Origin of the sequence: Parazoarcus communis SWub3 = DSM 12120 (assembly GCF_003226565.1) — a bacterium.
GTDB lineage: Bacteria > Pseudomonadota > Gammaproteobacteria > Burkholderiales > Rhodocyclaceae > Parazoarcus > Parazoarcus communis.
This window is the reverse complement of record NZ_QKOE01000023.1, coordinates 1-55959: the sequence shown is the minus strand read 5'-3', so window position 1 is coordinate 55959 and position 55959 is coordinate 1. Positions and strand designations below refer to the sequence as shown.

The 55959-nt window shown below is 62.7% G+C and carries 41 protein-coding genes and 1 pseudogene; 24 read left to right on the top strand and 18 right to left on the bottom strand.

Annotated elements, in window-relative coordinates; translation table 11 throughout:
* The 8 genes and pseudogenes from DNK49_RS20395 to DNK49_RS20360 form a co-directional block, all read left to right on the top strand.
* Nucleotides 1–188 (top strand): annotated as a pseudogene (locus DNK49_RS20395) (Rieske 2Fe-2S domain-containing protein); the annotation flags it as partial.
* 99 nt (nt 189–287) lie between these two features.
* Nucleotides 288–1310 carry an FAD-binding oxidoreductase gene (locus tag DNK49_RS20390; RefSeq protein ID WP_110529159.1) on the top strand — a complete coding sequence of 341 codons (1023 nt, stop codon included), beginning with the start codon at nt 288–290 and terminating at the stop codon, nt 1308–1310.
* A 24-nt stretch (nt 1311–1334) separates the two neighbouring features.
* Complete coding sequence (locus tag DNK49_RS20385) at nt 1335–2660, top strand: M20 family metallopeptidase (protein ID WP_110529156.1); 1326 nt, start codon at nt 1335–1337, stop codon at nt 2658–2660.
* 30 nt (nt 2661–2690) lie between these two features.
* Entirely contained in the window at nt 2691–3443 is a 753-nt protein-coding gene (locus tag DNK49_RS20380; protein WP_110529153.1) for an aspartate/glutamate racemase family protein, read from the top strand.
* The gene (locus DNK49_RS20375; RefSeq protein WP_110529150.1) at nt 3440–4321 is read left to right on the top strand and encodes an alpha/beta fold hydrolase; all 882 of its coding nucleotides are present in this window, start codon (nt 3440–3442) and stop codon (nt 4319–4321) included. Before DNK49_RS20380 ends, DNK49_RS20375 begins: the two co-directional genes overlap by 4 nt.
* Nucleotides 4318–5724 (top strand): amidase, encoded by a 1407-nt coding sequence (locus tag DNK49_RS20370; RefSeq protein ID WP_110529147.1) that lies wholly within the window; start codon nt 4318–4320, stop codon nt 5722–5724. Before DNK49_RS20375 ends, DNK49_RS20370 begins: the two co-directional genes overlap by 4 nt.
* A gap of 14 nt (nt 5725–5738) precedes the next feature.
* Complete coding sequence (iaaH, locus tag DNK49_RS20365; RefSeq protein ID WP_110529144.1) at nt 5739–7184, top strand: indoleacetamide hydrolase; 1446 nt, start codon at nt 5739–5741, stop codon at nt 7182–7184.
* Between the two features lie 101 nt (nt 7185–7285).
* Nucleotides 7286–8047 (top strand): SDR family NAD(P)-dependent oxidoreductase, encoded by a 762-nt coding sequence (locus tag DNK49_RS20360; RefSeq protein ID WP_110529141.1) that lies wholly within the window; start codon nt 7286–7288, stop codon nt 8045–8047.
* A 21-nt stretch (nt 8048–8068) separates the two neighbouring features.
* On the opposite strand, the gene DNK49_RS20355 is transcribed toward DNK49_RS20360, so the two are convergent.
* From DNK49_RS20355 to DNK49_RS20335, 5 genes are all read right to left on the bottom strand, one after another.
* Nucleotides 8069–10636, bottom strand: coding sequence for an EAL domain-containing protein (locus DNK49_RS20355; RefSeq protein ID WP_133255135.1), 2568 nt, complete (start codon nt 10634–10636; stop codon nt 8069–8071).
* 448 nt (nt 10637–11084) lie between these two features.
* Complete coding sequence (locus DNK49_RS20350; protein WP_110529135.1) at nt 11085–12353, bottom strand: DUF1329 domain-containing protein; 1269 nt, start codon at nt 12351–12353, stop codon at nt 11085–11087.
* Nucleotides 12354–12370: 17 nt separating this feature from the next.
* Complete coding sequence (locus DNK49_RS20345) at nt 12371–13972, bottom strand: DUF1302 family protein (protein ID WP_110529132.1); 1602 nt, start codon at nt 13970–13972, stop codon at nt 12371–12373.
* Nucleotides 13973–14023: 51 nt separating this feature from the next.
* The gene (locus DNK49_RS20340) at nt 14024–16390 is read right to left on the bottom strand and encodes an efflux RND transporter permease subunit (RefSeq protein WP_110529129.1); all 2367 of its coding nucleotides are present in this window, start codon (nt 16388–16390) and stop codon (nt 14024–14026) included.
* A 53-nt stretch (nt 16391–16443) separates the two neighbouring features.
* On the bottom strand, nt 16444–17445 hold the full coding sequence (locus DNK49_RS20335; protein ID WP_211170905.1) for a WD40/YVTN/BNR-like repeat-containing protein: 1002 nt from the start codon (nt 17443–17445) through the stop codon (nt 16444–16446).
* Between the two features lie 462 nt (nt 17446–17907).
* Here DNK49_RS20335 and DNK49_RS20330 point away from each other — a divergent pair, with 462 nt between their 5' ends.
* Nucleotides 17908–18930, top strand: a complete 1023-nt coding sequence (locus tag DNK49_RS20330) for an AraC family transcriptional regulator (RefSeq protein WP_110529127.1) — start codon at nt 17908–17910, stop codon at nt 18928–18930.
* 183 nt (nt 18931–19113) lie between these two features.
* Here DNK49_RS20330 and DNK49_RS20325 read toward each other — a convergent pair whose 3' ends face one another.
* The 7 genes from DNK49_RS20325 to DNK49_RS20295 all read right to left on the bottom strand — a co-directional run bounded on the left by DNK49_RS20325 (nt 19114) and on the right by DNK49_RS20295 (nt 27706).
* Nucleotides 19114–20517, bottom strand: coding sequence for a DUF945 family protein (locus tag DNK49_RS20325; RefSeq protein ID WP_165843398.1), 1404 nt, complete (start codon nt 20515–20517; stop codon nt 19114–19116).
* A gap of 233 nt (nt 20518–20750) precedes the next feature.
* Nucleotides 20751–21011, bottom strand: coding sequence for a MoaD/ThiS family protein (locus tag DNK49_RS20320; protein ID WP_110529122.1), 261 nt, complete (start codon nt 21009–21011; stop codon nt 20751–20753).
* 8 nt (nt 21012–21019) lie between these two features.
* A complete protein-coding gene (locus tag DNK49_RS20315; protein ID WP_110529117.1) occupies nt 21020–22204 on the bottom strand; it encodes a glycosyl hydrolase in 1185 nt (394 codons plus the stop codon).
* A 202-nt stretch (nt 22205–22406) separates the two neighbouring features.
* A complete protein-coding gene (locus tag DNK49_RS20310) occupies nt 22407–23192 on the bottom strand; it encodes a cyclase family protein (protein WP_110529115.1) in 786 nt (261 codons plus the stop codon).
* 277 nt (nt 23193–23469) lie between these two features.
* Nucleotides 23470–24339: a DmsC/YnfH family molybdoenzyme membrane anchor subunit gene (locus DNK49_RS20305; RefSeq protein ID WP_110529112.1), complete on the bottom strand. Its 870-nt coding sequence runs from the start codon at nt 24337–24339 to the stop codon at nt 23470–23472.
* Nucleotides 24336–24983 carry a 4Fe-4S dicluster domain-containing protein gene (locus tag DNK49_RS20300; RefSeq protein ID WP_110529110.1) on the bottom strand — a complete coding sequence of 216 codons (648 nt, stop codon included), beginning with the start codon at nt 24981–24983 and terminating at the stop codon, nt 24336–24338. The genes DNK49_RS20305 and DNK49_RS20300 overlap by 4 nt, the downstream gene beginning before the upstream one ends.
* Nucleotides 24980–27706 (bottom strand): molybdopterin-dependent oxidoreductase, encoded by a 2727-nt coding sequence (locus DNK49_RS20295; protein WP_110529107.1) that lies wholly within the window; start codon nt 27704–27706, stop codon nt 24980–24982. Before DNK49_RS20295 ends, DNK49_RS20300 begins: the two co-directional genes overlap by 4 nt.
* A gap of 256 nt (nt 27707–27962) precedes the next feature.
* Here DNK49_RS20295 and DNK49_RS20290 point away from each other — a divergent pair, with 256 nt between their 5' ends.
* The 7 genes from DNK49_RS20290 (at nt 27963) to DNK49_RS20260 (ending at nt 37325) form a co-directional block, all read left to right on the top strand.
* On the top strand, nt 27963–28979 hold the full coding sequence (locus DNK49_RS20290; protein WP_110529104.1) for an AraC family transcriptional regulator: 1017 nt from the start codon (nt 27963–27965) through the stop codon (nt 28977–28979).
* A gap of 235 nt (nt 28980–29214) precedes the next feature.
* A complete protein-coding gene (locus tag DNK49_RS20285) occupies nt 29215–29781 on the top strand; it encodes a gluconate 2-dehydrogenase subunit 3 family protein (RefSeq protein WP_110529101.1) in 567 nt (188 codons plus the stop codon).
* A gap of 3 nt (nt 29782–29784) precedes the next feature.
* Nucleotides 29785–31359 (top strand): GMC family oxidoreductase, encoded by a 1575-nt coding sequence (locus DNK49_RS20280; RefSeq protein WP_110529098.1) that lies wholly within the window; start codon nt 29785–29787, stop codon nt 31357–31359.
* A 196-nt stretch (nt 31360–31555) separates the two neighbouring features.
* Entirely contained in the window at nt 31556–32149 is a 594-nt protein-coding gene (locus DNK49_RS20275; RefSeq protein WP_110529095.1) for an ANTAR domain-containing response regulator, read from the top strand.
* Nucleotides 32150–32429: 280 nt separating this feature from the next.
* A complete protein-coding gene (locus DNK49_RS20270) occupies nt 32430–33386 on the top strand; it encodes a sensor histidine kinase (RefSeq protein ID WP_165843397.1) in 957 nt (318 codons plus the stop codon).
* A gap of 64 nt (nt 33387–33450) precedes the next feature.
* Nucleotides 33451–34332, top strand: coding sequence for a histidine kinase dimerization/phosphoacceptor domain -containing protein (locus DNK49_RS20265; RefSeq protein ID WP_165843396.1), 882 nt, complete (start codon nt 33451–33453; stop codon nt 34330–34332).
* 392 nt (nt 34333–34724) lie between these two features.
* Nucleotides 34725–37325, top strand: coding sequence for an EAL domain-containing protein (locus DNK49_RS20260; RefSeq protein WP_110529085.1), 2601 nt, complete (start codon nt 34725–34727; stop codon nt 37323–37325).
* A 40-nt stretch (nt 37326–37365) separates the two neighbouring features.
* On the opposite strand, the gene DNK49_RS20255 is transcribed toward DNK49_RS20260, so the two are convergent.
* The 3 genes from DNK49_RS20255 to DNK49_RS20245 all read right to left on the bottom strand — a co-directional run bounded on the left by DNK49_RS20255 (nt 37366) and on the right by DNK49_RS20245 (nt 41495).
* Entirely contained in the window at nt 37366–38946 is a 1581-nt protein-coding gene (locus DNK49_RS20255) for a phytoene desaturase family protein (protein ID WP_110529082.1), read from the bottom strand.
* A 108-nt stretch (nt 38947–39054) separates the two neighbouring features.
* Nucleotides 39055–40083 carry an AraC family transcriptional regulator gene (locus DNK49_RS20250; RefSeq protein WP_110529078.1) on the bottom strand — a complete coding sequence of 343 codons (1029 nt, stop codon included), beginning with the start codon at nt 40081–40083 and terminating at the stop codon, nt 39055–39057.
* 233 nt (nt 40084–40316) lie between these two features.
* Nucleotides 40317–41495, bottom strand: coding sequence for an ABC transporter substrate-binding protein (locus tag DNK49_RS20245; protein ID WP_110529075.1), 1179 nt, complete (start codon nt 41493–41495; stop codon nt 40317–40319).
* 244 nt (nt 41496–41739) lie between these two features.
* Between DNK49_RS20245 and DNK49_RS20240 the strand changes: the two genes are divergently transcribed.
* From DNK49_RS20240 to DNK49_RS20220, 5 genes are read left to right on the top strand one after another with little or no spacing between them, the layout of a single operon-like run.
* Entirely contained in the window at nt 41740–42696 is a 957-nt protein-coding gene (locus DNK49_RS20240) for a PDR/VanB family oxidoreductase (RefSeq protein ID WP_110529072.1), read from the top strand.
* Between the two features lie 20 nt (nt 42697–42716).
* On the top strand, nt 42717–44075 hold the full coding sequence (locus tag DNK49_RS20235) for an aromatic ring-hydroxylating dioxygenase subunit alpha (RefSeq protein ID WP_110529069.1): 1359 nt from the start codon (nt 42717–42719) through the stop codon (nt 44073–44075).
* On the top strand, nt 44062–44598 hold the full coding sequence (locus tag DNK49_RS20230; protein WP_110529066.1) for an aromatic-ring-hydroxylating dioxygenase subunit beta: 537 nt from the start codon (nt 44062–44064) through the stop codon (nt 44596–44598). The genes DNK49_RS20235 and DNK49_RS20230 overlap by 14 nt, the downstream gene beginning before the upstream one ends.
* Entirely contained in the window at nt 44598–45209 is a 612-nt protein-coding gene (locus tag DNK49_RS20225) for a cysteine hydrolase family protein (protein WP_110529064.1), read from the top strand. The genes DNK49_RS20230 and DNK49_RS20225 overlap by 1 nt, the downstream gene beginning before the upstream one ends.
* Nucleotides 45206–46018 carry an SDR family oxidoreductase gene (locus tag DNK49_RS20220; RefSeq protein WP_110529062.1) on the top strand — a complete coding sequence of 271 codons (813 nt, stop codon included), beginning with the start codon at nt 45206–45208 and terminating at the stop codon, nt 46016–46018. The genes DNK49_RS20225 and DNK49_RS20220 overlap by 4 nt, the downstream gene beginning before the upstream one ends.
* A gap of 18 nt (nt 46019–46036) precedes the next feature.
* Here DNK49_RS20220 and DNK49_RS20215 read toward each other — a convergent pair whose 3' ends face one another.
* Entirely contained in the window at nt 46037–47968 is a 1932-nt protein-coding gene (locus DNK49_RS20215) for a bifunctional metallophosphatase/5'-nucleotidase (protein WP_110529059.1), read from the bottom strand.
* Nucleotides 47969–48393: 425 nt separating this feature from the next.
* Here DNK49_RS20215 and DNK49_RS20210 point away from each other — a divergent pair, with 425 nt between their 5' ends.
* The 3 genes from DNK49_RS20210 to DNK49_RS20200 all read left to right on the top strand — a co-directional run bounded on the left by DNK49_RS20210 (nt 48394) and on the right by DNK49_RS20200 (nt 51067).
* Nucleotides 48394–48591 carry a hypothetical protein gene (locus tag DNK49_RS20210; RefSeq protein ID WP_110529057.1) on the top strand — a complete coding sequence of 66 codons (198 nt, stop codon included), beginning with the start codon at nt 48394–48396 and terminating at the stop codon, nt 48589–48591.
* A 258-nt stretch (nt 48592–48849) separates the two neighbouring features.
* A complete protein-coding gene (locus DNK49_RS20205) occupies nt 48850–49902 on the top strand; it encodes an NAD(P)H-dependent flavin oxidoreductase (protein WP_110529054.1) in 1053 nt (350 codons plus the stop codon).
* Between the two features lie 202 nt (nt 49903–50104).
* Nucleotides 50105–51067, top strand: a complete 963-nt coding sequence (locus tag DNK49_RS20200) for a restriction endonuclease (protein ID WP_110529051.1) — start codon at nt 50105–50107, stop codon at nt 51065–51067.
* A 467-nt stretch (nt 51068–51534) separates the two neighbouring features.
* Here DNK49_RS20200 and DNK49_RS20195 read toward each other — a convergent pair whose 3' ends face one another.
* Together DNK49_RS20195 and DNK49_RS20190 are read right to left on the bottom strand one after the other, a co-directional pair.
* A complete protein-coding gene (locus DNK49_RS20195) occupies nt 51535–55590 on the bottom strand; it encodes a helix-turn-helix transcriptional regulator (protein WP_110529048.1) in 4056 nt (1351 codons plus the stop codon).
* Between the two features lie 34 nt (nt 55591–55624).
* On the bottom strand, nt 55625–55959 hold a 335-nt coding region (locus tag DNK49_RS20190), incomplete at its 5' end, for an ISAs1 family transposase (protein WP_110529045.1).

Sequence of the window (55959 nt, the reverse complement as noted above, 5' to 3'; positions counted from 1 at the left end):
ACGACGAGCAACTGGTGGCGACGGACATCTCGCCGATCACGTGGCGCAAGCTGGCTTCGCGCTGGAATCGTGGGATCGCCAGGCCGGGCAAGGGGGTGGATGGGTCGGTGAAGACGCACAGCATCCGCTTGAAGAAGACGGCCGAAGGCAAGCCGCCGGGCTACTTCGTCGAACAGATCGAAGACTGAGCCAGCGTGCTGGCCGGGCGGGTCGGGGGCGTGTAGCCCCCCAGGAACCCGTCCGGCTTCGAGTCGAGTTGTTCGCAATACCCCCTACAGAGAACAGAAATGAGTCAGAACCATAAGGTGACCTTCCGCTTTGCCGACGGTGCCAGTCGTGCGATCGATGTCGGTGACGATCAGAACGTGCTTGATGTGGCGCTGGCGGCCGACGTGCCCTTGATGCACCAATGCCGCTCCGGTAGCTGTTCCAGCTGTGTTGCCCATCTGGTCGATGGTCGGGCTGCGACGCGGGCGGGCGCAAGTTCCACCTTGCTCGCCAGCGAGTACGCGGCAGGTCAGCGTTTGCTGTGTGTGACCCAGGCCCAGGGCGATTGCACGTTCGAGCTGCCTTACGGCAGTGAAGAGGGCGGCGTGGTACCGACCGAGGCTCATGCCTTTGTCAACGCGGTGGAGCCGATTGCTTCGAATGTGGTCAAGCTCTCGCTCGAGCTCGCCGATGGTCAGTGGTTGAGCTTCAAGCCCGGGCAGTTCGTGCAGGTCGAGGTGCCGGGCGTGGGGCAGTTGCGCAGCTACTCCCCGGTGTCCACCGAAGCGGATCTGCCGCAGCTCGATCTGCTGATCCGGCTGTTGCCCGAGGGCGTCATGTCCAGCTGGCTGAGCAAGCAGGCGAAAGTCGATGATGTGGTGAAGCTCAAGGGACCCTACGGCGCCTTCTTCCTGCGTGAGAAGCGCCGGGCGCCGCACATCTTTGTTGCCGGCGGTACCGGTCTGGCGCCTGTGCTGTCGATGATCGACCGCATCCGCCAGCTGGGTGGTCGCAAGCCGCCGATGCTGCTGAGCTTTGGCTGTGCCACTTCGGATGCGCTGTTCTACCTCGATGAACTCGAGTTGCGCCGTCAGTGGTTGCCTGGGCTGGATGTGCGCATCTGCGTCGACCGCGAGCCCGGCAGCTGCTACCACAACGGCAGCCCGGTGTCGGCGCTACGCGCCGAGGATGTGAGCGATCCCGACACCGTGGCCTACCTGTGTGGACCGCAGGGCATGATCGACGCCGCCACCGCCCGCCTGATCGAGCTGGGGGTGGCGCCAGGCAATGTGTTCAGCGAGCAGTTCGTCCCCAGCAACTGATAAAGAAAACGGAGCGCCCCGACCATGACCGAAACCATCCAGCGGCCTTTCTCCGCCGAACAGCAGCAGTGGTACGAGCAGGCTTGTGCCCGCCTGAATCCCGAACGGCTCAAGCAGTTGCTGTTCGCCATCACCGACATTCACAGCCCGACTGGCGCCGCGAGGGCAGCCAGCGAGTTCATGGCGGGACACTTGAGTGAAGCGGGGCTGAAAGCGCGTTACCAGCCCATGACCGACACCAGCGGCAATGTGCTGGCGGAGTACCGTGGCAGCGGTGGCGGTGCGGCACTGATGCTGTATGCGCCGATCGACACCCACCTGGAATGCGACGACGCCGAGCGTGCCTGGACCCGGGGCTGGACCGAGGCCGACATGCAGCCGCGGGCCAAGATGGACGGTGACTGGGTGTTCGGCCTGGGCGCCTCCAACCCCAAGGCGATGGTGGCGACGCTGACCGAGATTGCCACTGCGCTGATCGAATCGGGTGTGCCCATTCGCGGTGATCTGCTGGTCGGCATGGCCGATGGTGGCATGCCGGTAGACGTGTCTGCGCGCCAGCATGCCGGCATGTCGAATGGTGTGCTGCACATGCTCAACCGTGGTGCAGCCGCAGACTTTGCCGTGGTGATGAAGCCGTGGAACTGGGTGTATCACGAGGAACCGGGCATGGGCTGGTTCAAGCTGCGGGTGCACGGCACCCTGGGCTATGCCGGCGTGCCGCGCGGGACCCCCGGTTTTCGTAGTGCGGTGGTGCCGGCCGCAAAGGTGATCGAAGACCTGGAGGCATGGCTGATTGCCTACGCCGAGCGCAATACGTCGGGCGTGGTCGCGCCGCATGGCTGGATTTCCGGCGTGCGCTCGGGTGACCCTGAGCGTGCGGCGTTTCCGTCGGCAGTGACCGAGATCTTCTTCGATGTGCGCATCAACCCGCGTACCTCGCCGGCCGCGGTCAAGGCCCAGTTTGCCGAATTCGTCCGCGACCTGCAGCAGCGCCGGCCGGAACTGGTGCTCGACTGGGAGATGTACGGCTCGGTACCGGGTGGGACCACCGATGAGCGAAATTGGGTGATCCAGTCGGCCAAGCGCGGCTGGGAGCATGTCGAACAACGCCCGCATGGCACGCCCGACCTGCTCGGCGGCCAGACCGATGGCACGGCGCTGCGCCGCTATGGTGTGCCCACGGCGCGCATCGGTTGGCCGTGGCCCGCCCAGGGCTCTCCCGAGGTGCTGGCGGAAGGGCTGGGTGGCATGGGCGCGACCTACATCCCCGACCTGATGCCGTGTGCCCGCAAGATCATGTACATCGTCATCGACACGCTGACTCGTGGCCGTGACGAACTCGGTCTTTAAGCGTCTTTCACCGTTTGCAGGAGTCCGGGCATGAGCAAGAAAGTGAAGATGATTTTTCCCGTTCCGATGAGCGAGGCAACGCGGCCGATGGTGGAGGCGCAACTGCCGCCCGGCGTACGCCGGCCCGACATCGAGGTGGAGTTTGTCGGGGCGGGCCGGGTGATGACCCTGGCGGACAGCTATTACGACATGGCGATCATGGAAATGGCGGTGATCGAGGCGGGCATGCGCGCCGAGGCCGAGGGCTTCGACGCGGTCTGCATCAACACCGTCAGCGACTCCGGCCTCGCGGCCTTGCGTGCGCGGCTGTCGATTCCGGTGCTGGCGCCGGGGCAGAGCGCCTTTCACGTCGCCTGCATGCTGGGCCACAAGTTCAGCGTGCTGACGATGTGGAAGCGCTGGTTTCCACTGTATCGCAAGACCATCAACGAGTATGGGCTGGGTTTGCGGCTGGCGTCGATCCGCGCCATTGAAGTGCGCCCGGACACCGAGGCCTTGCTGACCGGCAAGGAGGAGGTGGTATTCGGCAAGCTCGAGGCGGAAGCCTTGCGTGCGATCGAGGAGGACGGCGCCGATGTGATCGTGCTGGGGTCCACCACCATGCATCAGTCCCACGCCTATCTGGCCAGTCGCTTGCCCGTGCCGGTGCTCAACCCCGGGGTGGTGGCCTACAAGCTGTGTGAGATGTTCCTGGATCTTGGGCTGGTGCAGAGCCGCACGGCCTATCCGGCACCCGAATCGATCAAGGACGAGGCGTTTGCAGCGCCCGGAGCACGTTCATGACAACTGACGTTCATCGTGACCTTCAGCCGCCGGAAAGCCGCTTTGTCACCGTCGATGGTGTGCGCATGCACTACCACAAGGTTTCCGGCCCTGTGGATGCGACGCCAGTGATCTTTACCCATGGCGGCGGTCCCGGCTGCACCAGCTGGAACAATTTCCGCCTGAGCGCGGCCGCCTTTGCCGCGCACCACCCCTGTTATTTCGTCGATCTGCCCCAGTACGGCGGGTCGGACATGGCGTGCGTCGAGGGACCCTTCTTCTCGTGGCATGCGGCAAAGCTGCTGGGGTTCATGGACGCGCTCGGGATCGGGCAAGCCCATCTGGTCAATCAGTCGCTTGGCGGTTGTGTTGCGATACCGCTTGCCGCCCGTCATCCCGAACGGGTGGCACGACTGGTGATGATTGGATCACAGCCGGTGTCACGCGGTGTGCTCAGTCCGCTGATGCTGACCAGCAAACACGGCCGCGGCATCATTTCCGACTACTACCTGGAGGAGGGCGGTCCCAGCCTGCCGCGCATGCGTCGCCTGATCGAGCGGCTCGAGTTCCTGCGCGATGACCGGGTAGACGACGACAACGTACGCCTGCGCTTTGCCGCAAGTGACAACCCCGGCTTCATCGCCTTGCTCAAAACCGCCGGGGCCTTTGGTGAGCGCGAGGATCTGGAGCCGATGCTCGCCCGGGTGCAGTCTCCTACCTTGATCTGCTGGGGATTGCACGACTGGTTCGGTGGTATCGACGTCCCCATGTACCTGCTCAACCGCATGCGGGATGCCCGCCTGCACGTGTTCGGCAAGGGGGCACATCACCTTCAAAGCGAATGCCCCGGTGAATTCAATGCGGTGGCACGCGCATTCCTTCAGGAGGGGACGCAATGACCGCGATCACGATGGAAGACTGGCATTACCTGGAGATCTCCGAGCTTGCGCCGCTGCTCAAGCGGCGGGCCTTGTCGCCAGTGGAGCTGGTACGCAGCCAGCTCGACCGCATCGAGAGTCTGGAAGGGCGACTGCATGCCTATGCCCGGGTGATGGCCTATGAGGCGCTGGAGGCAGCGAGCACGGCCGAGCTCGAGATCGAGCGTGGCAACTATCGCGGACCCTTGCATGGTGTGCCCGTCGCGGTAAAGGACCTGTTCTGGACCCGCGGTGTCGCGACTGCGGCGGGGACCACGATTTACCGTGACTTCGTCCCACAGCAGGATGCCACGGTGGTTCGCCGCCTGCGCGAAGCGGGGGCAATCATCCTGGGCAAACTGCAGCTGACCGAGGGCGCGTTTGCCACCCATCATCCCACCCTGAGCCCGCCGGTGAACCCCTGGGGGGCGAATCACTGGACGGGGGCTTCCTCCAGCGGCTCGGCGGTGGCGACCAGCGCGGGTCTGTGCTTTGCTTCGCTGGGCACCGACACCGGTGGGTCGATCCGCTTTCCCTGTGCGGCCAATGGGCTGACCGGGCTGAAGCCGTCATGGGGCCGGGTCAGTCGTCACGGCATGTTCGAGCTGGCGGCGACGCTCGATCATGTCGGTCCAATCGCACGTTCTGCGCGCGACGCCGCATTGCTGTTCCAGGCGATCGCAGGTCCGGATCCGCTCGATCCGACGTCACAGCTGACCACCGTGGTGCATGACACTGCGTCATTCGACAGCCTTCGCGGCCTGCGCATCGGGCTGGATTCCGCCTGGAATGCGCGCGCCACCGATGGCGAAACCCTTGCTGCGATGGAGAGCGTCGTACGTGCTCTCCAGGCCTTGGGGGCAGAAATCGTCGAGGTGAAAACGCCCGAGTCCTGGCATGTTGCCGGCGAATGGGAGGTGCTGTGTGGCGTGCAGACCGCGGTGGCGCATGCCGACACCTATCCGGCCCGGGCGAGCGAGTACGGACCGGCGCTGAGCCGCTTGATCGATGTCGGACGTAGCGTGGATGGCATGCGCTACCAGCGCGCCATTCTTGAAGGCATGGCCTTCACCGGGCGCATGACGGCCTTGCTCGACACCCTGGACATGCTGTTGGTCCCGGTACAGCCTTTTGCCGCTCCGACCCATGAGCAGTTGGGGGCCCTGGCTCAGGATCCCGAACTCAACCAGCGCCTGATCCAGTTCACCGCGCCTTTCGATGTCAGTGGTCATCCGGCCCTGACCCTGCCGGGCGGGTTGACTGCCGGCGGCATGCCGATCGGTTTCCAGCTGGTCAGCCGCAAGGGTGCAGAGGGCCTCTTGTTGCAGGCTGGTCAAGTCTTCCAGGGCGCGACGCAGTGGCATCGTCGTCATCCCCAACTCTGAGTGCAGGAGCCAATATGAACGATCATTTTCCCGGCAGCTTTGCCGACCTGACCATTTCCGGTGCAATGGCCAGCATCGCCGCAGGCGAGACGAGCTGTGAATCGCTGGTCCGGACTTATCTTGAGCGGGCGATCGCACAACCCGAGTTGAATATCTTCATCACCCTCGATGCCGACGGCGCCTTGCTTGCGGCCCGTGAGGCGGACAAGGCCCGCGTGGCGGGCAAAGCGCCGGGTCCGTTGGCGGGAATACCGCTGGTCATCAAGGACAACATCCATGCAGCAGGCCTGCCGGCCACGGCCGGGACGCCGGCGCTGGCGAAATTCGTGCCTGCCGGGGATGCCCCCACGGTGCAACGATTGCGCGATGCCGGGGCCATCGTGGTCGGCAAGACCAATATGCACGAGCTGGCCTTCGGCGCGACGGGATACAACCATGCCTATCATCACCCGGATGTGGTGGGGGTGCGCAATCCGTATGACCCGTCCCGCATCGCCGGGGGCTCGTCTTCCGGAAGCGCCGCGGCGCTCGGTGCCCGTATGGCGATGGCGGCGCTGGGCACCGATACCGGTGGCTCGATGCGGATTCCTTGCGCCCTCAACGGCTGTGCTTCCTTGCGTCCGTCGTGGGGGCGGTATTCCGGAAAAGGGGTGATCCCGATTTCCAACAGCCGGGATGCAGTCGGGCCAATGGCGTTGTGCATGGCCGATGTTGCCTTGCTCGATGCGGTGATCACTGGCGAGGCAGCGCTGCCGCCCGTCGAACTGGGGCGTCTGAGGCTTGGGGTGGCGAAGGGGTTCTGGGCCAACCTGGATGCGGATACCGACGCATTGACCCGTTCGGCCATTACCCGTCTGGAAGCGGTTGGGGTGCAATTCATCGAGGTTCCCGAGGCGCGATTGCAGGAACTCAACGAGCCGATCGGCTTTCCGGTGGTGTTCCACGAAGCCTACGATGACATGGTGGCCTATCTGCGTGAGCAGGGACCGGGCATCTCGATCGAGGCGCTTTACGAAGGGATTGCCAGTCCCGATGTGAAGGGCCTCTACAAGGATCTGGTCCTGGCGCGCAAGACCTTTGGCCCGAACGGGACGCTGGTCGATGTCGGCCCGGTGTATGAGGAAGCGGTCAAACATGGCAGGCCGGCGCTCAAGGCGCATTACCGGGAGTTGTTCGAGCGTCATGCGCTGGATGCCTTCGTGTTCCCGACCACGCCGATCGTCGCCCCGGTAGCACGTCCCGAAGTGAGCCTGCCGGAGAACTTCCACCTACTGATCCAGAACACCGAGCCCGCGGCCAGTGCCTGCCTGCCATCGATCCAGTTGCCGATCGGTCTGGGGGCGTCAACAGGTTTGCCGGTGGGGCTGGAGCTTGATGGTCCGGCAGGGCAGGATCGCCGCATGCTGGCCATCGGGATCGCCATTGAGGCAGTGCTGGGACGTATCCCGGCTGCAAGGTGAGGCGCTCGTCCGGCTGACACGAGTCGGATCCTTGTTGCGCATCTTGCGACTTGTGCAGGACCCGGAAGCGGGTCCGTCTTGTATTCCTGGAGGGAAGACCGATGCAGTCCTATCCGGATCTTGAGGGAAAGGTGATCGTCGTGACTGGCGGCGGGAGTGGTATGGGGCGTGATGTCTGTCTGGCGCTTGGGCAGGCCGGCGCGCGCGTCGTGCTTGGCAATCGAAATCAGTTGGACGGTCAGGCGGTGGCCGACCAGATCCGGGCGCAGGGGGGTGTTGCCTTGTTCCAGCAGACCGATGTCGCCCGCTCCACGGAATGTGCAGCGCTGGTTGCGCGAGCCGTTTCGCATTTCGGGCGTATCGACGGTGCGTTCAACAATGCCGGTCTGCAACGTGCATTCAATGACATGCACGAGACGCCCGATGAGGATGTCTCGGATGTCATCGACGTGAACCTCAAGGGCGTGCTCTACATGATGAAGCATGCTGCGCGGGCGATGCTCGAAGGCGGCGCTGCTGGCAGCATCGTGAACAACAGTTCGATCTTTGGCCTGAAGGCCATGCCGCGGCTGGCTTACTATGTGGCCGCGAAGCACGGTGTTGTCGGCGCGACGCGTGCTGCGGCACTTGACTATGCGGCCCACGGCATCCGTATCAACGCCATCTGCCCGGGACCGATCAAGACACCGAGTCTGGATCGCGTGACCGGCGGGGACGACCTCATGTATGCCGGCGGGGTGCCGATGGCGCGGATCGGTACGCCCCGGGAGGTCAGTAACGCCGTGTTGTGGCTGCTTTCGGCACAGTCGTCCTATGTGACCGGGACCACGCTTTCAATCGATGGCGGCATGTGCGCCGCCTGACCGCCTTGCGGCAGTGGGTGCTCAGGCCGCAGCAAACCACCGTGCGGCGAAATCGTCGGCGCCGACAGGCTTGCCGAACAGATAGCCCTGGGCTTCACTGCATCCCATCTCGAACAGGCTGTCGGCCTGCTCGGCGTGCTCCACGCCTTCGGCCAGCGCCTTCAGCCCCAGGCTGCGGGCCATGGCGACGACGGTCGCGACAATGCTGTGATCGTTGCGGTCACGCAGCATGTGACGCACGAAAGACATGTCGATCTTGAGCTTGTCTGCCGGAAAACGCTTCAGGTAGGCCAGCGATGAGTGGCCGGTGCCGAAGTCGTCGATCGAGATCGTGAATCCGGCCTTCACCAGTTCGTGGGTGACACGCATCGCGCTTTCCGGGTCGCGCATCATTCCGGATTCGGTGATCTCGAACTCGATCTGGGTTGGGGCAACCCCGGTCGAGCGTGCGATCGCCAGCGCACGCTGAGCAAAGTCGTGTTGCTCGATCTGCTGAGCAGCAACGTTGATGGCGACACGGCCGTTGAGGGTGTGGCCCAAGTGCCGCCACTTCCGCAATTGATGGCATACGGTGTTCAGCACCCATTCGCCGACCCGCGTCATCATGCCGCGACTTTCGGCGATGGGGATGAACTCCGCCGGGCTCATCCAGCCCCAGTCAGGATCGAACCAGCGTAGCAGGGCCTCCGCACCGGTCAGGCGGCCGCTCTCGATGTCACACTGCGGCTGGTAGTGCAGTTGAAGTCGCTGTTCGTTCAGGGCGTCGTTGAAGCGCATGGCGACTTCCAGGCGTCGCGCCAGTTCGTGACCCATTTCGGCACCGTAGAAGCAGAATCCGCTACTGGTGGTCTTGGCCCGGTACATGGCGATATCCGAGTGCTTGAGCAGTTGCCGGCTGTCCTGGCCGTCTTCCGGATACAGGGCAATGCCGATGCTGGCACCCAGGGTGAAATGCTGGTTCTTGGCGGCGATCGGTGGTGCAAGGGTACCGATCAGGCGTTCGGCGATCACGCTGGCGCCAGTGCGATCGGTCTTGTGGGCAATGACCACGAACTCGTCACCGCCCAGTCGCGCCAGGGTCTCGTCCTGGCGCAGTGCGGTCTCGAAGCGTCTTGCGACCTCGGTCAGTACCAGATCGCCGCAGTCGTGCCCCTGGGTATCGTTGATCTCCTTGAAACGGTCGAGATCGATGAACATCAGCGCAACCGGCAGATTGTGGCGGTCTGCATGCGCCAGCGCCTGGTTGAGGCGGTCCTGAAACAGCGCACGGTTGGGCAGGCCGGTCAGGGCGTCGAAGAAGGCGAGTTGTTCGATCTGGTGCTCGGCCGTCATCCGCTCGGTGATGTCCTGGACCGTACCGATTGCACAGATCATCTGGCCGTCATCGTCGAACTCGAGCTCGGCGCGGTTCTCCAGCCAGAGCGCCTGCCCATCCAGCTCGATCCGGTGCTCGACACGATACGGCTTACCGAGTTGGGCATCCCGCCAGGCCTTGTCAACCCGGAGCCGGTCTTCGGGATGAACCCGCGCCAGAAACAGCGGGTAGTCGACCGGCGTATCGAGTGCCAAGCCAAACAGACGGTAGGTTTCGGCCGACCACTCGAGAACGTGTCCGCCGCGACCGTCCGGATGCAGGCTCCAGCTGCCGATGCGGGCAACGGATTGCGCCTGGCGCAGCATGGCCTCGTTGCGCAGCAGGCGTGATTCGGCCTCCCGCCGCAGGCGTTCCTCGGCGCTGATTTCCTCAACGACCAGCAGGATATCCGTTTCGCCCGATCCTGACGCGATACGGCGCAGCGTGACGCGCACTTGCTTGCATAGTCTGTTGGTGACGGTTTCGAGCTGCAGGGGCAGGGCTCGATATTCTGCACCGTGGCGCGCGACCTCATGCGCGCGCTGCTCAAGTGCTGGTGTGGCAATGATGTCTGCAAGCCTGCGGCCGGCCACCTCGTTGCGCGAGAGCGCGAACATATTACGGAACGCACGGTTGGACGACAGTACAGACAAGTCGGATGACAGTACCAGGATGCCGGCATGGATGCTGTCAAAAACCACTTCGGCGTGGTTCTTCAATCCCAGGATGGTCTGGTCGCGTGCCGCGATATAGGTGTCAATTGCCAGGCTGACATCGAACAGCACGATCTTGACCAGCGATTGCGCCGCCGCCATGAAGTCCTGCCCTTTTTCGTTCAGGCGCGTCTGAACCTCGGGAAACAGATCGACCAGATAGTTGGCGTAGGCACCCAGATACCACGATGGTGCCAGCCCCACATGGTGATGCACGCTGCCCACAAGCAGGCGGTCCAGCACATAGTCCCGACCGTAGTCACCGGCAGTGAGACCATCGAAGTAGCGCGCCTGACTGTTCTGCAGTCGTTTGAGTGTGGCGGGGTCGGACAATAGCTTGCCGGTCTCGTCGAACTCGCTCAGATGGCGATAGAAATGCTCGACAAAGGTCGCGGTATGCGCCTTGAGCATTGCATTGAGCTCGCGCAAACGTGCTGCGTCGTCTGTGGTGAAGTTCAGGAAGGCCTTGCGGCGCTCGATTGCCTCGTCATCGAGCCCAAGTGCTGCAGCAACATCGTTCATGTCGAAATGCACGGGTCACATCCTGTCTGCGGCCGGGGAGGCAATCTTGTTGTTCGTGGTATCGAGCGCATCTGATGGTGCTTCTGTCGAATCCGCCAAACCCGTTGCTACCGTTGAGTGGGACTCCGGCGGGCACATACGCTGGAGTTGAGTGCGGAGAGGACAGTGAGAGTGCGATGCGACTCTATATCGTTTGCTATAACCCTCTTTTAAGTATTGTGATTCAGAACGGTGTGCGCGCCAAGCAGAAAATGCTGACTGACTGCATAAATGATGACTTCAGATGCCGCTCCAAGGCCTGCCAGGTGAGTCTGCCGGTGGCGGCGGGGTTGTCACCCGCCCTACGGCGGTGTCGGGCGGGTAGGGCGGGATGAAATCCCGCCGTTGGTATGAATGACAGGAGCCGCCCGGGGCTCCCATAAGGGAGCGCGCCCGGGCGGTGCTGGACTTAGCGTCCGGCAGCCTGCAGGGTCTGCAGGGTGAAGTCCTTCGAGCTCATGCCCGGGACGTTGGTCTTCCACGATGCCGAGTCAACCAGGAACACGGTGGCGTGATTGCGCTGGAAGTCGATGATGGTGCCGCCGGCGCTACGGACGTCGGTGAAGCCGTCTTCCGCCTTGGCCGGGTAGGAGTGGAATTCCATCATCTTCCAGAATTCACCCTTGCGGTTGTAGGCTTCGCCGTAATAGATCCGCGGATACTTGGTATCCACATACAGCACCTTCTTGCTGTAGGGGTGCTCGGACGGCGTGATGGCTTCGATCACGTAGACCTCGCGCGGCTCATAGACGTTGTTGTTCATGTTCCAGAACGGCGCCTTGTTGTCGAGTACCGGGTACTTCTCCTCGAAAGTCTTGCCACTGCGGTTCCACAGCTGCTGCTTGCTGTTGGCCACTGCCAGCACCGTGCGCTTGCCCAGCATCTTGTATTCCGGATACCAGCAGGGGCGGGCGTTGAAGATCTCGAGGTCATCCTGCAGCTGATCGGACGAGCCGACCGGGTCCATCCACGCACCGCCGGACAGGCGGCGAACACGGCGCACGGCCGGAATGTAGGCCCACACGTCCGGTACCTTGGCCGAGTCGTACATGATGGTGAAGGTGCCCAGGCCCTTCATGTCCGACGGTGCCTTGAAGTACAGCAACTGACGGCCGCGCTCGCTGCCGTCGCCTTCGGTGGCGTCGCCAGAGAGTCGCCCCTTCATCGAATAACGGATGAACTCGGCCACGGGTTCGGCATGGACGCCCTTGGTGCCGTCGATCAGCACCTGGGTGAAGAAGGGCGCGTGGGCCAGATCGCCACTCAACTGGCCGAGGTGCCAGTTCCAGATCACCTTCTCGGCGGCCTGGGGGTCCTTCATGTCGATGGTGGGGAAAGGCTGGCCCGCTTCCCAGCCGTCAACCTGACAGGTTTCGGCATTGATCTTGGTCTTGCCCGCATTGGCTTGCGAGGCCTTGACCCACTTCGGATCGAGCGGAATCTCCTTGGCCTTTGCCAGCGGTACCTTCATGCCGCTGTTGCGGATACGCCATTCCATGCGCTCGGTGAGCAGGCTGGCAATGGTGTGGCCTTCGAAGGTGTCGTTCTTGATCTTGTCGATGTTCTCGGCAGAGATCACCGTGCCAGCCGGCAATTCGGCGGCCTGGGCGAGGCTCAGGCTGCAGATGGTCAGGGCGGCAGCAAGCACACCCATCAGGGGCTTTTTCATCATGGTCATTGGGTTACTCCCGTGGGTCAGAACAGATAGGTCAGGCTGGTGTACAGCTGGTCGCGTTTGTGGAAGTAGCCGAACAGGGCGGACTTGTCGCACATGCCGGCATTGGGGGCAGCGCACTTGTTGCCGTTGCGGCTCTCTTCATTCCAGAACTTGTCGTACTCGACCTTCCAGCGCCAGTTCTTGGCCAGCTCGACGGTGACCGAGGGCACCAGGAAGCCACCACCGTTGCTCAGGTCGGTACCGACGACCAGTTCAGGGCGAACGCGGCCGTTGTCATAGCTCATGCTGAAAATACCGGTCAGCAGCACGTTGTGCTCCTTGGCGCGGCCACCCCAGCCGACCGAGTTCAGCAAACGATCATCGCCGTCGTAGTTCTGGATCCACTTGTCGAACAGCTGCACCGAGAAGAACATCGGCTTTTCGGTGCCGAGCAGCGACTGGGTGAATGCAAGGTTCTTGTCCATGCGGATCATCCACGCCAGCACGTCCTTGTACTTGATGCCGTCAAAGCCGGGGGCGACCACCTGTGAGGCCAGTGAGCCGGGGATGGCGGAGAAGTTGTAGGGTGCGTCCTTGACGTAGGCGACTTCGGTGCTGAATACCGCATCGGCCCACTCTGCATAGCCACTGGCGGTAAAGCCGAACACATCAACCGTCGGGTAGATGATGTTGCCAAACAGGCCTGTGGTGTCTGCGCGGCCTTCGGTTTCCACCGGGCTGGTGCCGGGAATGCCGTTGAACTTGCTGGTGCCGTTCATCACCGGGCTGGCCCAGTAGGTTTTCAGGTAGGACAGCGAGTAGTTGATGTCCCCGGCCATGCCGCTCCAGCGGATACCGCCGGTGACGTCACGCACGTCACCTTTCTTGTTCTCGTAGTCGTAGGGGTCGATGTTGCGGAAGTCCACGCCGGCATAGGGCTGGCTGGACCAGCGGCCACCGTAGATCTCGAGTTCGGTTCCGATGTCCTTCTTGCGGTCCCAGCCCGGGCGCACGAAGACTTCCAGGCCGCCGTCCAGTTCGGGGACGTCGATGTTGACCTTGGCCATGATGTTGGCCTTGCGCAGTTCTTCGTTGGCCGGCTCAAGGAAGGAACGCCAGGTCCAGTCGAAACCGTGCACCAGGTCGTTGGCGGCGAAGAAGTCGGTCTCGCCCCAGGCGATCTGCTGCTTGCCCAGGCGTACGCGGGTACGGTCGCCAATGCCGAAATCCACATACAACTCGCGGATCACGTCGCTGATCTCGTTACGGTTGTACAACTCCATGATATCGCCGTTGTGGTAGTTGTGCGCGCCCATCTTCTCCAGATGGCGCAGGAACGGCGTTTTTGCTTCGCCCACTGCACGCAGCTTGGCAACGACCGAGACGTTCTCGGCGGCCTTCCAGTCCAGGTTCAGACGGGCCGTGGTGCGCGCCATCGACAGTTTGCCGCGGTCGTCGTAGCCCGGGGTGTCATCCCAGTCCAGCGTGTTCCACGACAGCTCCTGACGCAGGTAGCCATCGATCTTCAAGCTGCTGTCTGCTGCGTACACCGGCAGGGCACAGCCTGCCGAGACCAGGGCGAGGGTGACTCGCTTCAGCAGTAGGGGCGCGCCTGCCCGGGGTTTTCTCTTGTTGTCCATACTGACTCCCTTGAGTTGGGTGGAAAGGTGCTGCGCGTGAAATGAACGTTGTCAGGCCAGGGCAGGACGGGCGTTTGCCAGCGGCGCCCCTTGCGCCTTGCCGAAGATGAATGCGGGACGGAAGACCTTGATCACTGCGGGCATCACGAACAGTGCCGACATCGCCGAGATGCACAGCCAGATGGCCATCAGCAGGCCCATTTCGGCCTGGAAGCGCAGTGAGGACAGCCACCAGATCAGGGTGCTGACAATCAGCACGCCGGCAGTGACCGCCACCCCCATGCCGGAGGAATGCAGTGCGTTGCGGATCGCCTCGTCCACCGTGCAGCCACGGGCATACTCGCCCTTGATGCGGTCTGCGATGTACACCGCATAATCCACGCCCAGGCCAATGCCCAGTGCGGCGACCGGAACGGTGTTGATGTTCATGCCGATACCCTTCCACGCCATGAAGCTGAAGGTGAGGGTGTTGGAAATGATCACCGGCAACATGAACAACATGCCGGCCACCGACGAGCGGTAGGTCACCATGCACACCACCACCAGCACCACCAGGGCTAGGGCGATCGATTCGATCTGGCTCGACAGGATGATTTCGTTTACCGCGGCGATCACACCAATGGCACCGCCGGCCAGTTGCCACTGACCGTTGGCGAGCGGGTTGTCGGCGATGAACTCCTTGATCCGTGCGACTGCGGTGCGGATGGTCTCGCCCTGGCGGTCGCGGAACATCAGGGTGACCGCACCGTTTGACGCGTCGCCGTCGACAAAGCGATCCATGTCGCCGGGCTCGGAGACGGACTCCAGGATTGCCATCAGGCTGCCATTGATCGCCTCGTCATCGCTCAACTCGAGGTAGCGCGGGTTGCCCTCGCGCAGGGTGCGGTTCATCACTGGCAGCACGTCGGCAATCGACACCGAAGCACCCACTTCCGGCTGCACTTCGATGAAGCGCTGCAGTGCGTTCATCGCCAGCAAGGCTTCGCTGGTTTTCACGTAGCCCTCGTGACCGTCCTTGCCGAGCACGATGAACATCCGGTCCACGCCCTGAAAACGCTGGTTGATGGCCGCAGCGTCCAGGTTGTAGCGCGATTCGGGCCACAGGATGGGCGAGCCCGGCAACGGGTCACCGATCTTCAGGTTCAAGGCGTAGAGACCGGAGCCAAGGATCACCAGCGCGCTGCAGCCCACCACCACGTAACGGAAGCTGGAAGTCCCCATCCACACGCCGAAGTCGAGCACCCGGCGCAGCAGCGGGGTGACGTCCAGACCATGCACGTAGCCGTGCGGGTGGCGGATGAAGGACAGCAGGATGGGGGTCAGCAGCAGCGCGCTGACCACCAGGGTGGAGACCCACACCACGGCCAGCAGCGCCAGCTTCTGCAGCATCGGGATCGGGCTCATGATCACCACCGCAATGCAGGCGGCGTCCGACACCACACCCAGCATGCCCGGCCGCAGCAGGTCACGGATCGAGGCCAGTGCGGCGTCGCGCGAGGTCTCGCGGCCGCTTTCGATGCTGACGATCTCGTCGTTGAAGCGGTTGATGATCTGTACTGCGTGCGACACGGCGCGCGAGGTGATCAGCATCGCCACCACGATCACCAAGGGCTCGAAGGTGATGCCCAGCAGCGCACACATGCCCAGCGCCCAGGTCGCGCTGACCGCACCGGCCACCAGCGGCAGCAACACGCTACGCCAGGTCCGCAGGATGACGAACAGCATCATCAGGGTGACGACGACTGCCAGGGCGATGATCTTCATCGTCTCCGGCAGGTAGTGGTTGACCCAGCCGAACAGGATGGGGTCGCCCACCATGCTGACCTGCACCTTGTCGTCTTCGAAGCGTTCGATCAGGGCCGAAACTTCGTTGAACACCTTGCTGTAGTCCACCTCACGATCGATGAAGTCCACCGTGATCAGTGCTGCTTTCAAGTCCTGTGATACATAGGCGCCGTAGACCAGGGGGTTGCGCAGCACGGCGGCGCGCAGTTCGGCGATCTCTTCGGCGGTACGTGGGGCATCCGGCCACATCAGCGGGCGGGTTTCGATGCCTTCGGTCGAGGCGCGCACTTCCTTCAGCTTCTTGCTGGCCAGCGAGATGATCTGGAAGGGGTTGACTGCAGAAACCTCGCGCAGACCCAGGGTGATGCCGCGCACCTTCTCCAGCACTTCGGGCTGGAAGATGTCGCCTTCACTGGCTTCGACCATGATCGTGACCATGTTCGAGCCGCCGAAAGTGTCCTTGAATCGCTCGTGGGTTTTTACATAGGGATGGCTCGAGGGCAGCATGTCCTCGAACACCGTGCGTACGTCCACTTTCAGAGCAAAGAATCCGAGCACCAGGGTGGTCAGGAAGATCAGCGCCAATACCCAGGCGCGCTGACGTATGCAGAACTGTCCGAATCGATCAATCATGGGTTGCGTCCGCTAGGGATGAGATGCAAGAAAAAGGGCAAGGACCGGGTGTCTTACTCGGCGGGCGGTGTAGTGGGGTTGCTGACGGGGCGCCACTGCTCACCAGTCCACAGGCCGACGTTGGCTCCGGCGAACCAGGTGCCCTCCGCAGTGGGTAGCGCGCGGGTGTGCCAGCTCATGTCGCGGCTGTCGAGCTGGCCGTGGCGGATGTCGGTGACAGAGGCATCGGCGTTGAGCCAGAGCCCCTGGTCGCCGGCCACGATCCAGTGTCCGCGGGCAGCGTCCCAGACCACGTCAAACAGGTGGACGGCGACACCGCTATCGATCGTCTGCCAGGTCTGACCACCGTCCTGCGTGCTCAGCACCACGCCTTCCAGGCCGACTGCCAGGCCATTGAGCGGGTCGCGAAAGGCGATGGCCATCAGGGAGCTTTCGACATCAGCCTGGTGTTCGGTCCAGGTCTGGCCGTTGTCCGTGGAATGCAGCATCTGGCCAAACTCACCCACGACCCAGATCTGTCCGTCGCCCAGCAGAGCCAGATCGTTCCACGCGGTGTCCTGCTCAGGGCGGCGGCGTTCCCACTTCTGGCCGTAGTCGGTCGATTGCAGCAGGGCGCCCATCTCGCCGACAGCCCAGGCTACACCGTCCGCGGCAACCCTCACCCGCACCAGCTTGTTTGCAACCTCGGAGCGGGGGGCGTCGGTGATCTGTACCCAGGTTTCGCCGCCGTCGGCGGTGGTAATGATTACGCCATCGTTGCCGATTGCGATACCACGTCCGGCATCCCAGGCTGCGATGTCCTGCAGTGACTTGCGGGTACCTGTGTCGAGCTGGCGGGTCTCTCCGCTTGGGCTCAGGGCAACGATCTTGCCTCCGCTCCCTGCGAGCCAGAGCCCTTTATCGCCATGGCTGGCAATCCCGTAGTACTGGTCTCGGCGCTCCAGCACGGGCGGGCGTACGGTCTCGCCGACAGGCTGCGGCTTGATGAAGAAGGCTGCCCATAGCAAGGCGGCAATGATCGACCATGGCAACAGCATGATGATCGTGTCGCTCATCACGCCAACCAGGCCACGTTTGGGCACTACGGAGGAGGAGGCCGGTATTGCACTTTTCGGCGTCACGTTTTCGGGGATTCTGTCCATTTGCAAGGGGCTCGTTGGGCTCGTCGTTTAGCCGCCTTTAGGTACGGCGGTTCATAGCCGCAAAGCTAGGCCTTCGCTCCCTGCGGGACTATCCCTTCAACGCACGCCTTATCCCATTCGTGCAAGTGATATCCGCGGTCTGCATTCAGACATGTAAATGCATCGAATTTATTTAACTAGGAACAGTTTGTGCTTAAACAAAATCTGCTTGAGGGTACGGGGAGCTTGTCCCCCCGCATGTAGCGAAGTCAGTGATCTAAAAGCACTTTTCTGCACCGTATCGGCGCATTGATGCACGGTTGTTGTGCATGGGTACGCGGGCATTGATCCCCCTTTGAGAGGGGCCGCTGGGTTCAAAACGAAGAGGTCGTTGCGATGAACGTCGATAAACTTGCACCCTTGCCGGCTGTCGGCGAGCTACTGTCCAGATATGCGCTTTTTCATACCGAGGACATGGACGAGGCGCGTCGCCGCGGGGCGGACGTGTTCTGCGATCACCGCCTTGATTTTGCGGGCTCGAGTCGCGCTTTTGATGCCCGCATGTGCTTCCGTCGCTTGCGTGGCATTGGCGTCGGGCGGATGACGTACGGTGGCGATGTTGCAATCGAGCCTGGACGGCTTGAGGGCTTCACGCTGGTGCAGATGCCCTTGAGTGGGCATGAGCGGATCCGTAGTGGCGACGAGCTGATCGATTCTCACCCAGGGGTGGCTTCGGTGATCAGTCCCCATCGCCCGGTCAGCATGCAGCATCGCGCGGGTACCGAAAAACTTTTCATCCGCATCGATAGCGCGGTGCTGGAGCGCCATTGCATCCAGCATCTCGGCCACGATCTGCGCGACCCCATTGATTTCCGTCTGGACATGAGCCTGGACAGTACGGCCGGGCAACGCTGGATGCGCGCGGTGCAATGGTTGATTGCCGAGGCGGGGCAAGACGATGAATCGGGCGGGGCAATGGCGCTGAGTTCTCCCCTGTTGGCGGCGCAGATCGAGCAGATGCTGATCTCGATGCTGCTGATGTGTCAGCCCAATACCTACAGCGAGCGTCTGCGTGGTGAGTCGCCGTCGATCGCGCCTGCCTTCGTCAAGCGAATTGAGCAGTACATCGAAGAACATGCCGATGAGGCGCTGACCATCGTGGACCTGGCCGAGCACGCCGGCGTCAGCAGTCGCTCACTGTTTGCAGGGTTCCGGCGCTTCCGCGATACCACGCCGATGGCGTATCTGAAGGAGGTTCGGCTGAAGCGGGTGCACGAATCGCTACAGCGGGCGTGCGATGGCAATACCACGGTGACCCGCGAAGCCCTGCGCTGGGGCTTCTCGCACCTTGGCCACTTCACGGCAGCCTACAAGCGGCGCTTTGGCGAGAGTCCGTCGGAAACCTTGGCGCGTGGGTGAGGGCTTCTGTTTTCCACGCAATTTGTTCGGGATAGTCCGTGTTCCACTACTCGAATAGCACAGGTGTGCTACACCGCACAAGCGGTGAGTTTGCACAGGTTTGAGCCGGAGAAACAACGCACCCTGAGGATGCGTGACCGCCATACAGGCCGAAGCGCCAGTTCATGTTTCGCCGGTCCAGCTTTAGCGTTCTGATTCGCCAACAGGCAGGCTGGTCGGTGTGGGGGCGAGCGCCTCTTCCTCCATCAATGGGAAGTCCTCTTCATCTTTCTCGACCTCTTCGTCGTCGGTCGCGATCAGCGACGTGTTCAGAAACACGTTCAGCATGGCATCGGCTTCGGCCAGTGTGTCGAGTACCTCCGCACCCCCTTCGGCCTGCCCGTTGGTTTGCAGCACCCCCTGGGCATAGTCGAACTGCGCTTTGAGGGCGCCCGGTACAGGCTGCATCAGCCCCATGCCCACGGCAATGGCGGCTTGTTCGGGCGGGAGGGTGCCGTCCTTGAGCGTCAGTTCGCCGTTTGCCCGCAATGTCGTGGCCAGCGACACCGGGCCATCCAGGACGTTGGCGGGGGCTGCGACGATCTGCAGGTGGCCCTCTACCGCACCCTGTCCAACTGTGCCTGTCAGCCGGGTAATGCCAATCGACAAACCGCTGTTGATCAAGGTGGTCAGTGCCTTGCGGAAGCTGATGTCGTCTTCGGGGCTGAGGTTCTGCAGACCGGCCGTATCGCTGAACACCCGGTGCAGGGTTTCCAGGCTGGCTTTGTCCAGACCGGTCAGCGAGATGTCGAGGTTCAGGTCGCGCACGCTGACACCGGCGATTTCGCCAGCACGCAGGCCGTGCTGTACCACGCCATCGAGTCGGTCGGCGCGCTCGACAACCTCGGTTGCATGGCGTACACCCTGCAGGTCGATGGCCGAGGAGGCGATGCGCTCAACCTCGATCACTGTCGTGCCGGTGCCGATCCTGGTATTGGTCAGATTCACCGCCATGGTGGCGCCAGTCAGCTCCAGATCATCCTCGGGGCTTGCCATTGCGAGCTTGCCGATGCGCCAGTCCAGCTTCAAGGTATTGTCGGCGACGACGACGCTGCCTGTCGACGGGCCGATGGCAACCCGAGTCTCACCATCGTCAGCGACGATGTCGGACGTGCCGAATTCGGAATGCATGGTGCCATCATGACCCTGCCGGCCAGTGCCTTTGATCTGAAGACTGTCACCGAATACCGGCGTCAGGGTGTCGGCCAGCTCTCCTGTTGGCTGCACTGACCACTCGACGCGCAATCTTGAGTTGGGCAGGATCAGATGCGACAGTGTGTAGCGCACTTCCATCAGCGGTCCGGGTGCAAGCTGGTCGCCCGGCCCCTGGACGAATGCCACACCGAAATGCCCGGATGAGGACAGCCAGCCGCGATCATGCTGCAAGGGCCCAATGATGAGTCCGGTTTCGGAGACCGGCCGGGCGGCGAAGTCGCGGATGGCTTGCTCGGCAAGGCTTGAGCCGTAGACACTGGCGCCCAGCCAGACAGCTGCAGCGACGGAGATGGCGAGGGTGGCACGTTTCAGGGTCTTGCCTGGATGACTCATGGAGGACACCAACTGGAGTAGCGTTACGGGAGCGTGGCGACGGATTCTGCCACAGGCCGTATGCATAATCCCGATTAGTTTTCAGGCTTGGATCGTTTGTTCACGCTTGACGAGTGCATGCGTTCTTCCGGCAGGGGTGGCGGCGGGTCGGCCCATGGCCACCGCCGCCACCCTATGGGTCACCGGTTTGCTGGTTCTCTCAGCTCGCCCACTTCCATTCCATCCGTGTGAGCTCAACCGCCACTCAAGGCCTGGACGATGGCAACGGTATCGCCGTCATGAAGTGGCGTAGTCAGGTCGAAAACACCCTTGCCATTCAAAAAGATGCGCATGTGAGGGCGCATCCGGCACTGTTCGTCGATCATCCGGAAACGGATGCCGGGAAACTGGCGATCGAGGTCGGCGACGAGCGCGGACAGGGTCGCCCCTTCGGCCTGGACATGTCCTTGTCCGGCCGTGTACGCACGCAAGGGCGTCGGGATCAGGATCTCCATCGTCGTGCCTAAGGTGTCAGCAACGCGGTTTCGACTGCGTATATTTCCGGAAGGTGGCGCGCGATGCAGGACCACTGGCCCCCTTCGTCCGCGCTGGCCCACAGTTCGCCACTGGTCGTGCCGAAATAGAGACCGACTGGATCCAGCTTGTCTGCACACATGGCCTGACGCTTGACTGTCCACCATGCCTGCTCGGCGGGCAGGCCGGCGTCGAGTCTTTGCCAGCGCTCCCCGCCGTCGCGTGTTCCCCAGACCGCAGGGCGCCCGTCGGGGCTGGTGCGGGGCCAGACGCCGCTGCCGTCCATCGGAAACACCCAGGCGGTGTCGGGGTCGCGTGGATGCAGCACCATCGGAAAGCCGATGTCGCCGACGCTGGCGGGCATGTTGCGGCCGATGCGGACCCAGGTGTCGGCCGGCCGGTCGATGCGGTAGATGCCGCAATGGTTCTGTTGATACAGCCGGTCGGGCTGGCTCGGGCACATGCGGACGCAGTGCGGGTCATGATAGGTCGGGTCGTCGAGGTCGAAGCCTTCCACGACCTCCAGCCCCTTGAGCAATGGGGTGAATGTCCGCCCGCCGTCGGTGGATTCGTGCACCCCACCGCCCGACATGGCGAAGTACAGGTGCGCGGGGTCGCGTGGATCAACGATGATGGAATGCAGCTTGGGACCATCGGGGGTGCCGTCCTGGGCGGTGCCCATCCACTTGCGGTACTCGGGATCGTCATTGATGCAGGAGCAGGGCGACCAGGTGTCTCCGCCGTCTTCAGAGCGGAACAGCCCTTGCGGGGAGGTACCGGCATACCAGACCCCCGGTTCGTTGGCATGGCAGGGGGTCAGCCAGAAGGTCTGCTGCACGGCACGGCCGCTGCCGTCTGTCGTGCTCGTGAAAGCGGGCGGGCGTCTGGCCTCCTGCCAGTGCTGGCCAAGATCGGTGGATCGGAACAGCGTCGGGCCCAGGTGGCCGGTACTTACGGCCGCCAGCAAGGTGCAGCCGTCACGCGGGTCGAGCACAACGTGACTGACGATGTGCCCGAGGAAATGCGGCCCATCCACGCGCCAGCGCTGACGTGCCGGGTCGCCATGAAACAGCCATGCGCCCTTGCGTGTGGCGACGAGGATCAACAGACGGGCGTCGGATGCCGCGAGTGCGTTGGTTGTGGAGTCGGACTGCGGTAAGGGGGTGAGGGTCATCGCGAGGTCTCCTGGTTTGCCTGGGGTCAAGCTGCCCTGAGGGGGCGGCGTATTGACCCGACGAGCGACCAGGTACCAAATCGACATCGTCACAAAAAAAATCCCGGTCGCTTTCACGACCGGGATTGAAGCCGGCGGGGAGGTCTGGACGAGTCCAGGGAGAGGAGAGGCAACCCCGCCTGGGGCAGAGAGAAGGGTGGGCTTACTGGCCGACCAGGGCCAGTACGCGCAGCGGGCTGCCGGAGCCGTTGCGGATCTTCAGCGGTGCGGCAATGATGATGGTGCCTTGTGGCGGCAGTTGATCCAGATTGGTCAGGCACTGCAGGCCATAGCGATTGTTGCCGTGCATCAGGTAATGACAGGGGAAGGGCGTTTCCCAGGCATAGGACTGACCGGCGTCGGTGTTGATCGATTCGACGCCAAAGCCCAGCACATTGCGCTCGTCGATCAGCCACTGCACCAGGCCTTGAGCCGGGCCGGGGGTGTGGGGACCGTCTTCACGGGCGTTCACGTAGTCCTCGGGCATCTTGCGCTTGGACCAGTCGGTACGCAGCAGCACCCATGAGCGTGCCGGAATCTTGCCGTGCTGCGCTTCCCACTTTTCCACGAAGTCGACAGTCAGCAGAAAGTCCGGGTTGGCAGCGGCTTCGGCACTGCAGTCGATGACGCAGGCGTGGGCGATGAAGTTTTCCACCGGAATCGAGTCTACCGCGTTGTTGGGGTGATCCTTGCCGCTGACCCAATGCACCGGTGCGTCGAAGTGGGTGCCGGTGTGCTCTGACATGGAAAAGTTGTTCCAGTACCAGGCGGGGCCGCGTTCGTCGTAGCGCGAGATCTCTTCCATGCGGAAGGGCCAGCACTGGCCAAGTTCGGGCGGCAGCGTCAGCGACGGAAATTCCGGCGACAGGGTCTGGGTCAGATCGATGACGCGGATCTTGCCGGCCAACAGGTCGAGGGCGAAGCGGGAAAGCGAAGAGGACTCGGTCATGGAAATCTCCCAAAGGATTGAACGATCATTGTCGGTGGCGGCGCGGCAAGGTGAAATCCGAAATCCGCAGCGACCTATCCGGATCGCGCAATTGCGGTGAATCAGGCGGCCCTGGTGATGCGGTTTGCGGCCATGTGGCAAAAAAGCGGGAGAGGCCCGGAGGCCTCTCCGCGCAAGGGCGACCTACACGTCGCACCGTCATGGAACCGTAAGCGGCTGTCGGACTTGAGGCGGATCGGCTGTGCTGAATAGACGATGGTTCAAGTCCGGCGACCTGCTATCTCTGAGCCTGTGCCAGCGGATGGCCGCGGCGCAGCTTGTTGCCAAGTGCGTAGCCCTGAACCTGGGCTGCACGGGTGATCAGCAATCCCTTGAAGTACCAGCCGGCACCCAGCGCAGCCACCGCAGCGGCGGTGCCGGCGGCGATCATCAGCCCGGGCTGAAGCAGTGCGGCTGCCAGCAGGCCGATGCTCAGCAGGCTGCCCACCGGCACCAGCACGCGACCGCAGGCCAGCAGGGCGCGGCGGGTGGATTGCGGCGCGTCGGACGCCAGCATGCGGCGGTTGTAGCGCAGCCAGGTCGCCAGGCGGAGGATGCACAGGGCCAGCAGCACGCTGATGGCCAGCACGTCAGGCTTGCCGGTCAGGGTGCCGGCAAGCACCAGCAACGCACCGCCCTCGGTCAGCCCGGTGGCGATGATCAGCCAGACGATGGTGGGCTCGCGCCAGGCGGGAATGCCGCGCGCCGCACGCAGGATGCGTCCCTGGCAATACAGGAACAGCAGGCCTGCTGCACCTGCTGCCCAGGCCAGCGGTGCGATGCCGGTCAGCAGGGCAGCGACGCTGAGTGCGCCGATCACGCCGGCGACGAAGGCTTCGCGCGTCATCCACGAGGTTTGCGGATGGAACAGCACATTGAAAGCCCGCCACGGGCGGCCGATCTCGGCCCACACGCTGAGCAGTCCGATGCCGATCAGCGCCAGGGCGGCCAGCATCAGCTGCCAGGGCGGTGCCGCCGGAAAATGCTGCGCCACGGCCAGCGCGAGCAGGGCGCTGCCACTGCCGCCGCCGATGAAGTTGACCGCTGCCCGCCAGTCCCAGCTGGTCTGGTGCTGGGTGCCGAAACGACCGGTTTTGGATTGGATCATTTTTCGTTCCAGAGATAGAAGAAGCCGGGGTCGGTACCCAATTCCTCGTGCATGCGGAACCAGGTGTTCTCGGTCAGCAGCTTGGACACATTGCTTTCCGGGTCCTCGAGGTCACCGAAGGTCAGCGCATTGGCGATACAGGCGTTGGCACAGGCGGGTGAGGCTTCCGGATCGATGCCGGGCTTCAGCCCCTTGGCCAGACCGGCATCCACGCGGTCGGAACAGAAGGTGCACTTCTGCGCCACCCCGATGCGGCCTTCGTCAAAGCGGATCGCTTCGGTTGCGGTCGGCGTCTCGCCATAGGCAAAGCGCGCCTCTTCAACCTTGTAGCGGGCCTGGTAGGGGCAGGCCACCGCACAGTAGGAGCAGCCGATGCAGATGTCGTAGTCGATGGTGACGATGCCGTCCTTGCGCTGGCCGGTGGCGGTGCTGGGGCAGACCTCCATGCACGGAGGATCGGAGCAATGCTGGCAGCCGACCGGCATGAACAGGCGGTCGACGTTGGGGTACTCGCCCATCTCGACGTCGAGCACCTTGCGCCACTGCACACCCGGCGGGGTGGCATTGGTGTGCTTGCAGGCGGCGGTACAGGTCTGACAGCCGACACAGCGGTTGAGGTCGGCGACCATTACATAACGGGTCATTTCTTGCTCCCGAGTTTCTTGATCTTGACGAGAACGGCATCGACGGCGGAGCCGGTGCCGTCGACCAGGTCCATGTTCATCGGCACCAGATTGTTCAGGCTGGGCATGTCCAGGTCCTTGGCGTAGGGTGTCTTCCAGTGGCCGAACTGGCCCACCATGACGATGGTGTCGGGGCGAACCCCCTGGCGCAGCAACGCGCGGCCACTGGTGACGCCCACCGGTGAGGTCACCTCGATGCGGTCGCCCTGTTCGATGCCCATCGACTCGGCCACCTTGCTGTTGATCATGATGCCGTCGTGGCCGGCGACGTTGGCGGCAACCTCGCGGATCATCTGCAGGCTGACGTTACCGCCCCACGCGTACTGCATGCTGCGTGCGGTCAGCAACCAGAAGGGGTAGTCCGCGGCGCGGATACCGTAGGCTTTCTCATAGGCATCGGACCACAGCTTGTTCAGGTCCTTCCAGTTCGGCAGCGCTTCGTACTCGTGCAGCTGCTTGTCCCACCAGGTGACGCCCTGTTCGTGCAGGCGGGCGGAGAGCTCCTGGCCAATGCGCAGGATGCGTTCCTGATAGGGCAGCTCGAAGCGCAGGTTCAGGTCTTCCATGCGCGGGTACAGATACCAGTTGATCTTGGGGAAGGGCTTGACCCGGAAGCCTTTCTCCTTGAAATACGCAAGCCCGTCGTCCGCCTGCCCATCGGTGACGTCGGCGCTGGCCGCGCGGCACACCGCATCCCAGGTTTCTTCAACCGAGTGGGCACGGGTGACATCGAGCGAGAAGTCGTACTTGTCGGTCTTCAGCGGCAGGCCGGCAGCGCCCATGTTGATCATGGTGTTGTAGGCCTCGAGCAGGCCGGTGCGCTTGGCCAGTTCGGTGGAGATCCAGGTGAAGTCGCGCGCATCGCCCTGTGGTTTCACCACCGGTTGGCGCAACACCCAGCCCTGGCTGTCCCAGAACTGCTCGAAGTAATGCGTTCCGCCCAGGCGGATCAGCTGCGTGCTCTCGAGGTCGATCGCTTCGGGCAGCACCAGATCGGCGAAATGATTGGTCTCGTCCTGGGTGTAGGAGAAGGCGACGGTGTAGGGGAAGGTCGCCATCGTCTCGCCCATCTTGTCCGTCTCGGAGAACGAGATGTTCGGGTTGCAGCGGTAGACGAACCACAGGTCGGGCGGCTTGGGCTTGCCCCAACTGTCGGCGGCACGGCCCTGCAGGCGCATCCAGGTGAGCACGGTGGAGCCCATTAGCTGACTGGTCAGCCCGCCACCAATGATCGGGATCAGCGTGGTGTGACCATGGCGCACCTGGGGCTGTGCGGCCCACTGTTCCTTGTCGGTGGGGTTGAAGGGGTAGTCCAGGAAGCCGTCGGGGTGCGGCACGACCGAAGCCATGCGGTCGAAGTCCATGCCGGTGATGTGCACCGTGCTGCCGAGCAGGCCACCGGGGACTTCCAGGCCGCCGACCAGGGTCATCAGCACGGTGCGTGCCCACACGCACTCGAACGCGCCCCAGCCGTTGTTCACCCCCTTGCCCAGCATCACCGCCACCGGGCGGAAAGGCAGGGTGCGGCCTTCGAATTCGATGGTCTCGCCGATGCGGGCGTGGTCCACGAACTCGTTGGCAATGCGGCGAATGGTGGCAACCGGAACGTCGCAGATCGCGGTGGCCCATTCCGGGGTGTGTGGCTTGACCAGGGTGCGGGTGTGCTCGAACGCGGTGGTAACGGTGATGCCCTGATGTTCCCAGGTCTTGCCGTCAGCGCCCTGTTCCAGGCCGTCGACGTTGAAGCTGCCAAGCAGGGCAGGATCGGCATCGGCAGTGTCGAAGGGCACTGCGCGTTGCTTGCGCGCATCCCAGATCAAGGGTTTCTTGCTGGCGGGATCACGCACGAAGAAACCATTGGGCCCGATCAGGTAGGGCGAGCCGGTGCGCACCTTCAGGAAGTGCACATCCAGGTCGGTCAGCGGACGCTCGTGCAGCAGCACGTGCAGCATGGCGTACAGGAAAGCGGGGTCGGTCTTGGGACGGATCGGAATCCACTCGCTGGCCGAAGCGCCGGTAATCGACAGATGGGGTTCGATCTGCACCCGCTTGATGCCGCGGGCGCGTGCATCGGCGTGACGGCGCACACTGGTGACGCCGCCGGAGGCATCGATGTTGTTGCCGAAGGAGACGATGTACTCGCAGCGTGGCGTATCCGGGCACACGGTAAACGCGCGGTGCCACAACTCGCCATAGACGTGTTCGGTGTGATAGCACTTCACTGTGCCGCCAGCGCCCAGGCTCTGGTCCACCGGCCCCCAGGCGGCCAGGAATGAGGCAAAGGTGCCCATGTAGAAGTAAGGCGTGGCTGCACCACCAGTGGTGAATGCCACTCGTGGGTAGCCTTGCTCATCGACCAGGCTTTCGGCGCGAATGGCGTTGAGTCGGCCGGCAATGGTGTCCAGTGCCTCTTCCCATTCGATTTCGACCCAGCCTGGATCCTGGTCGCGCCCCTTCTTCGGATTGGTCCGCTTCAGTGGCTTGAGCAGGCGGTTGGGGTTGTAGATCTTCTGCACCAGGCCGTAGGGCTTGACACAGACCTTGCCATCGGCCGGATGCAGGCCGCGAGCATCAAAGTTGGGGGTGACCGTGGTGGCGACGCCGTCCTTGACCTCGACGGTCAGCATGTCGGGGCCATTGACGCACTGATAACAGTAGGTTGAGACCTTCTGGGTACTGCTCATCTCGTTCTCTCCTGGCGAAACCGCGCGGGGCAGGACGCTTGCGGCCGATGCCGGAAGCGATGGACGAGAGCCTATGCACCGGCCTTCATTGCTGCTATCCGAGAGCTGCAGAGGCTGTCCCGGTAATGCAGTTTTAGGTGTGGGGTACGCTGGATGGAGACGAAGCTGAAATACCAATGGACACAGGATAGTTAAGTCTGTTTTAATTTATACATAAATAAAGTTCGTCAATAAGCGGGCAGAACTGGAGGAGATGATGGAGATTTCGCATGGCATGGGGGCCGCCGTTGCGCGTGCCTCACTGGGCAATTTTCCGCTGTTCAGCACCTTCGACCTGGATGAAGCGCGCGCGCGCGTGTCCCGGGTGTTCTGCGAACACAGCCTGAATGTCGTGGGGCGCTCGGGCCGGCTTGGTGCCGAAATGTATTACCGGCCGCTGCGCGGTGTCGGTATCGGGCGCATGCGCTACGGTGCCAGCGTGTCGGTGGATGCAGGGCAACTGGGTGACTTTGCCCTGATCCAGATGCCTTTGTCAGGTGCCGAGACCATTGAGCATGGTGGTCAGACGGTGTTGTCTGATCCATCCTGTGCATCGGTGCTCAGCCCGGGGCAATCGCTGCGCTTCCGCCACGAAGAGAGCACCGAAAAACTGTTCATCCGGATTGATCGCGAGACGCTCGAGCGCCACTGCCGGCAGCACCTTGGTGGAGACCTGCGCCGGCCTGTGGTGTTCGATGCCGCCATGCATTTGCAGTCGCCGCGTGCGCAGGCCTGGGTCCGCTTGCTCAACTGGTTGTGCCAGGAGATCAGCGAGGATGATGCAAGCGGTGCTGGCATGCTTCAGTCGCCGATTTACGCGGCGCAGATCGAGCAGACCGTGCTCACCACCTTGCTGTTGTGCCAGCCCCATAACTATTCGGCTCGTCTGGCTGACGATACTCCGATGGTCGCACCCAGTTATGTGCGCAAGGTCGAGCGGTTCATTGACGATCATGCCGATGAGCCGATCACTATCGGTGATCTGGCCGAGTGCGCCGCGGTCAGCACGCGCTCCTTGTTTGCGGGTTTCCGCAAGTTTCGCAATACCACGCCAATGCAATACCTGAAGGACGTCCGCTTGCGCCGGGTGCGCGAGGCCTTGATCAGCGCCTCGCCAGAATCCACCACGGTCACCGCGGTGGCGATGCGTTGGGGGTTTACCCATCTCGGACACTTCACTGCCGACTACAAACGCAGCTTTGGCGAAAGCCCCTCGGCGACGCTGGGGCGCTGAGTCTTGCAAGGGGGCGCAGTAAACACTGCGCTTCGCGGATAGCGGATGGTGTTTTTCGGATAGTGACGCGCGTTGGCTCGAGTTAGATTGCTTGTGCATGTCACAACAATAGCGGCAGCGATGTTCCATGCCGAAACCATCCAGAGAGTGCGCCCATGATTGATGCCTGTGCTCCGGTGCGTGTCCGCCGCGCCGTGTCCGCTCCTTCTCCCCATGTCGATCAGGAGAACGCGCAATGATGCGGATCCATGATCAGAGACCGGCGTCGCCGGCACGCCGTAGCTTGCTGAAGGCGGGCGGGGGGATGGCCTTGATGGGCGCTTGCACCCCCCTTGCACTGGCCGCTTCGGAGGCGCCGTTGACGGCCGGCGCCAGTGCACTCTGGGAAGTCTGGCTCGATACCCTGGTGCCGGGTGCTGCGCAGGCCGGGGCTGTGGCCTATCTCGACAGCCAGTTGCGTCTGCCGCGGGATCAGCGTGTGCTGTTTCTGCGTTACACAGACTGGTCGGGCAGCCACGCAGCGTTCTATCTTGATGGGCTGGCTGCCGTCGACCGGCTCTCCCGGGCGCTTCATGGGCAAGGCCTGCTTGAGCTGAGCACGCAGGGACGGTTGGCACTGGCTGGTCAGATTGCCGCTGGTGCGCCACCGGACTGGCAAGGGCCACCGGCTGGATTGTTCCATTTTGTGTGCAAGGCGGATGGTGCCGATCTGGTGTTCGGTACCGAACGTGGTATCGAGCGTCTGGGGCTGGCCTATCGCGCGCACATCGCGCCGACCTTGCCCTGGCCGGTGGTGGGGTAAGCGATGAAGACACTGGAAGCGGTCGACGTCGTCGTCATTGGTGCCGGTCAGGCCGGTAGTGTCATGGCCGCCCGGCTGGCTGCTGCGGGCAAGCGGGTGACCGTGTTCGAGGCGGGTCCTGCACGCACCTTGCAGGATATGACAAGTTCGCAGATCTGGGCGCGCCGCCTAAAGGGCACGCCGGATCTGCTTGAAAGCACTGGCGCGCACCCGCTGGGTATCACCTTCAATACCGGCCAGGGTAGTGGCGGTGCAGCAGCGCATCACTATGCGTGCTGGTTCCGCCTGCACCCTGAGGACTTCGACATGCAGTCGCGCCATGGCGTGGCGGCGGACTGGCCGATCGGCTACGACGATCTGCGTACTTCGTATGATGCGGTTCAGGCCGAGGTTGGCATTGCCGGTGATGCGGAAATGGAACGCTGGCGGCCTCCCGGTGCCGCCTACCCGCTACCGCCGATTCCACGTTTTCGTCAGGGCGAGATCCTGGCGCGGGGCTTCGAGGCACTGGGCATGCAGGTGGCTCCCTTGCCGCTGGCCATTGCGACCCAGCCCTTCAAGGGGCGAGCCTCATGCGTGTATGACGGTTGGTGCGATGCAGGCTGTCCCACGGGTGCGTTGGCCAACCCGCAGACCACCTACCTGAAGTGGGCGGTCGAAGCAGGGGCGGTGGTGCATCACCAGCATCGAGTACAGCGCATCGTCACCGATCAGCCCGGGCGTCGCGCCATAGGCGTGATCGTGCGCAATGGGCGGGGTGAGCGCCTGTTCCAGCCCGCCGCATTGGTCGTGGTGGCCGGCTTCGCGCTGGAGACCCCACGGTTGTTGCTGGCCTCGGCCACCGACCGTCATCCGCAGGGTCTGGCCAATGCCTCTGGCACCGTGGGGCGGTATCTGCACACCCACGCTGCGGGCGGGGTGTTCGGAATGTTCGATGAGGATACCGATTGTCAGCTCGGTGTCAGTGGCGGCCAACTGGTCTGCCAGGATCGCTACGCCAAGGCAGCCGCGCCGGGCAAGGACTTCATCGGCGGCTACCAATGGCTGGCAGCGCATTCGGTCAAGCCGAACGACCTGCTCGGCATTGCCTGCAGCCGGCCCGATCTGATTGGCGAGGCATTCAACCGCTTCATGGAAGACGCCGCCAACCGCTTTGCATCTATGACTGCAGTGGGCGAAAGCCTGCCTCTTGCAGAGAACCGGGTGGAGTTCGTGCCCGGCGCAGCCGTCGACGAAATGCCGAAGATGCGTGTCATCCACCGCTTCGACGACAACGCCGTGCGCCTGCATCGGCATGCAATGGAAGAAGGTCAGGCGATCATGAAAGCGGCGGGTGCCAAGGCGGCCTGGCATGGCCCGCTGGTCAGCATGCATCTGCTCGGTGGCACCCGCATGGGCAAGGATCCGGCAAGTTCGGTCACCGACGGATACGGCCGCTGCCACGACCTGGCCAACCTGTTCATCGCCGGGCCTGGGCTTTTCCCGTCCGGTGGCGCGGTCAATCCGACGTTTACGGCGTCGGCGCTGGCGCATCGTAGCGCGGCGCATATCGTTTCGGCCTGGGGGCAGCTGACATAACGCGGAGCATCAAGTCATCGACCCTGCAGGCCTGCGCCGGATCGTCGCGTCGCCACCCTGCAAATGCTTCATGCCCGGAACCGGGTATGAAGCATTTGCAGACACGTGCTCGATATGCCGCTCATTGACTGGCAGGCGTAGTACTTTTTGCTGATCCTGTCCTACACTTGGCGCTGGAGACACCCAAGGGGACGGTATGAAAAGTGTTTTGCTGGTCGATGACGATCGTGTGATTCTCAACCTGCTGGCGGAGGGGCTGCGCGATCTCGGCTATGAAGTGGCAGTCGCGGTTTCTGCGGACGAAGCCATTCAGCGTGTTGGAGAACGTTCGTTCGATCTCGCCGTGCTGGACATGCGCATGCCCGGGACCAGTGGTCTGGAATTGGCACATATGCTGATCGAGCGCAGTGGTCCGCCTTTCGTGTTCCTGTCCGCCTATGGCGACAAGTCCGTTGTGCGCGAGGCGGCTGACGCTGGTGCGATGGGCTATCTGATCAAGCCCGTTGACGTCTCCCAGCTTGTTCCATTCATCGAGGCGTCGATTGCGCGTGCCAGGGAGATTGAAGGCTTGCGCCACGCCAACGAGCATCTGGAAAAAGCCCTGATGGTGGAGCAGAAGACGCGGACGGCGGTCGGCATCATCATGGTGCGCAAGGGACTTGACCGTCAGGAAGCCTTCGATCTGTTGCGTGCCCGGGCGCGTTCGCAGCGACGCAAAGTCAGCGAAATTGCCGAATCGCTGATTCAGGCGGTAGAGGACATCAATCGCCTCCTGCGCGATGAGCGTTGACCCGCATCCGATGTCCCTTCGGTGGTATTCAGTTGTGCCCATTGCTGCGACCCGCCGACCTCTCCACGCATCCGATCCTGACACTTGGAGTACCAGTCTTCACCCTTGATCGGGCACAATACATATCCTGTCGCCCAGCACCTGCGACAAGCGCATCTTTGTCCGGGCCCAACCCTCGCCCGTTTTCATTTCATTTCGTCAGGGTCGGTGATGGTGGGCCTGCGCGTGGTCCACGGGGGGGCGTATGCGTGCAGGATGCAGCCTGAAAGCCAGGCTTGGTTTGAGTTTCTTGTTTCTGCTGTGTCCACCGATCGTGCTTTCGCTGCTGGGTTTGCGAGTTGAGCCGGCGCTGTCGCCTCAGGCCCTGTCGGCATGGCTTTGGGGATCGGTCGTCTTTGAAATACTGATTGCAGTCGCGGTGTTTCGCTGGGTCATCACGGCCGCAGTCGAACACCCGGATGGCGCGCCTCAGGGCACCCCGGGTGAAGGCGGCGTCGATCACTTGCCGAAGACGGACGGTTCCGTGCGCGCAGGTACCGAAGGCCCGCAGATGCACACCGGGGAGGCGGCACAAGCTCCGTATCTGCGCAATGCGCTGACGCAGGAAGTTCATCACAGGATCAAGAACAATCTTCAGGCCGTCGTGGGACTGTTGCGCCGCACTGCGCTCAAGCAGCCGGAAGCACAGGCGGCGATTGATGCAGCGGTTTCTCAGGTGCAGGCGGTTGCCGTCGTACATGGGCTCTACGGCCAGGTGACGCGCCACAGCGTGATGTTGTGCGAGTTGTTACCTGTCATTGTCAACAGCGTCTCATCACTGACCGGGGTGATGATTTCCCTCCGCGGAGTGCAGGCTGCACAGGGGCGTTTGCTGATCAGGGAGAACGAGACCGTTGCCATAGCACTGATCTTGAATGAGTTATTGACCAATGCGGTCAAGCACGCGAGCGTGACGGGTGAGGGGACGGCAGTGGACGTGAACTTCCTGCGGGAAGCAGGTCGCGCCCGTATCTCGATTACCAATCGTGGTTGTCTGCCCGCAGGGTTCGACTTCGGGGTGGGGGCAGGGGCCGGCATGGGGTTGGGGCTGGTTTCGGCCTTGCTGCCGAATCCTGGTGTCGATGTCGACTTCAAACAGGTGGGCGACAAGGTCGAGGTGAGCCTTGACATCGGGCCGCCGGTCATTCGCCTGCTTGAGGGTTTGCCACAATTGAGACCAGATGCACAGGTAGATTAGCATTCATTCCCAATCCGTCGTCCCTATTGGCGGGTCAATGATGGTTGCACAAGACGGGGGGTTGATGAGCATGAAGTCACCACCACCCGTGCCTGAAGATCGTCTCGAAGGCGATGCCGGACTGGATCACGGTGCAGCCTCCGCTGCCCAAGATCGGCAGACTGCAGTCCTTAGCGCAAGGATCGAGGCCCTTCAAGAACAGAATCAACGTCTTGCACACGAAGTGCTGCGTTTGCGCAGAGATCGGGATTACTACCGTCATCTGCGTGAATCCCAGCCGATACCGGAGCAGGCGGAGCGGATGCGGTCCGTACACTTGCGCAATGCCCTCACGGCTGAAGTACATCACCGCATTCGAAACAATCTGCAGGTCGTCATTGGCCTGTTGCAGCGGGAGTCCGTCAGACGTCCGGACGCTGCAGACGCCATCCGAAGCGTCATTTCGCAGGTCAAGACGGTGGCGCTGGCGCATGGTCTTCATGGGCGGGCCGACCATCACCTGATCAGCCTGCAAGAGCTGTTAACCGCGATCGTGGCGAATGTGACGATGCTGACAGGGTGCGTGGTCGAGGCATCCCTGGAGCCTGATGATACGCAGCCGCTACTGGTTCGCGAGGGTGAGGCAGTGGCGCTTGCGCTGATCCTGAATGAATTGTTGATCAATGCGGTCAAGCACCTCAGTGCGCCGGCGGTGCCTTGTCCCCCAAAAGTAAGCCTTGCACGAGGCGGTGACGGCGCCTTGGTCACCATTGTCAATCAAGGGAGACTTCCGGTGGGATTCGATTTCCTGACCGGACGGGGTAGCGGTTCCGGATTGGGTCTGGTGCATGCGCTGTTTTCGACCCCCGGAACCGAAGTCAGATTCAGCCAGATCGAGGACACTGTCGAGGTCCGACTGATCGTGGCGCCGCCGGTGTTGATCGTGGAGCATGTCGGTGGGGTGTAGGCGTTATCACAAAGGCTTATTTCAGACTTGAAATGATTCTTTGTCATTGATTTTTATCCATGCATCAGGCAAATTGATGTCCACATCGCCTGGAGGGTGTTGAAGCGCTCTGGCGTATGTGATTCGGATCAGCCCAACCCCCCGCTGTTCGGATGTCATGGCTTCTTGTGGCGACTGCCATGAGAACGCAGTTTTGGGCCCAATCTCCGCCCCAAGTGTCGTGGAAAGCATTACGTCCAGCTTTCACGTCGATGCGACCGACCACCGTTCACGGGGCCTCTATGATTGAACACGACTTTGCCGCGTTTCACGCAGCGCGCATTTCGCATGCGTGCGCCTTCTGTGCTCGTTCCGGTCCGGGTGGCTGTGACATCTGCCAGGGGGATTGAACCGTGGATTCGGGCGCGACGGAATTCAGCCGTTTCAGTACGGCCCTTGATCTAAGCAAAGAGGGTATTGCGCTTCGGAAGGCCTTCCTCGATTTCGGTGACAAGGACATCGACTGCCTGCGGGGGCTGCACGAGTTGCTCCGGGGCTATGCGCCGGAGTTTGCCGCTGAGTTCTATCGGCATGTGCTGTCATTCGAGGCAACCCGTTCCTTCGTCTCCGACACCGAAACCCTGGAGCGGCTGCAACGCTCGCAGGTGACGTATTTCGAGGGACTGACCGCGGGTGACTATGGCAAGGATTACATCCTTCACCGTCTGCGGGTCGGCATGGCGCATCACCGTGTCGGGCTGGGGCCGTCCTGGTATCTCGGCGCCTACGCCAAGTATCTGGTTGGCCTGTTGCCGGAAAGTGCCCGTCGCTTCGGGGTCGATAACGTCGATTTTGTCGAGACCATGCAGGCCTTGATCAAGATCGTGCTGTTCGACATGGGCTTGGCCATCGAAACCTACATCGAGGCGCGCGACCAGACCATCCAGGGGCTGAGAAACTATGCCGAAATGGTGTTCGAGACCATGCACGACGGGATTTTCGTGCTGGCACATGACTTATCGATCCTGTCCGTGAATCGAGCGGGTTTGCAACTGTTCGAGTTGTCGCTGCCGGGCGTGCTTGGCCTGCAGCTTGGGCAGGTGTTCGACTCTGCGGCGTTGGTCGATGCTGCCGCGCAAGTGATACGTGAAGGTGGCGAGCGGCAGGACCTGCCGTTCTCGCTGAGCGTGGCCGGTGGTGGGCCCGTCAGACAGGCGCGGGTGACACTACGCAATGTCTGTCTGGCTGACGAGGATGGACAGCTGTTGCTGGTCATCGAGCCGCTCAGTGAGGCTGAGCTTTTTCGTCAGCACGCCGAAGTGCAGTTGCAGCAAAGCGAGGCGATGCTGCGTGAAGCGCAGGCGGTTGCCAAGATCGGCAGCTGGCGCATGGATCGCCCGCCCGAAGCGGGCGGTCGGATCGAATGTTCGGATGAAACCTGCAGGCTGCTTGGCATCTGTGCTGGGCGCAGCTTCAGCTCGACGACCTTTTTCGAGCGGGTTCACCCGGATGACCGCGATCGCGTGGTACGGGCTTGGTGGGTCTCCATGCGGGGGGGCGAATCCCGGCTCGAGTACCGCGTCAAGATCAACGGCGAGACCCTATGGCTGGAGCATCGTGTAAAGGTCGCGGTCAATCCGGAAGGTGAGTTCCTCTCGGCTACCGGCACAGTGCAGGACATTACCGAGCGCCGGATTGCCGAGATGCAGATCGAGCAACTGGCGTTCTACGACCCATTGACCGGTCTGCCCAACCGGGCCTTGTTTCAGGACAGATTGATGCAGGCCCTGGCGCTGGCCGAACGTCAGGGTACTTCGCTATCGTTGATGTTTGTGGATCTCGACCGCTTCAAGGAAATCAACGATACCCAGGGGCATGCCTGCGGTGATCTGGTCCTGACCGAGCTTGCACGCCGTTTTCGCGCCGCCCTGCGTCATGACGAGACCCTTGCCCGGCTGGGGGGCGACGAGTTTGTCATCATTGCACATCAGACCGGCCGGTCCGCCGCAACATTGATAGCGGAGCGCTTGCATCGGACGATGCTCGCTCCGGTCGAGGTCGGAGGTTGCTCGTTTCTGCTGGGTGCCAGCACGGGCATTGCCATTTATCCGAACGACGGCGCAGATGGACATGTACTGCTCAAGCACGCGGACATCGCGATGTACAAGGCCAAGGCAGAGGGCGGTGGATATGCCTTCTACAGCCAGGAGATGGGGGAGGATCTTGCGCGTCGCATGGAGCTGGCCCGGCGTTTCTCCCGTGCATTGAGCAACAACGGCCTGCAATTGCACTACCAGCCGCAATGTGACCTCAAAAGCGGAAAACTGACCGGGGCCGAGGCCCTGCTGAGATGGCACGACGAAGAATGGGGTTGGGTCAGTCCGGCCGAGTTCATTCCGGTGGCCATCGAGCGTGGCCTGATGGTGAGTCTGGGCGAGTGGGTTCTGAAGCAGGCGTGCTGGCAACTGCAGTTCTGGGCCCGGGCGGGTTTGCGCCTGCCTGAGCGCCTGGCGATCAATGTCGCGACCGAGCAGATCGAGCAGCAGGATTTTGCGTCAAGAGCGCTGATGATCACACGCGAGGCGGGCGTCTCGCCCAGCGCGATCGAGCTTGAGATCACGGAGTCGAGCATGATGACCGACCCCGAGTCGGCGAGGCGTGTCACGGCAATGCTGGTCGATGCCGGTTTCGCCTTTGCAATTGACGATTTTGGCACGGGGCATTCGTCGCTTTCCTACCTGAAGCGTTTTCCGGCAAGCACCCTGAAGATCGACATGTCGTTTGTGCGTCAGATGCTGACGGATCGCAACGATCTCAGCATTGTCAGCACCATCATCGCCATGGCCCGCAGTCTCGGCCTGAAGACCCTGGCGGAGGGCGTGGAGGAGCTTGCCCAGCTGGACACCCTGCGCAGCCTGGGGTGCGATGAGGCGCAGGGCTATTATTTCAGCAAGGCCCTGTCGCCCGAAATGTTCGCAATCCACTGGCTGGCACCCTCCGGTCCGCCGTCTTGATCGGACGGACCGGAGGGGGGGCGATCGGCAGGCACTCCGCTCAGCGTTTGGCCAGCGCGTTGGCGACGTGAAAGCCTGATGCCCCCGACAGACCAGGGCCGGGGTGGGTGGAGGCGCCGATGTGGTACAGGCCCTTGACCGGCGTGCTGTGATCCTTGACGCCGCGTACCGGACGCCAGAACAGGTACTGGTCGATCGCGCATTCGCCGGAGTACGGGTCGCCGCCGACCAGGTTGATGTTCATGCCTTCCAGGTCGGCTGGCGACACCACCTTGCGGCCGATGATGCTGGCCTGCAGGTTGGGAGCATGCGCGGCGATGCGGGCGATGGCGCGGTCGGCATAGCGATCGGCCAGTTCGGGGGTCCAGCGGCCGTCGGCGGGCACCGGGATCTCGCCTGCAGCGTCGCCACGCACGGTGCGTGGGCACTCGGGCAGCTGGATCCACATCACCCAGCCGCCCGCGGGCGCACGCGACGGGTCGACGGCGCAGGGCTGGCAGACGCATACCGTACCTTCGGCCGGCAGCAAGCCGCGCTCGGCCTCGTTGACCGCCCGTGATACGCCATCCAGCCCGGGGGTCAGGTGCAGGTAGATCACTTCGCCCAGCGCCGGGTCGGCCCATTTGGGACGCTCCGACAAGGCCAGGTGAATCTGCATGTTGGCCTTGCCGTAGCGGTATTCCTGCGCCTGCTTGCGCAGCGGAGCAGGGGCGCTGCCGTTGGTCAGCAGACGGCCGTAGAGCTGGGTCGGGGTGACGTTGCAGATCACCTGCCTGGCTTCGAGCACGCGGCCGTCGGCGGTACGCACGCCACGTACCTTGCCGCCATCGACCAGTACCTCGGCAACATCCGCGCCGGTTTCCAGGCGGCCGCCGGCCTGCTCGATCATCGCGCGGAAGGCGTCAACCGTACGTGCGTTGCCACCCTTGACCAGCGGCAGGCCGACCGCTTCCAGCGTGAAAGCGATCACCTTTGCCATCAGCGCCGACATGGCACTCTCCGGCCCCAGGCCGGTGTGCAGTACCCAGGGGGCGAGCAGGGCGCGGGTCAGGTCGGACTGGAACTGCGTTTCCAGCCAGGCACGGCAGCTTTGCATCGCCGGGCCGAAGAAGGCCAGGGTTTCGTGTGCGCCATGCTTCCACACCCGGCCAAGCATCATCTTGCCGACGCTGGAGCTCCACAGTTCGTTGCCGAGCAGTGAGAAGATCAGTTCCGCATTCTGTTCGACAAAGGCCATGCCTTCGCCGTAGGCCGTGCCGTCGCCCTCGGCCAGTGCGTTCATTGCGGCGATGTTGGCTGCACGGTCGCGACCGAGGATCAGCGAGCGCCCGTCGGGCAGCAGCACGCCGGTCGGGGTGGCGTTGTTGGCGTAGTCCAGGCCGTTGGCGTGCAGCGCGTCCTTCAACTCGGCATAGCCGGGGCCGGTAACGAACAGCGGATGAGCGGTGGACAGGGTGTCGTGCAGGTAGCCCGGGGCGGTCAAGGCCTCGGTGCGGATACAGCCGCCGAGCACCGCTTCGCGCTCCAGCACCAGTACTTTCTTGCCGCGTTTGGACAGCACGCCGGCGCAGACAAGGGAGTTGATCCCGCTGCCGACGATGATCGCATCGTATTTGCTCATGGCTCAGATCTCTGGGGGGTGGCATCCCCTTCAGTCTGCTGCCACCGCCGCGCGGAGAATATCCGTTACCCGCAGATCGGTATCCGCATCTCGCACGCGTGAGGTGGTTCAGTGGCGCACCAGCAGCGTCTGCCGCGGCAGTTCGCCGAAGCGTTCGCGGTAGTAGGCGGAGAAGCGGCCAAGGTGACCAAAGCCATACTCCAGCGCGACTTCGGTGACGCTGACGCCGGGATTGGCCAGCAGCTTGTCGCGGGCCGCTTCCAGGCGCAGGTTGCGCAGCAGGATCATGGGTGCGACGCCGCGGTAGCGATGACACAGCACGTTGAGCGTACGCGGGCTGACCCCCGCCGCCTTGGCCAGATCGGCCAGCGACAGCGGCGCGAACAGGCGGCGGCGGATGTAGTCTTCGAGCTTGGCCAGACGGGTATTGGCCATGGCGCTGGATACGGCCACCTCGGCCAGATCTTCGCCGCCGCGGGTGTCACGTTCCAGCACGGAAGGCTGATGCGCCTGCAGGAACAGTGCAGCGGTCTGCTCGAACTGATTGAGCCAGGCGGGGTGCAACTGGCTCGCATCGTTGGGTGGCAGCAGCGACAGCAGTTGCTGCAGCAGTGCCTGCCATTGGGCTGCAATGCCCGGCTGGATCTTGAACACCGGATCGATCCACGGTCTGCAGTCGGTCGCCACCGAGGGGCAGCGGCTGAGCGAACAGGTCTGACAGGAGACCTGCCGCAACAACTCGGTGGGAATCTTCAGGATCAGCTGTTCACAGCCCGGCTGCCACAGCAGACGGATGCTGCGGCGAGGGGCGACGACGGCCACTTCGCCGCGTTCCAGGCGCAAGGGGACGTCGTCGGATTCGATCTCGGCGACACCGCGCAGCGGCATCTGCACCAGCACGAAGTCCTTGAAGGCGTCGGGCTGCACTTCCACCTCGGCACCATAGCTGAGGATCATCATGCTGATGCGGTTGAGTTCGCGGCGGTAGAGCGCAGTGGAGACTTCTCCACGGCCCCAGCGCAGCTGGTGCTCGGTGATGGCGCGGTTCAGTTCATGGTGGGACTCCACCGCCGAGTGCGAGTGGAACACCGGGTTGTGGTAAATCTTGCTGAGATCCAGTCGGGGCGAAACATCCATGTCCGTCTCCAGAACGTGTTGTTGGATGCCCGGTCGCAGTCTTCGCGTTGGGTGTGGAACAATATTACGAAAATGTTTTAGTTATCAATATAAATAGCGAAGCTTTTTCGGGCTTAAAGTAATTAAGCAAAAATCGCGCCCTGATCAAGATGGCCGCTGCAAGCGCAGATACCCGGCCGGAAACGACACCGCCCGGCGGGTGCCGGGCGGTGTCGTGGGGGAAGGGCCTTGCCTTACTTCATCGGGCACTCACCAGCAAAGTGGTCGGCGTGGGCCGTCAGCACTGTGCCGACGGTGCGGTTGGTGACCTTGCCGTCCGCCGTCTTGACCACTTCACGCATGTACAGATCCTGGATCGGATACTGATTGTTGTTGAAGCGGAAGTTGCCGCGAATGGACTGGAACTCGGCCGCCTTGAGCGCGGCGCGGAACGCGGCCTTGTCCTCGATCTTGCCACCGATTTTCTTGACTGCGCTGTCCAGCAGCAGGGCGGCATCATAGGCCTGGGCGGCGTACATGGTCGGGATGCGTCCGTAGGTCTGGACAAAGTCGGCGACGAAGCGCTTGTTTGGTGCATTTTCCAGGTCCGCGGCCCATTGTGAGGCGTTGTATAGCCCGACGATGGATTCGCCCACCGCCTTGATGGTGTCCTCATCGGCGGAGAAGCCAGGCGCCAGCAAGGCCATCTGCTTGCCCAGGCCTGCGCCGTCGAACTGCTTGATGAAGTTCACCCCCATGCCGCCGGGCAGGAAGAAGAACACCGCATCCGGCTTGGAGACACGGATCGTGGCCAGCTCCGAGGCGTAGTCCAGTTGTCCGAGCTTGGTGTACAGCTCTTCGACGATCTCACCCTTGTACAAGCGTTTGAACCCGTCCAGCGATTCGCGTCCGCCCGGGTAATTGGGGGCAATCATCGCCACCCGCTTGTAGCCCTTTTCGGTGGCGAACTTGCCCATGGCCGCCGGGATGTCCTCGTTCTGCCAGGCCAGCGCAAAGAAGTTGGGGTCGCATTTCTCGGCAGCATAGTCACGCGGCCCGGTGTTGGTGGACAGATACACCGTGTCGTTCTTCAGGATCTCCGGCAGTACCGGCAGCAGCACGTTGGAGAACACCACGCCGCTGACCACATCGACCTTGTCGCGCTTGAGGAAGCGTTCGACGTTCTGGCGCCCGGTCTGCGGGTTCTGGTTGTCGTCTGCCAGATTGAACACCACCGGCAGGCCACCCAGCTTGTCGCCGTGGTGGGTCAGGGCAAGCTTGAAACCATCGCGCACATCGGTGCCCAGCGCGGCACCGGGGCCGGACAGTGTGGTGAGAAAGCCGATCCGGATCTCGTCTGCCGCCAGTGCGGGGGTGCTGAACAGGCCGACGGTGGCAAGGGTGGCTGCAATACAGGCAAGTCTTTTTTTCATGCTGTTGCTCCGGTCTCGTGGGGTTGAGGGTGAGGTGCAAATGATTCTTGGGCAATTGTGCCGGGGCGACTATCCGGAATAGGCAAGGTGGGGCGTGGCGCTGTCCGAATCAGGCAATTGGGCAAGGCTTCGCCATAAACGGACAGGCGGTGCAAGGTGTGGCTATTGCGGGCCCGGCGGAGTGAATAGATTTGGCTTCGCCGACGGGACCCATCCGTCGGCCAGCATTCACGGAGTCTCGCCGATGTCCCTTCTAGAACTTCAGGTCGAACAGGTCGATGCGCTTACCCCGCGCATCCGCCGTCTGATCCTGGTCACGCCAGACGGCTCGCCATTGCCAGACTACACCCCCGGTGCGCACATCGAGCTACATGTGCCCGCCAGCAGTGGCAATCCCTTGCTGCATCGAGCCTATTCACTGGTGCAGCCGGCCGACGGCGGCTCGTGCTACGAGATTGCGGTTCAACTCGAAGCGCAGGGCAGTGGCGGCTCGCGCTGGGTGCATGGCCTGGCGGTGGGCGACCGACTGACCGCGACGGCACCACGCAATCACTTTCCGCTGGTGGCGGACGCGGAATCGCATCTGCTGCTGGCCGCCGGCATCGGCATCACCCCCATCCTGTGCATGGCGCGTGCGCTGCAGCAGGCGGGCGCCGAATTCGATCTTCACTATGCCAGCCGTTCAACCGCGGAAGCGGCCTACTGTGCCGACGTGCAGGCACTGCCGGGGGCGCAGTGCTGGTTTGACGGCGGTGACCCGGCGCGTGGCATGCCGCTGGCGCCGACCATCGGCGCGCCCCGGCGCGGGCGTCACCTGTATGTATGCGGCCCCAAGGGCTTCATCGCGGCAGTGCTCGACACCGCCCGCCAGCTGGGCTGGGCCGATGCCCAACTGCATTGCGAACTGTTCGCCGGCACGCTGGAGGTGGCGGGTGACCGAAGCTTCACCGTAGAGCTGGCCAGCAGTGGCATTACCCTTGAGGTGCCAGCGGGCAAGACGGTGATGGATGTGATGGAAGCGGCCGGTCTGGACCCGATGTTCGACTGCCGCCGTGGCGAGTGCGGCATCTGCACCGCCAAAGTGTTGGCCGGCGAGGCCGACCACCGCGATATCTGCCTGTCGGCGCGCGAGCGTGCCGAAGGCGGTTTTTGTACCTGTGTTTCCCGAGCCCGGTCCGAGCGACTGGTGCTCGAACTTTGACCACCCCGAGGAGAGCCGCAATGACTCTGTCCAACGAAGCGCTTGCCGCCATGGTGCGCCCCGACAGCGTGCACAAGCACGTCTATACCGACCCCGAGATCTTCGCCCTGGAGATGGAGCGCATCTACGGGCAGGCCTGGATCTACGTTGGCCACGAAAGCCAGGTAAAGAAGACCGGTGACTACCACACCACCCGCATCGGCGACCAGGATGTGATCATGGTACGCGCGGCCGACGGCAAGGTGCATGTGGTGTACAACCGCTGTCCGCACAAAGGCGCCAAGGTGGTGCCGGAAGGCGATGGCTGTACCGGGAAGTTCTTCCGTTGCCCTTACCACGCGTGGACGTTCAAGCTGGATGGCTCGCATCTGTCGCTGCCGCTGAAGAACGGTCTGGAGGGCACCTGCTACGACCCTGCCAACCCCGACTTCTCGATGAAGGCCGTGGCCCGCGTCGACAGCTACCGCGGTTTCGTGTTTGCCAGCCAGTCGGCCGCAGGCCCGGACCTGAAGACCTTCCTCGGTGGCGTGGCATCTTCCATCGACAACCTGTGCGAACGCTCGCCGGTGGGTGAGGTGGAAGTGGCCGGCGGCACCTTCCGTGTCATGCAGAAATCGAACTGGAAGGTGTTCTACGAGAACCTGCATGACACCATGCATGCCCGCGTCACCCATGAATCGTCCTTTGTCGCCGCACGTGAGGAAGCCAAGGAGATCGGCGAGATGCCGTTCGAACTGCTGATCATGGACGGCAATGGCGAACCCTACGAGTTCTGGGAAAAGCTGGAGCTGCGCGCCTATCACAACGGCCACGGCTATATGGAAGGCATCTTCGACCCCACCGCCGCCACCCGCGACCCCGTCTCGCGCGATCACTTTGCGGTGCTGACCGAGGCCTATGGTGAAGAGAAGGCCCGTCAGATCATGGGCATGAACCGCCACAACACCATCATCTACGGCAGCGGCTCGCCGCACACGGTGTTCCAGCAGTTCCGGGTGATCCGTCCGGTCAGCGTGGACCGCACCATGATCGAGATCCAGACCTTCCGCCTCAAGGGGGCGCCGGACGCGGTGTTCGACCGTGCGCTGACCTATGCCAACCTGATCAACTCGCCCTCATCCAACGTCATGCCGGATGACGTCGAGGTGTACAAGCGTTGCCAGGAAGGCAACCAGACCCGCGGTGGCGACTGGGTCAGCCTGCACCGCTACCTGGGAACCGATCAGGAAACACCGGACGGCATGGTGTCCACCAACGGGACCAGCGAACTGCCGATGCGCAACCAGTTTGCCGCCTGGAAACAGTACATGCTCAATCCGCCCACTCAGGCGACCCCCAATCAAACCGCATCCACGGAGGCTGGCCATGCAGCTGCTTGATCGAAGCTTTGACGTCTCCACCGTGCCCGTCGCGGGTGCCACTTTATCGGCCGAGGCGCTGCGCGGTGTCGAACAGTTTCTGTATCGCGAAGCCCGCTTGCTGGACGAGCGTCGCTTTGCCGAGTGGCTGGCCCTATGGACCGAAGATGGCCGCTACTGGGTGCCGCGTTTCCATGACCAGGCCAACCCCTTCGAGCAGATCTCGCTGTTCTGGGAAGACAAGATGCTGCGTGAGGTGCGCGTGCGCCGGGTGGAGAACGCGCGCAACTGGTCGCAGCAGCCGCTGACCCGCAGTGCGCACCTTGTGGGCAACATCACCATCGAGGGCCTGGATGCCGCGGGTCACCTGATCGTGCGCTCCACCTTGCAGCTGACCGAATGGCGCATCGAGCAGCGCCAGCTTGCCGGCGCGGTGTTTCACAAGCTGGCCGCCACGGACGACGGTGGCTGGAAGATCGTGCTCAAGCGGGTCAATCTGGTGAACTGCGACGACGTGTTCGCCAATCTGGAGGTGTTCATCTGATGAACCCCTTGCCGATCGTCCTCGCCCTGCATTACCAGAACGACCAACTGCACCCCAAGGGCCGTATCCGGGTCGGCTTGTCGGAGGACGATCCGGCACGGGCACGCCTCATTGCAGCTGCCGGGCGGCTGCTGACGGGGGCGCGCGCACGTGGCTGGCCCATCATCCATGTCCGCATGGCGTTTCGCCCCGACTATGCCGACCTGACGCGCAACACACCGATCTTTCGCAAGACCATCGAGATCGGTGCGGTGCGCGACGGCCACTGGGGCGCGGAGTTCTATGCCGAGCTTGCGCCGATCGACAGCCCACGCGAGTTTGCCTTCAAACACAACCGCATCAGCGCGTTTTACGGCACCGAGCTGGAAATCCTGCTGCGCCAGCTCGACGCCCGCCAACTGGTGGTCGGCGGCATCGCCACCCACTCGGTGGTGGAAAGTACGGTGCGCGATGCGGCCGATCGCGGCTACGAAGTCACCGTTGCGGCCGACGCCTGCGCCGCCGCGGGTGCCGCTCACGACAACGCACTGGCCAGCATGCGGCTGATTGCCGAGGTCGACGATGTCGATCCCTTGCTCGCCAGACTGGATGCGCAAGGAGCGCAATCATGAACACGCAGAACGCACGCCTCAATGGCAAGCTTGCCATCGTCACTGGCGCAACCCAGGGGCTGGGTGCCGACATCGCCGCTTCGCTGGCAGCCAGCGGCGCGCAGGTCGTAGTGGTGGGGCGCGGCCGTGAGGCCGGTGAAGCGGTTGCGGCGGCAATTGGCGCGCAAGCCTGCTTCGTCGAGACCGACATCACCGACGATCACGCCATCGACCGCTGCATCGCCACGGTGCTGGATCGTCATGGCCACCTCGACATCCTGGTGAACAATGCCTGCAGCTACGATGACCAGGGCCTGCCGTCCAGCCGTGCGCAATGGCTCAACACCCTTAACGTCAATCTGGTGTCGGCCGCCATCTTTACCCAGAAAGCCACCGCCGTGATGGGGCCGGGTGGGGTGGTCGTCAACCTGGGCAGTACAGGCGGCAAGTTTGGCGCCGATGGCCGCGCCATCTATCCGGCCTCCAAGGCGGCGCTGCTGCAGATCACCCGCAACTTTGCCGTCGCCCTGGCGCCGCGCGGCATCCGTGTGCTGTCAGTGTCGCCGGCGTGGACCTGGTCACCCTCGGTCGAGCGCATGAGCGGGGGTTCCACCGAGGTCGCCGACGCGGTGGGGGCGCACTTCCATCCGCTGGGGCGGGTGGGGCGGGGCGATGAGGTCGGGCGGGTAGTGGCCTTTGCAGCCAGCGCCGAAGCCTCGTGGATGACGGGTAACGACATCGCGGTGGACGGTGGCTTCTCCATCCTGGGCCCCGACCAGGGCATATCGCCCCGAACCTGGTTCGAGCGTCTTGCAGCGCGCCCGGATTGAGGACGCGCCGGCACGCGCTCAGTCGCAGCGCTCCACCTTTTGGATCCGCTTGAGCGCAGGCGGCTTGACGGTGCCCAGATGCGCCAGATACGCCGCCAGTGCGTCGACGTCCAGCGGGCCGCCCTGGCTGTCGCGCCCCTGGCTGAAGGTGCTGAAACCGTCGCCGCCGGCGGCCAGATAGCTGTTGACCGCAATACGGTAGTCGGCGTCCGCCACCACCGGCCGACCGCCGATCTTCAACGAGCCGGGGCAGACTTCCCGGCTGGCCGGGCCGGGCTGTCCGGGCAACTCACGATAGCGGTAGCTGACGCTGGAGGACACCTGCAGCACCCTGCCACTGGTCCACTGCTGGGCCAGCACTTCGTATAGCTGGCGGCCGCTGAGCGTGGTGATGATCAAGGTGTTGCCAAAAGGCTGAATGCGGAACAGGTCGGCATAGGTCACGCTGCCGTCGGCCGCCGGAAGCAGATCCCCTCGCATGCCGCCCGGGTTGGTGAAGGCGGCCACCGACGCACCGGCCTGAGGCAAGAGCGTTGTCTCCCAGTGGGCGTCGGCAATGACGTTGCCCAGCGGCGATTCGCCAGCCGCGTTGGGGCTGCGCGTCAGTGCGGCGCCAAGCTGCGCCACGGGGCGCCGGGCAATGGGTTCGGCCAATGCGGTATAGGCGGCAAGCAGCGTGGCCGTGCTGGCGTCGGGCAGGATCGGGGTGCGGCTCGGGTCACGTTCCACCACCAGGTTGCGGGCGTCTGCCGCGACCACGTCGCGACTCTGGCGATCCAGCGTCAGGTCGATCCGGGTCAGCAAACGGCCGGCCGAGCCGGCACTGGTCACGGTGACTGGCTGACCGCTGCGCTTGGGCAGGCGGCACACGTAAGCATGGTGGGTGTGACCGGACACCACCAGGTCCACCGCGTCGTCCAGCCGGCTGACGATGTCGACCACCGGGCCCTGCATGCCGGTGCAGTCGTTGATGCTGCCTTCGGTCCGTCCGCCCTCGTGCAACAGCACCACAATGGCCTGTATGCCGCGGCGCCGCAGGTCGGCCGCCACGCTATTGATGGTGTCGGCCTCGTCTTCAAAGCGCAGCCCCGCGACCCCGGCCGGGTTGACCACACGGGGGGTGCTGCTCAGCGCCACGCCAACAAAGGCCACACGGATATCGCCCACCGTTCGGATGCCATACGACGGAAACAGCGTATTGCCGTGCTCGTCACGCACATTGGCCGCCAGAAAGTCGAACAGTGCCCCCGAGAACGGCACCGGGCTGCCCACCGACGCGCCCTGGCAGGTGTGCTGTCCGCCGGGATGGCAGCCACCTCTTTGCATGCGCAGCAACTCGAGCAGGCCGTCATCGAATTCGTGATTGCCCACGGCGCTGAAATCCAGACCCAGCAGGTTCATTGCCTCGATGGTGGGTTCGTCGTGGAAGAAGGCCGATTCCATCGGACTGGCGCCAATCAGATCGCCAGCGGATACCACCACGGTGTCGGGCATGCCAGTGCGCAGTTCGCGCACCAGCCCGGCAAGGTGGGCAATGCCGCCTGCGGGTGCCGTATGGATGCCGTCAATCGGGCTATTGACCATCAGGCGGCTGCCGTCGAGATGCCCATGAAAGTCATTGAAGGCCAGCACCCGCAGCTTCACCGTGTTGGCTACCGTAGCATCGCGCGCCGCGCTCATCAGCGCCGCCGCTTCCTTCCGGCTCAGCACGCCGTCTTCGGCCCAACGGCTGGCCAGGCTGGCCACCGCGATGAAACGCTCGTCCGGCGTTGGATCGCGCCCCACTGCGTCGGCAAGGTGCGCGCTCAGGCAACGGCCATCGAGCAAGCGGTCCGCCACCTGCGGCCCGCGGCTGGCCGCAGTCCCAAAGGCAATGGAGCCGGGGCAGTTGGCCAAGGCGGTCGAACTGGCAAATAGGGTGAATGTGGCGAGCAGGGCGGACAGGCGCATGATCTGTTGAGGGGGTGAGGGGCTGGAATAGTTTGAAACCGGCACGTTGCAGGTCAGTGATGGCGTGCCGACGGCATGGGGCAGTGTGCGCAAACTGAAGCGGGCGGGCAAGGGCTGGTTTGTGGCAAGCAGAAATGTGACGGACTTCAATGCGTTGGGTATGGCTGTCTTTAATCCGCTCTCGTTCAAGGCGGTGTGAGTCAGGAGAAAGTCAGTCGGATAGTCCGCATCAACGCTGTGGGTACGATGGGAATGAATCTTGCGCTGTAGCGATCTGACTGCGGTTTTGCGAGCTTATCCGGGTTCTGATGTCGGATATCGCGCATGAAAAGTGGTTTGAATGCGCGATAAGCGACAGGGTGGCTGGCAGGTCGTGGTTGTATCCTCAATAGATAAAATTCCTTTATCCGACAGGTGAGACTGCCATGAACGAGTTCTACGTAGAAAGACTGGGAAACGAGAAGGACGAGCATCGCGTGCACAGGGGTTCCTGCCCGTCCTTGCCACCTAAGGAAAAGCTCCAGTTCATCGGGGTGCGCAACAATGAAGCGGCTGCACTCCGGGAGGCCGCCTGGCACTGGTATTCGGCATCCAACGCCTGTCCGGAGTGCATGACGGGCTGATCACTGCGTGACAGGTTGATCACTGCGACCAGGGGCAAGTCACCGACGCCCCTGGGTTGCCGATTGGCAACCCGTGCCCTGAGCGCAGTCGCAGGGCAGTCAGCCTGGGCACAGACCAGGATCAAACGGCAACACGACATTCGGCGCTCAGGCTAATAAGGCAGCATTGTTTGCCTGATGATCGCCGTGCGGTTATAAATCCTGTGCCTCGCCAGTCCTGCATCAATCGGGGCGGCGTCATACAGGAGTACGCATCGCATGTCAGACATCCGCTCGATACAGCAACTTTTTGGAATTGAACTGCCCATCATCCAGGCGCCAATGGCGGGTGTGCAGGACAGCGCGCTGACCATTGCGGTATCCCGTGCCGGGGGCTTGGGTTCGCTGCCGTGTGCCATGCTGTCGCCCGAAGCCATCCGCGCAGAGGTCGCCACGATACGTGCGCGAACCGACAAGCCGTTCAATCTCAATTTCTTCTGCCACGCGGACCCCGTTGCCGACGCCGCCCGCAACCAGGCCTGGCAAAGCGCGTTTGCGCAAGACTACGCCGAGTTCGACATCGACCCCGCTTCGGTACCGCCTGGCCCGGTGCGCATGCCCTTCAACCAGCAGATGGCCGATCTGGTCTCCGAATGCCGGCCAGCCGTCGTCAGCTTTCACTTTGGCCTGCCGTCTGCAGCCTTGCTGGATCAGGTCCGTCGCACTGGCGCCCGGGTGTTGTCTTCGGCCACCACGGTTGAAGAGGCCTTGTGGCTGGAAGCCCGGGGCGTGGATGCCATCATCGCGCAAGGGGTCGAGGCGGGCGGGCACCGTGGCATGTTCCTGACCGACGACATCACCACGCAGCTTGGCAGCTTCGCCCTGTTGCCGCAGATCGTACAGGCGGTAAAGGTACCGGTGATTGCGGCGGGTGGCATTGCCGACGCGGCAGGCGTACGAGCCGCGCTTGGGCTGGGAGCGGCCGGGGTGCAACTGGGTACCGCCTACTTGCTATGTACGGAGGCGACCACCAGCGCAGTTCACCGCGCCGCACTCAAACACGCCGATGCGCGTCACACCGCACTGACCAACGTGTTTACCGGGCGTCCGGCGCGCGGCATCGTCAACCTGATGGTGCGCAAGTTCGGGCCGATGAACCCGGCGGCACCCGCGTTTCCGCAGGCCGCGGCGGCATCCGCCCCGCTGCGCGCAAAAGCAGAGCGCCTGGGCCGTGGTGACTATTCGCCACTCTGGTCAGGCCAGAACGCAAGCGGCTGCCGCGAGGTGTCAGCGTCGGTGCTGACACGGGACTTGGCGAACGGTATCCGTTGATCAGTGGATGCTGGAAGCGATCACAACCGAAACACCATCCCGCAGATTTGCCCTGAAATCGTGCCGAGGAGACGTGATGTGCGTGACTTTCTGCCCGACGTATCACTCTGGATATATGTATCATTCATCCCGGAAAAATCGATAGGCATGTCGAAAGGATGAATGGTTCATCCCGGCGACGTTCCCGGGAGTGATCACAGGCATGGCTCGGCGGTATAACAGAAAACGCGATAACGGTCTCATTGCCATCGCGTTGCGTTCGGACTGGCGGGTGTCCGCGGCACTGGCGGCAGGCAGTCTCTTTGTTGGCATCGTGCTGGTTCCGGTATTTCTGGGCAGCAGTGCGATGCTTCGTCCGCTGGCCGGTGTGTTTACGCCGCTTGCCTGGTTGTTTGCGCTGATCTTTGCTGCCATCGCCTTCATGCGCTACCTCAAGTCCGGTTTCGCTGCGTCGGTGGCGGGTTCGTCAAGACGCGGGGCAGGGCGCAATCGCCCAAGTGACCGTCATCCCGCCCCGGGCGACAGTCGCAGCGAGGCTGCCGCCGCGATGACGGTATTCGCCCCCGCACCGCCCATGCCCCCAAAGGCCCCCGCAATCCCACCACCTGAAGACTGGTCGCTGGACGTGCTGGACCGCATCGAGTGGAAGCGCTTCGAGGACCTGTGTTGCGCCTTCTACCGCGAAAAAGGTATCCGCGCCGAAACCACGCCGCTGGGCGCGGACGGGGGCATCGACATCCACCTGTTCCAGGACCAAGCCGACCCCAACCGTGCCACCTCCATCGTGCAGTGCAAGGCCTGGAACAAGCCGGTTGGCGTCAAGGAAGTGCGCGAACTGCGCGGCGTGATGGCCCATCAGAAAGTGGAAAAGGCCTTCTTCATGGCCCCCAATGGCTACACCGTCGACGCCCGCGCCTTCGCCACCGAGAACCGCATCACCCTGCTCGACGGCAAACTGTTCCTCGCCATGCTGCAACGCCTGCCGACGGAAGCAAGCAAACGCCTGCTGGCGTTTGCCACCGAAGGCGACTGGACAACCCCAACCTGTCCAAGCTGCGGCATGAAAATGAACGCACGCAGCAGCAAGCGCGGGCCTTTCTGGGGATGCCCGGATTACCCGAGGTGCAAGGGTAAGCTGCAGATGCGTGGGGCTGTGCGGGCGTGATGGAGGGCTGTCAGTGGTGGGCTTTGTGGTGACGAGGACGACTGGGGGTGTGGTGATTTTGGAGTGATGGCGGGAAATCGGCCACTGCTGCTGTTGGGTATGTGACGAAGCTCAGGCGGCAATGCGGCGGTCAACGGCCGTTCAGCCGCCGAGGCAGGTCAATGACCGCTGGTCACTTCGTGCTACTGCCGGACCCGACCCAAAGCCGCCGGATCAGTCTCTCGTGCTCCATTGGAGGGTATTTAAGTGGAGCAGCCGTCCAAGCGCAAGGGGCGCGGACAGGGCCTCTCCGAAGCTGCAGCTCGAACCCGTGTAACAACAGGGTGTGGATAGCGGTCGCGTTGGCCTACCGCGCCGGTCCGCATTGAACTCATCGAGTGCATCGTGCTGGTTTTGATCATGAACTCTTGCGGGTTTCGGTCAGGCGATCCCTCCTTCGTGGCGCTCAACCCGCACCCTGCAGTCAGCTAGCGTAATCTCTGGTTGATTCTCGCTTCAGTATCCTCCCGAGCAGCTTCCCGCTCATAGGTATCTGTCAGCCTCATAAGCAGTTCGGAAGCCACGTACGGCGATGACATCCGGAGCTGCTGGGCCCACTTTCTGTATTTGTCGGCCAGTTGACGTTCCTGGTCCCTGCCGGGACCTCGCGTATGAACCCCTCGCGAGTTGTACACGCCGGTATGTGCTCCGCGCATCATATCCTCGGACTGGATTTCTTCCATCACGGTTCTCACCGCTTCACAAGGCCAGGCGCCGTCCTTGCCGATCTGTGCCGAGGCAAGCAGTTCTCCAATTACGACATCAGCGATTCCGATGCGCGACAGTTCCGCGCAGGACTTGCGCACAGTTTCGGTCCACTTTGCCAGGCGCTCGGCATCAATGCTCCCTTGTTCGTCGCTTCCAGGGATTCTTTTCATTGCCTGGATGAGCTTGTATCCCCGTTCAGCCATTGATTTGGCCTTTTCTGCTTCAACTCTGAATTCTGGAGGGTCCTCCGCTCGGTCACTGCGTTTGTACGTCCATACGATGGCTTGGACCAGTACTTCAGGGTGGTCCTCGATGTAGCGCTCGAGGTTCGGAATTGCGGACTTGGCACGCCGGTCCCATCCGCGGTCAAGCACGTCTAGGTACGCGAATTCAAGGCCGGCCTTCTGTTCGAGTGACAGTTCGGAAGTCTTGTTGATGCATTCGAAGGCCCGTTCGACGTGGTAGTGTTCAAGCAGGTATTCGCCCGCCTTGTCGTCGCCTTCCTGTGCCATGACCGTGAGAAGTTGGAAGAGCGTGCGGACAGGCAGCTTCTCGGGGTGATACTTGGCGAGTGCAAATGCTGCGCGTGGTCGCCGGGCCTTCATGAGCATGTCGACCGCCTTGGCGATCTCCGCTGTGGAGTCCCGCATCCAGCCGGGAACGACCTCCTTCCAGTACCGCGTTTCAACCTCCTCTCCATATGAGGAGACCAGCGACCAAGTGCCTTCGCCGAAGGGCGCGAGCGCCAGGAAGCGGGCCGCGTTGTCGGGACCAATCGCGGTAATGGCAGAGCTTAAGAATGCTTCGCGTTTTTGGTCGTTGGGCATCACGCCTAAAGCGCCTTGGATCAGCCATTCCGATGCTCGGGCCGCAGACTCACTCTCGCTCCTTTTCTGGAAGGCTTGGGTCACGAGGGCGAGCAACTCTTCGTCGCCCAGCACTCGTTCAGCCACAAGGGCGCCGATGATTCCCGATGCTCCGCTACGGATTGCCGTATCGAGCAAGCCGGTGATGCCGTACTGCCCGTGGATTTCTTTCAGCGCATCGGCCCGCTGCTTCCGGATCCGCGCCTCGCGCTCTTCATAGTCAATATTCTCTAGATCTTCGAGCTCGTCGGCAGACTCTTCGATCCAGGTGCCCTTGAAAAGCCACGCGTGCTTGTCGAGGAGATTGCTCGGTTCAAGCGCGGCATGGATGTGCTTTGCAGCGGCCGCTACACGGGATTGCTTGCTGCTTTTTCTCGCGCGCAGAGTTGCGCGACGGGACAACGTCGAGACTCGAATTTTCTCGCGTAACGCAATCTTGTCGCTGTCGCTTGCGGTCTTCGCCCATGCCTCGACTAGCGCCCATACGCGATCCTGATCAGCATCCGCCAGGTCGTGGAGGCGGTCGATTAGGTCGGACAGCATCGACACCGAGTAGCGTGGCTGGGATAAGGCTAGCTCTATCATTCTGCCCGCGAACTCTAATATCGGCCCCCACGTCGGAAACGGCTCACCGTGGCCGTATCCGTCCGGGCGCCAAGTCGGCTTGTGGCTGTAGTCCCCGACTTGATGGTGGTTGCCGAATTGCGCGACGCAAAGCGTCCAGGCGACATCCGGGAACCTGTTGAACAGGACTTTTACCAGTGCCAGGCGCTCGTCATTATTGGCTGCTGTCTGGGGCATCCATGATCGGAATATCGCTGCCAGCGAATGCGCCGGTTTGTTGACCCAGTTGTCGTTGATCTCTATCTGCGCGAGACGTGCGAGAATCATCACCGTACGAGGAAGCGTCTCCGGATTCCATGCGAGCCCTTCCAACGCCCAGAGCAGTCCAGTGCGGCTGGGACTGCCGAATATGCCGGACCCAGCGGGACGAAGGAGGCCGAAAACTGCCGGACTGCTCGTCTTCAGGTCGCGCTCGATGATCGAGAGAAATTCGGTCGGCGCCGCTTCAGCGTAGAGGGGCAGGTCGCGATCGTTGGCTTCAAGGGTGCGCGTGGTGAGGGGATCACTAAGCAGGTCGCGCACTACCAGGGCCGCCTCGACCTTCGTGTCTATCCCCAAGCGTGCCTTGAAAAGGCCCACGCCGTGAACGGCTAGGAGTACGAGCGTTTCCGAAATGCCCTGACGGAACGCTGGAGAAAATTCCCGAGTCTTTCCGTGAATGGACGCGGCCCATCGCTGATCTTCGGCGAGATCAAGAGACGGGTCGTCCTCGCCCAGCACCATCCGAGCGACGTCGAAATACCGCTTCAGGTCATCGCGGGTCACGTAGCGAGCAATGGCGTAGAGTAGGTCGATCTTCGAGACGACACCGCGATATGTCCCGATGGACCAGAGCGGTGAGTCGTTCAGTTGGATAAGGCGTTGGCAGTCCTTTTCCAGTGCCTCGTACGCGCGGTCGCCTGCTAGCAGGGACAGTCCTGCCTTGTCGGTTTCGTTAAGTGCGTGCCACGCGCCTACCAGCATGAAGGCGATTAGGTATTCCGGGGCGTGTTGCTGTGTTGCCCAAAGTGGCATTCGTACTGCCTCGACGGTCGCGAGCCGGCGGCGCAGAACGGTCAGTGAGCGTCCCGACTCGTTTGCTAGGCTCTTGATCTCGTCCCGGTTCTTGCCGATGCCTTTAAGCGCGGAATCGAATGTTTCGAAACTGACGGGTTCGAGAACGATATCCGGCTCTGCGTTGACGGAGTTCCTTGGGTACACCACGATGGAGTGCAATTGTTCAGCGTACGGCGCGAGTTCAAGTTCGACTTCGCGCGAGTGCACTACTGGAATGAACGGCCTCGTCCCGCCTGCAAGTTTTGGTAAGACACCAGCTTTATCGAAAACCAGGATCTGGTACCGATAAGGTTCCAGTTCGGCACTTCCTTCGGGGCCAAAGCACTGGGCAACAAAGGCCAGCGCTTCGTCGGTGGAGTCCGCTGCGACCACAATTGGACCTTTTGGCCCTTTCGCTAGGCGGGAAGCGAGCTTGCGCTTCGCGCCCTCGATGGCCGAACTAAACAGCGAGCCGGGCAGCGGTGGAGTCGTCACGTTCGCCCAGTCTGTCCAGCACCTGTCGAGCGAGCGGACGCTCTGCGTCGGGGATCCCGTCTCGTTTGCAAACCATGCTTGGCCGGGCAGAGACTGTTCCACCCACTGCTCAAGGTCGCTGGAGTCATAGGCCCGGACGCCTCTCCAGGAACCTTCTTTCTTCTTTTCAGTAACCCAAGCGTTCTTGCCAGCCCATCTGCGAGGAGTGACGAAAACGAATTCCATCAATGCCCTGTCATTTGCATCAGTTGCAGCTACGCTTTTCTTGTAATCTTTGTCCGCCTTCGTCTTAGGATCCTCGTTGGTGCCAAACTCCCAACCCGAGTGGCCAGCGGGCACCCAAGCAGTTCCCTCGTTCGCCACGATTCGACCGTCCCAGCCGGCACGCTGGGAGTCGTCGTTACCCGGGAAGTCGACTTCCGTGAGTCCGCTCCCTGTCGAATGGACCAAGGTTCTCAGGAATACCGAGAACCTGCTGCGAGCGACGATGTTGTGCGAAGCCCAACTCTCTATGTCGTTGGCTTTGATTGCCAGGAACGGGGGGACATACGCTTTCGCGTTTGTCGGGACGCTCTTCTGTTTAGCCTTGAAGGCGTCGTACTGAGCCTGCATTTCGAGCAGATCTTTCCTGGGGAATCCGAATGCCTTCTCGATGCGAGTTGCCATATCGGCAGTGAGCGACGCTTTCCCGTTAAGTAGATTGGAAAGTGCCGGACGTCCGACGCCAATAAGCTCGGCGGCTTTTGTCACGGACATCTTCGCCGGGAACACCTCCAGGGCAATCGCACCTTCATGTCATCACCCCGAGCAGTTCTGCGCGAAATTTGTCCGACGTAGCGGCCAGCATGCGCTTGGTCTTTATGCTGCCCTTGCGTGATGTGTTCAATCGGAGGAGGTTCATCACGATGTGGCGGACGATGGCGAAGTTGTTGGCAGCGAAGCCGGTACGGACGGTGGATTGGTCTTCGTTGAACTGGACGTCCAGGCACCAGTGAAGCCGGTTCTCTACTTCCCAGTGACTGCGAACGGCGCGCGCGATGCGCGCGGCGTCGGCCGGCAGGGAGCTGATGTAGTAGCGGCGCTCGCGGGTACGCTTGCCCGCGGCGATGCGCTCGCGCTCGACGA

Excerpts from the sequence above, each read along its gene's own strand:
- DNK49_RS20390 (WP_110529159.1), top strand. The coding sequence starts at position 288 with ATGAGTCAGAACCATAAGGTGACCTTCCGCTTTGCCGACGGTGCCAGT.
- DNK49_RS20385 (WP_110529156.1), top strand. The coding sequence starts at position 1,335 with ATGACCGAAACCATCCAGCGGCCTTTCTCCGCCGAACAGCAGCAGTGG.
- DNK49_RS20380 (WP_110529153.1), top strand. The coding sequence starts at position 2,691 with ATGAGCAAGAAAGTGAAGATGATTTTTCCCGTTCCGATGAGCGAGGCA.
- DNK49_RS20375 (WP_110529150.1), top strand. The coding sequence starts at position 3,440 with ATGACAACTGACGTTCATCGTGACCTTCAGCCGCCGGAAAGCCGCTTT.
- DNK49_RS20370 (WP_110529147.1), top strand. The coding sequence starts at position 4,318 with ATGACCGCGATCACGATGGAAGACTGGCATTACCTGGAGATCTCCGAG.
- iaaH (WP_110529144.1), top strand. The coding sequence starts at position 5,739 with ATGAACGATCATTTTCCCGGCAGCTTTGCCGACCTGACCATTTCCGGT.
- DNK49_RS20360 (WP_110529141.1), top strand. The coding sequence starts at position 7,286 with ATGCAGTCCTATCCGGATCTTGAGGGAAAGGTGATCGTCGTGACTGGC.
- DNK49_RS20355 (WP_133255135.1), bottom strand. The coding sequence starts at position 10,636 with ATGAACGATGTTGCTGCAGCACTTGGGCTCGATGACGAGGCAATCGAG.
- DNK49_RS20350 (WP_110529135.1), bottom strand. The coding sequence starts at position 12,353 with ATGACCATGATGAAAAAGCCCCTGATGGGTGTGCTTGCTGCCGCCCTG.
- DNK49_RS20345 (WP_110529132.1), bottom strand. The coding sequence starts at position 13,972 with ATGGACAACAAGAGAAAACCCCGGGCAGGCGCGCCCCTACTGCTGAAG.
- DNK49_RS20340 (WP_110529129.1), bottom strand. The coding sequence starts at position 16,390 with ATGATTGATCGATTCGGACAGTTCTGCATACGTCAGCGCGCCTGGGTA.
- DNK49_RS20335 (WP_211170905.1), bottom strand. The coding sequence starts at position 17,445 with ATGAGCGACACGATCATCATGCTGTTGCCATGGTCGATCATTGCCGCC.
- DNK49_RS20330 (WP_110529127.1), top strand. The coding sequence starts at position 17,908 with ATGAACGTCGATAAACTTGCACCCTTGCCGGCTGTCGGCGAGCTACTG.
- DNK49_RS20325 (WP_165843398.1), bottom strand. The coding sequence starts at position 20,517 with ATGAGTCATCCAGGCAAGACCCTGAAACGTGCCACCCTCGCCATCTCC.
- DNK49_RS20320 (WP_110529122.1), bottom strand. The coding sequence starts at position 21,011 with ATGGAGATCCTGATCCCGACGCCCTTGCGTGCGTACACGGCCGGACAA.
- DNK49_RS20315 (WP_110529117.1), bottom strand. The coding sequence starts at position 22,204 with ATGACCCTCACCCCCTTACCGCAGTCCGACTCCACAACCAACGCACTC.
- DNK49_RS20310 (WP_110529115.1), bottom strand. The coding sequence starts at position 23,192 with ATGACCGAGTCCTCTTCGCTTTCCCGCTTCGCCCTCGACCTGTTGGCC.
- DNK49_RS20305 (WP_110529112.1), bottom strand. The coding sequence starts at position 24,339 with ATGATCCAATCCAAAACCGGTCGTTTCGGCACCCAGCACCAGACCAGC.
- DNK49_RS20300 (WP_110529110.1), bottom strand. The coding sequence starts at position 24,983 with ATGACCCGTTATGTAATGGTCGCCGACCTCAACCGCTGTGTCGGCTGT.
- DNK49_RS20295 (WP_110529107.1), bottom strand. The coding sequence starts at position 27,706 with ATGAGCAGTACCCAGAAGGTCTCAACCTACTGTTATCAGTGCGTCAAT.
- DNK49_RS20290 (WP_110529104.1), top strand. The coding sequence starts at position 27,963 with ATGGAGATTTCGCATGGCATGGGGGCCGCCGTTGCGCGTGCCTCACTG.
- DNK49_RS20285 (WP_110529101.1), top strand. The coding sequence starts at position 29,215 with ATGATGCGGATCCATGATCAGAGACCGGCGTCGCCGGCACGCCGTAGC.
- DNK49_RS20280 (WP_110529098.1), top strand. The coding sequence starts at position 29,785 with ATGAAGACACTGGAAGCGGTCGACGTCGTCGTCATTGGTGCCGGTCAG.
- DNK49_RS20275 (WP_110529095.1), top strand. The coding sequence starts at position 31,556 with ATGAAAAGTGTTTTGCTGGTCGATGACGATCGTGTGATTCTCAACCTG.
- DNK49_RS20265 (WP_165843396.1), top strand. The coding sequence starts at position 33,451 with ATGAGCATGAAGTCACCACCACCCGTGCCTGAAGATCGTCTCGAAGGC.
- DNK49_RS20255 (WP_110529082.1), bottom strand. The coding sequence starts at position 38,946 with ATGAGCAAATACGATGCGATCATCGTCGGCAGCGGGATCAACTCCCTT.
- DNK49_RS20250 (WP_110529078.1), bottom strand. The coding sequence starts at position 40,083 with ATGGATGTTTCGCCCCGACTGGATCTCAGCAAGATTTACCACAACCCG.
- DNK49_RS20245 (WP_110529075.1), bottom strand. The coding sequence starts at position 41,495 with ATGAAAAAAAGACTTGCCTGTATTGCAGCCACCCTTGCCACCGTCGGC.
- DNK49_RS20240 (WP_110529072.1), top strand. The coding sequence starts at position 41,740 with ATGTCCCTTCTAGAACTTCAGGTCGAACAGGTCGATGCGCTTACCCCG.
- DNK49_RS20235 (WP_110529069.1), top strand. The coding sequence starts at position 42,717 with ATGACTCTGTCCAACGAAGCGCTTGCCGCCATGGTGCGCCCCGACAGC.
- DNK49_RS20230 (WP_110529066.1), top strand. The coding sequence starts at position 44,062 with ATGCAGCTGCTTGATCGAAGCTTTGACGTCTCCACCGTGCCCGTCGCG.
- DNK49_RS20225 (WP_110529064.1), top strand. The coding sequence starts at position 44,598 with ATGAACCCCTTGCCGATCGTCCTCGCCCTGCATTACCAGAACGACCAA.
- DNK49_RS20220 (WP_110529062.1), top strand. The coding sequence starts at position 45,206 with ATGAACACGCAGAACGCACGCCTCAATGGCAAGCTTGCCATCGTCACT.
- DNK49_RS20215 (WP_110529059.1), bottom strand. The coding sequence starts at position 47,968 with ATGCGCCTGTCCGCCCTGCTCGCCACATTCACCCTATTTGCCAGTTCG.
- DNK49_RS20210 (WP_110529057.1), top strand. The coding sequence starts at position 48,394 with ATGAACGAGTTCTACGTAGAAAGACTGGGAAACGAGAAGGACGAGCAT.
- DNK49_RS20205 (WP_110529054.1), top strand. The coding sequence starts at position 48,850 with ATGTCAGACATCCGCTCGATACAGCAACTTTTTGGAATTGAACTGCCC.
- DNK49_RS20200 (WP_110529051.1), top strand. The coding sequence starts at position 50,105 with ATGGCTCGGCGGTATAACAGAAAACGCGATAACGGTCTCATTGCCATC.
- DNK49_RS20195 (WP_110529048.1), bottom strand. The coding sequence starts at position 55,590 with ATGTCCGTGACAAAAGCCGCCGAGCTTATTGGCGTCGGACGTCCGGCA.